Raw genomic sequence first — 55,903 nt, forward strand, 5'->3', positions numbered from 1 at the left:
CTGGTCGGTGTTACGGGCTATCGTGACCCCGGACGACGTTGGTACGTACGCGGAGGGAGTCGCGGTGCGCGCGATCCAGATCACCGAATTCGGCGGGCCGGAGGTGCTGCGGCAGGTCGAGCTGCCCGATCCCGTGCCGGGGCCGGGGCAACTGCTGGTCGAGGTCTCCTCGGCGGGGGTCAACTACGCCGACACGCACTTGGTGGAGAACTCCTACCTCTCCAAGGCCACCCTGCCCCTCGTGCCCGGCGCCGAGGTGGTCGGCCGCACCGCCGGCGGCCGCCGCGTGGTCGCCCTGACCGACAACGGCGGCTACGCCGAGAAGGCCGTCGTCGAGGAGTACCTCGCCCACGACGTGCCCGAGGGCGTCACCGACGGCCAGGCCCTCGCCCTGGTCGTCCAGGGCCTCACCGCCTGGCACCTGCTGCGCACCTCGGCCCGCATGGCCGCGGGCGAGTCGGTGGTCGTGCACGCCGCCGCGGGCGGCACCGGCTCGCTCGCCGTGCAGCTCGCCAAGGAGTTCGGTGCGGGACGGGTCATCGCCACCGCCTCCTCCAAGGACAAGCGCGACCTCGCGCTGGAGCTCGGCGCGGACGTCGCGATCGAGGCGGACGCCACGGACGCCGCGGGGCTGAAGGAGCGGCTCGTCGAGGCCAACGGCGGCAAGAAGGTCGACATCGTGCTGGAGATGACCGGCGGCCCGGTCTTCGACGCCTCGCTGGCCGCACTCGCCCCCTTCGGCCGCCTGGTGACGTACGGACTCGCCTCCCGCGTCCCCCCGACCCCGGTGCAGGCCGCGCAGCTCATGGGCCGCTCCCGGGCCGTCGTCGGCTTCTGGCTGATGCACTGCCTGGGGCGCCCCGGCATGTACCGCGAGCCGATGGCCGACCTGCTGGCCATGACGGCCGACGGACGGCTGAAGCCGCAGGAGGGCGGCAGGTACCCGCTCTCCGAGGTCACCCGCGCCCACGAGGACCTGCGGGCCCGCCGTACTTACGGCAAGCTCACGCTCGACCCGGCAGGCTGATCACTCCGGGCCGGCCGCGCCTGCGCCCCCGCCGTTCACGTGCCGGCGGAGGCACAATCGACAGCGGAGCACGAAGCCGCGGCCGGCGGCCCGGAGGAACGGGAGGGGCCATGGACAGGACCCGCTTCGCCCCCGACCGGGGGCTGACCACCCGCATGGTGGTCACCATGTTCATGATCGGGCTGCTGTACGTCGTGTTCGTGGGCGTCCTGCTGGCCCTGCTGCGCGGTGCCTGGCCACTGATCCTGATCGTCGCGGGCGGGCTGTTCATCGCCCAGTTCTGGTTCAGCGACCGGATCGCCGCCTTCAGCATGGGCGCCCGCGAGGTCACGCCCGAGCAGGCCCCCGAACTGCACGGCGTCGTCGACCGGATCTGCGCCCTGGCCGACATGCCCAAACCCCGCGTCGCGATCGCCGACAGCGACGTCCCCAACGCGTTCGCCACCGGACGCAACGAGAAGGCGGCCCTGGTGTGCGCCACCACCGGCCTGCTGCGCCGGCTGGAGCCCGAGGAGCTGGAGGGCGTCATCGCCCACGAACTCTCCCACGTCGCCCACCGGGACGTGGCGGTCATGACGATCGCCTCCTTCCTGGGCGTGCTCGCCGGGGTGGTCACCCGCATCGGACTGTGGGGCGGCCTCGGCCGCAACAGCCGCGACCCGGGCACCGCGATCGTGGTCATCCTGATCCCGCTGGTCAGCGCGCTCGTGTACTGCGTCAGTTTCCTGCTGACCCGGATGCTGTCCCGCTACCGCGAGCTGTCCGCCGACCGCTCCGCCGCGCTGCTCACCGGGCGGCCCTCCGTCCTGGCCTCGGCGCTGACCAAGGTCTCCGGGCAGATGGCCCGCATCCCCACCGAGGACCTGCGCAAGGCCGAGCCCTTCAACGCCTTCTACTTCGTCCCCGCCCTCGCCGGCGGCCAGAGCCTGGCCCAGCTGCTGTCCACGCATCCCACGCTGGAGCAGCGGCTGGCGCAGCTCGGCCGGATCTCCGTCGAGCTGGGACGGCGCTGATGGGGTTCCTGGACGCGCTGCTCGGCCGCAGCAAGCCCGTCAGACCCGACCTGGACCAGCTGTTCGGGCTCCCCTCGGCGGCCGTGACCCTGGAGGCCGCAGCCGGCTTCCGGCCCACCGGCGTGGGCTCGGTGTGCTTCGCCGCCGTGGAGGGCGGCGCGTTCGCCGAGGTCCAGCAGGACGTGCGGGCGCTCCTCGACATGGACACCGGCCAGGGCGCCGTGCCGGTGGAGTCCGTCCGCGACGCGTACGGGTACACATGGCTGGTCGTCCGGCGTCCGGCCGAGGACCTGCCGGCCCTGGTCGGCGACCTCCACGCGGTCAACTCGGCCCTGGAGGGGCACGGCTTCGGCCCCCAGCTGCTCTGCTCCCTGGCCACCTTCCGCGATGACGCCGGGCGGTCGCTGGCGCTGGTCTACCTCTACAAACGAGGCTCGTTCTACCCGTTCGTCCCGCTTCCGGGGGAGAAGCGCGACAACCCCCTGGAGCTCCAGGTCAAGGCCCTGCTCGGGAACGACCTCCGCCTCGAGGAGGACCTGGGCCGCTGGTTCCCCCTCTGGGGCGCGCCGGGCCTGGGGGGCTGAAGGGCAGGCGGTCCGGCGGTCCTCACCCCCAGGGCTGCACGTCCACCACGGCCTCGACCGGCGGGGGCCCCTGCACATGCGGGAACTCCTCGATGCCGAGTCGGGCCGGGTCCAGGGTCCGGCCGCGGCGCTGTGGGCCGCCGGTGGTGAAGACGCCGATGCCGTTGGCGACGAGGCGTTCCGTGCCGCCCGCCGGGTGGTTGCGGACTTTGACGCGGGACGCGCCGGGGGCGCGGGTGACGAGGGTGGAGGAGCCGCCGCCGTCGAGGTTGACGGCGGCCTGGGCGCCGATGCCGGACATCAGGGAGGCGAGTTCGCGGACCGTGAGGCCGGCGCCCGACTCGGCCTTCCCGTCCAGCGCCAGGAGGTACATCACGTGCCCGTCGTCGCCGAAGCCCGCCGCGGTGCGGGTCGCCGTGACGCCGTTCTCCAGGCCGTCCACGGGGTAGCCGTCGCGCAGGATCGGGTAGCCCCCGACGGCGAAGCTGTACCCGCCGCCGTACGCGGAGGCCACCAGTCGCTGCTGCACGTCGACCGCGTCGCCGGGCTCCAGCAGGCGCAGCGCCTCCGCCCCCGCCTCGCGGCCGACGAGGACCACCGCGCCGGGCGGGATCTCGCCCTCTCCCGGGCCCTCGCCGACGCCCACCACCTCGCCCTGGCTGACCATGACCTCGTAGGTGTCGTTGCTGCAGGGCGCCGCGCGCCTGGTGTCGTCGCCGCAGCCGGCGCGGAGCCGGGAGGCGCTGCCCCAGTCCGAGGTGTACAGGCCGACGCCGCCGACCGGGAGCGCGTACTGGTTCAGGCCGGCGAGCGGCACCGTGCCCTCCTCGAAGCTGACCGAGCCGGACAGCCGGAGCCGGTCGAGCCGGGCGATCCGGTCCGTGCCGACCGCGAGGACGTCCTCGGTGGTCGCGCCGGGCGGCAGCTTGGGGCCGAAGCGCTGGGCCGGCGGCACCGCCGACTTCAGGGCCCGTCCCGCGGCGACCGCCGGGCCGACCGCGGCACCGGTCGCGGGCACCCCGGGGTGCTGGGCCTCGCTCATGTTGAAGAAGTCGGCGTTGATGCCGCCCACCGCGCCCGCGGCGTCGGCGAGCCCCGAGACCGTGCCGCGTCCGGCGACGACACCGGGGTGCAGCAGGTCCACCGTGACGCCCGGCGTGCGCAGGTCCACCGTCAGCAGGTGTCCGCGGGCCGTGCCGTGGGCTCCCCGGTAGGTGAACGTCCGGTAGTCCACGCCCGAGGCGAGCCGGGTGGTCGCGCCGTAGCGCAGCCCGTCCCCGGCGACCGCGGCGGCGGCCCCGCCGGCGCCGCCGAGCACGGCGCTCCACGCCAGCGTCGCGGAGATCGCCAGGCGCACCCGGCGGGGTCGTCGAGTCACGTCGCTCCAGCCCGAAAACCGATTATCTGACGAATGGTCAATGGTTGCCCGGACCGGCTGGGTTGTCGCACCACCACGCCGCGCGTGAGGGGGAATTCGACTCGATACGGTGAAAGCGGGCGGGAGGGGGTCTGCGGGGGTCTGCCGGGGCGCCGCCAGCCGCCCCAGCCGCTCCAGCTGCCTCGGCCGCCTCAGCCGGGGAAGGCGTAGACCGTGGTCGCCTGCGCCGCGGGTTCGACGGCGCCTTCGGGGGTGAGCTCGACGTCGATGAACGCCAGCCGCCGTCCGAGCTTGGTGACGCGCGCCGTGACCAGGACGTCGGTGCCCATGACCGCCCGCTGGAAGGTCGTGGACTGCTGGATGGTCGTCATCGGCCCGTAGCCCCCGCGGGCCGCGGACACCGCGATCACGGTCGCCGTGTCGGCGGCGGCCATCAGCGCCTGGCCCGACAGCGCACCGGCCTCCCGGGCCAGCCGGTCCGACCAGGGCAGCCGCAGCACGGCGTGCCGCTCCCCGGTCTCCTCGACGGAGAGCCCGAGGTCCTGCACCCAGGGCGCGAAGTTGTCGGCCAGGACCTTGTCCGCCTCGGCGGTGGTGATCGTCACGGCGGACATTCTGACCCACCGTCGGGGGCGCGCACCAGGGCGCGACGAGGCCCGGGCGCGTGCCCGCCGCGCGCACATGCCGTTGTGGGTATATAGCCTGAGGAGTATATTGGGGAACGTGTCCATACCCTTCGACGTGCTGGCCGAGCCGACGCGGCGGCGGATCCTCGATCTGCTCCTGGAGCGCCCCCGCCTCGTCGGCGAGCTCACCGAGCACCTCGGCCTCACCCAGCCCGGTACGTCCAAGCACCTGCGCGTGCTCCGTGAGGCGGGCCTGGTCCGGGTGCGTGCCGAGGCGCAGCGCCGCTGGTACGAGCTGAGCCCCGAGCCCCTGCGGGAGGTCGACGCCTGGCTCGCGCCCTACCGCAGGCTGTGGGGCACCGGCCTGGACGCGCTGGAGCGGCATCTGGACGCCATGCCCGACGAGATGGAGGAGCCATGACCACGGATACCGGCGAGACGCTGACCACCGCGGACGGCCGGACCGCGCTGCGGATGGAGCGGCGGCTCGCGCACCCGCCGGAGAAGGTGTGGCGGGCCCTGACCGAGCCGGGGCACCTGTCGAAGTGGTTCCCCTCCGACGTGGAGATGGAGCCGCGGGTGGGCGGCAAGGTGCGCTTCCCGTTCCGGCACGGCGAGGGCGAGGCCATGGACGGCCAGGTCACCGAGTGGGACCCGCCGCACGTCATCGCCTACACCTGGGGCGAGGACCTGCTGCGCTGGGAGCTGGTGCCGGAGTCCCTGGGCTCGGTGCTGACCCTGACCCACACCTTCGGCGACCGCCCCGGCGCCGCCAGCTTCGCCGCAGGCTGGGACGCCTGCATCGCCGGCATCGACCCCGAGCTGGAGGGCGAGCCGGTGCCCGGGCCGGGCGACATGAAGGCGGCCCACGAGCGCTACGTCAAGGAGTTCGGTCTCGACCACGGCACCGTGGAGGAGCTGCCGGTCGGCTGGAAGGTCCGCTTCGAGCGGCAGCTGACCCAGCCCGCGGCCACGGTGTGGAAGACCCTGCTCGGCGGGGTGTCCGCGCCCGAGGTGGGCGGACCCGTGCCGCGTGGCTTCGTCGTGGGCGACTTCGCCCCCGGACCGGTGAGCGAACTGCGCCCGAAGGAGGCGCTCGCCTACCCCTGGGACCTCCACGGCCGCCACGAGGGCACCGTGCGCTGGGAGCTGACCCGCGGCACCGGGCATGGCGCGCGACTGGTCCTCACCCAGACCGGCGTCCCCGAGGTGCCCCCCGCTCTGGCGCTGGACGTCTGGCGGGACCGCGTCGAGAGCCTCGCGGCGAAGCTGGCAGCGATGCCCCGCTGACCGGTGGACGGCACGGCGCCCGGCCTCACAGCCGGCCCCGTGCCTCCTCCAGGAACTCCCGGGTGGGGCCCGCAGGCAGGGCCTGGGCGCTCATCCGGTCCAGGGCCTCGCGGAACCGTGAGACGTCCTCGCGTTCGTCGAGGTAGACCGCGCCGATCAGGCTCTCCGCGTACGCGATGTCCGGCAGTTCCGGCAGCGGGAAGCGGAAGATGTGGAACGGACCGTACATCGCCGGGTGCGGCCCCGACGCGAAGGGCAGCACCTGCAGTCGCACCTGGGGCATCCCGCACGCCTCGATCAGGCGGTCGATCTGCAGGCGCATCACCTCGGGGCCGCCGATGGGGCGGCGCAGCACCGTCTCGTCCATCACGACCCACAGCAGCGGCGGGTCGTCGCGGGTGAGCAGCGCCTGCCGTTGCATGCGCAGCGCGACGCCGCGCTCGACCTCCTCCCGCGAGGCGTGCGGCCGCCCCGCGCGCAGCACGGCCTCCGCGTACTGCGGGGTCTGCAGCAGCCCCGGGACGTAGTGCGGTTCGTAGGCGCGGATCAGCTCGGCGGCGCCCTCCAGGCTGACGAAGGCGCTGAACCACTCGGGGAGCACGTCACGGAAGCGGTGCCACCAGCCGGGACGGTTGGCCTCGCGGGCCAGTTCCAGGAAGTTGGCGATCTCGGCGGGCTCGGTGACGCCGTAGGTGAGGAGCAGTTTCTCCACGTACGGGATGCGCAGGCCCACCTCGGCCTTCTCGATGCGGCGGACCGTGGCGTGGGTGACGTCCAGGGCGCGGGCCGCCTGCTCGTAGGAGAGGCCGGCCCTCTCGCGGAGGTCCTGGAGGCGTCTGCCGAGCACCACCCGCAGCACGGTGGGAGCGCTTGCCGCCCGCGCTTCAGTCACGGTCCATCCCCTCCAACACCGCTGATCCCCGCGTAGTTTGTCATGACGTCAGGGTCTGGCAAAGCATGTTGGGGACGCTTTGCAATGTGCAGAACGCACCGTACCGCGACGGCCCGGAGGCAGGCGGGCCCACGTCCAGCCGGCCACCGCCCCGGCCCCGTCCCCGGTGTCACGCGGGACCGGGGACGGGGGGTTTCGGCACGGGACGCGGCTCACCAACCGGGGTAGCGATCCCACCCGTGCTCGTCCCGGCCCGAGGCGTATGCGCTGCCGTCGGCGGAGCCGGCGGGCCCGGCGACGAGATCGCGGGCCAAGGTGTCGAGGACCCAGGCCAGTTCATGGCGACTGACCAGATCGACCGGCAGCGCCTCGGCGCCGTGTGCCGCTCCGAGCAGCGCGCCGGCCACGCAGGCCACCGAGTCGCCGTCCGGGGCACCGGCGGCGAAGCGCAGTGCGGCGCTCACCTGGTCCCGCCGGGGGAAGGAGGCCGCGACGTACACGCCGCCGAGCAGCGCCGAGGGCGCTGTGGCGTCGGGTGCGAGGTCGGCGAGCCGCTTGGCGTCGGCCGGGTGGGCGTCGGCCTCCTGGAGTGCGGCGGCGAGGGCGTCGAGTTCCCCGGCACGGGCGGTCGGGCCGGGATCGGCGCTGCGAAGGTCCAGCAGGCCGCGTTCCAAGGCGTCCCGTACGCCGGACCGGCTGCCCGCCGGCGGCGGCCCGTCGGCTCCGCCGGTCAGGCAGTGGTGGGCCAGGACGACGGCATGGGCCGCCGCGGAGTGCGCGGCCCGGTCGCCGTGGGTGAGGGCGGCCAGCTCATGGGCGAACACGGCGGCCTGTGCCGGGCCCTGCGCGGCGCCGATGACCGCGGCGGGAAGGGTGCGGGTCAGCGCGTGGCAGCCGCGGCTGGTCGTCGGCGGCTTCCCCGCGGTGCCCTGCTCGATCCCGGCCAGGGCGGCTACGGTCGCGGGCGCTGAACCACGTCGTTCGGCGAGTACGGGCACCTGGGCGAGCCAGCCGTCGGGCCACACCTCTTCGCCCGACCCCCAGCGGCGGGCCTTGAGGCCCTGCACGGCCGCCCACCGGCAGTACGCGTGCCACACCACCGACGGAGGATGGCAGACGCCCTTCTGCCCGGCGCGCACGAGAGCGCGGATCGTGCCCTCGGCGGTGAAGCAGGCCAGCTGGGTGCTGACCCCGGCCCGCAACGGGCCGTCGGCCGGCACCTTGCCCCGGGCGCGGCCGACCGTGTCGCCCACGGCGAGGCCGAGCAGCAGCCCGCGCACCCGGGACACGGAGGCCTTCTCCCTCGGGAAGTCCCTAGGCCGCTGCCCTGCGTCGGGTTCCAGATCGGACGCCTCCCGCCTGCCCTCGCCGATCCGGGCTCCGGCGGCCGCCGCCGGGGCGGTCAGATCGTGGACCGCGGACTGGAGTTCGGGGTGCGCGTGGAGGTGCCAGCCACCGGTCAGCGCCCGGCGCAGGTCCCGCAGCGCGCTCTCCGCATCGGTGCCCTTGGCCAGGTGGCTGAAGACGGCGGCGACGGCCGGGGTGCGGCTCTGCCCGGCGTGGCAGTGGAGCAGGACCCGCTTGCCCTCCTGGCGCAGCCGCAGCACCTGGCGGGCGGCCTGGTCCACGACGTGGTGGAGGTTGGCGTTCGCTCCCTCGCTGTCGACCAGCCAGACGCGGACCTGCTCGACGTCGGGTGTGCCGGGCAGGAGCGGGTCCGAACCGACGCGGCAGAGCGAGACCACGGCGTCGACGTCGACCGGCTCGGTGCCCTGGGCCAGGGCCAGGTTGCCCAGGATCACCCCGTCGTCGTGCGGGTGGGGGATGGCGAAGCCGGGGTGGCCACCGGCCGGCAAACGCGGCGCCGAGGGCCAGCCGGCGTCGTCGTCGTTCCCGCCCCGGGCGGTGAGCACGGCCAGCCGGACCAGGTCGGCGCCCGTGAGCCCCGGCCAGCCGTTGACGGCCTGCTGCCACTCCAGGGGGATGCCGGAGCAGCCCCAGCGCGCGCCGAGCAGGGCGCCCGCGATCGCCGCGACGGTGTCGGTGTCCGTTCCGGCGCGTACCGCCGCCTCCAGGGCGAGGCGCAGGTGCCGGGCGGGGAAGTCACCTTCGGCAGCGTTCAGTTCCGGAACAGCGGTGCGGGTGATGGCCGACCAGGCGGCCTGGAGCGCGTGGACCACCCAGCCGTTGTTGCCGAAGTGGTGCGGCGGGTGGGCCTCCGCCGCGTCCAGCCGCTTCGCCCACGTCTCCCGGCGCTCGGGCGGGAGCAGGGCCAGGCCGTCGCGCACGCCGTCGAAGGTGCCGTACAGCACCGCGGTGCGGATGCCGGAGCACCACAGCACGCAGGCGTCGGCGCAATCGGGGTCGGGGTGGGTGAGCGCGCTGACGGCGATGGCGGCCTCGGCCATCGCGGCGGGGTCACCGAGGTGTGCGAGGGCGACGATCCCGGTCCGCATCAACGAGCCGTTCCCGGCGCTGCGCGCGTTGCCGGCGGTGTACTCGCGGGCGGCCTCCCGCATCGCCGTGCCCGCCGGCCCGGGGGCGCGGGCAGCGGTGCTCAGGACGAGGCTGGTCTGGTTGCCGACGTCGCTGGCGCCTTCGCTCAGCCAGCCCTGGAAGTTGGCGGCGATCGCGTCCAGGGCCTCGGGGCCGCGCAGATCCGCTCCGGTCGCCGCCACCTGGGCGATGCAGACCTGCATCTGAGTGTCGTCGGAGTACTCGCCCGGCTCGTACGGCCCCAAGCCGCCGCCGATCATCCGCGGCTGCTGATCCTCACTCAGCGTCGCCTTGAACTCGTAGGGCACACCCAGCGCGTCGCCCACGGCCGCGCCGAGCAACACCCCGGCGGCCCGGTCTGCGGCCCGCGCGTCGAGGTGGGGATGGGGTGCGGGGGTGTGGGCCACGGGCGTCCTCCAGGTGGTCCGGCGGCACGTGCGGGACGGGCCGAACGGCGAGTGCAGGGCGAGCGCTGTCCTGGTCGAACGCGGCGGTCCCGGGGCATCCCGGGGGCAGCCGGTTCAGGACGGATCTCCGGCGTGATGCCGCGTCAGCCTGGCACGAGGAGCCACTTATCGTCAATGGGACGCTATGGATGCCGGGAAGTGGCCGGCGTGGTCCCGCAGATGTGGTGGTGGCGGGGTGGACTCCGATCTGACGGGCCATCAGGCAGGTCGGCCGAGCCGAACGGGAGCGGTGACCCTCGACCGTCGCTGGTCAGCGCGGTGTCCCGGGCCCGAAGCGTGGTCCGCTGCGGGGAGGGTCACGGAAGAGCGGTCCGGGCCGAGTTGGGGGCGGAGTCGGATCTTCCATAGGATCCGCCAATGATCACAAGCAAACGGCTGGCGGTGGGGCTGTGCGGCCTCGCGGCCACCCTCGCCACCGCGCTCTTCCCGGCCGCGGCGCCGGCCGCCGCGGACGACGGGCCGGAGACCGCGCACGAGGCCCCGAAGGTCGAGCTCGTGCTCGACGTCAGCGGCTCGATGCGGGCCAACGACATCGACGGCAGGTCCCGCATGTCGGCGGCCAAGCAGGCGTTCAACGAGGTCATCGACGCCGTACCGGACGAGGTCCGGCTCGGCATACGCACCCTCGGCGCCAACTACCCCGGCAAGGACAAGGTGGTCGGCTGCAAGGACACCGAGGCCCTCTACCCGGTCGGCAGCGTCGACCGTACCGAGGCCAAGACCGCGGTCGCCACCCTCGCCCCCACCGGTTGGACGCCGATCGGCCCCGCCCTGCAGGCCGCGGGCAAGGACCTCGCGGGCGGTGACGGCACCCGCCGGATCGTGCTCATCACCGACGGCGAGGACACCTGCCAGCCGCTCGACCCGTGCGAGGTCGCGCGTGAACTCGCCGCCGAGGGCACCCACCTGGTCGTCGACACCCTCGGCCTGGTGCCCAACACCAAGATCCGCGAGCAGCTGAGCTGCATCGCCGAGGCGACCGGCGGTACCTACACCGCCGTCGACCACGCCGACCAGCTCTCCGACCGCATCAAGCAACTCGTCGACCGCTCCGCCGACAACGTGGTCGTCACCCCCACCGTGACCCAGGGCGCCGACCGTTGCGCCGACGCCCCGCTGCTCGGGGCCGGTGTCTACAGCGACCGCGAGGCGTTCACCGAGCACCGCTGGTACCGAGTGAGCGTCACCGACGGCCAGGAACTGCGCGCTTCCGTCAGCGTCGGCGCCGACCGCGCCGTCAACCGCGACTACGGCGTCCTCGTACGGGCCGTCACCTCCGGCGGCCGGGAACTCGTCCGCGGCTCGGAAGCGGGCAGCGGACGCACCGACGTCATCTCCTCCGGTCTGCGCTACGCCTGGCCGGAGCGCGACGACGACGACGCCGCGGCCGCCCGCACGGTGTGCATCGAGGTCAGCAACTCCTTCTCCGCCCCGGACGCCGTGAAGCGCACCCCGGGCCTGCCGCTCGAACTCAGCGTCGACCTGGTCTCCTCGCCCGACGAGCCGTCCGACGTCGCCTCCTTCGGCCTGGGCCGCGGCTGGTGGCTGCTGGCCCTGCTGGTCGTGACCGGCCTCGTCGCCGGTGTGCTGTGGGGCTGGATCTCGCGCTGGCGCGTCGCCGTCTGGAGGACCAACTGATGCGTACCATCCGAACGGCGCGCCGGGCGGCCGCCGTACTGCTTGCGGGCGCGGCCCTGTTCGCCGCCGGAGCGGGCACCGCCGCCGCGGACGACGCCACGCCCAGCCCGGGCGTGCGCGGAACGGGGGCCACCGAGGAGACCGTCCAGCCCGGCACCGGTTTCCGGACCGCCGGGAACCTCCGGCCGGGGGTGCGGACCGTCCCGGCCGGCGCCTCCACCGGCGACTACCTGTACTGGGTGTTCCCGGCCGCGGTGGGCGAGGTGCCCACGGTCTCCGCGACGGTCAGCCTGCCGGAGTCCGCGAGCCGGCACGGCGACCAGACCTGGCAGCTCGACGTCTACGACGGCCTGCGCCGCCGTCAGGCGTGCACCGCGGGCAAGCCGGCCAGGACGGCGTCCGCGCAGGACACCCAGCTGGAGCTGAGCTGCCGGCTGCGCACCGTGCGTGCATGGTCCGAGGCATGGGCCGACGACCCGCTCCCGGGCGCGTACTACATCCGCCTGACCGTGCTGCGGCTCCCGGACGAGGACCTCGGCCTGCCGGTCCAGGCACAGGTCGGCACCACCTCGACGGACGCGGGCGGCTCCAAGGCCGTCGACGGCGAACTCGCCGCCCCGCTCACCCCGGTCGCCAAGGCCGGGGCCACCCTCGACCCCAACGCCGTGCCGTCCGCCTCCGCCACGGAGGAGTCCGACGAGGCGGCGGACGACGAGGCCGACCCGAGCGCCTCGCCGGTGCCGGCCGGGCTGGCCCAGCCCGAGGACGGCTGGGGCGGCGGCTGGTGGTCCGACCGCTGGATCTGGACCGCGGCAGGGGGCGTGCTGGGCGCGCTCGCGGGCATCGCCGGTTACAGCCTCACCCGTGGACGGGGACGCCCCCGCCCGGTCGCGTAACCAGGACGTCCGGCGGCGCGCCGGTACGGTCCCGCACCGCGGGACCGTACCGGCGCGCCGTGCCACCTGGCCGTCCTACCCGGCCGTGGGCGGACGGGAGTCCGCCGCGGCGCGCAGCAGCGCCGCCGTCTCCGGGTACGGGCCGCGCCCGGCCCATTCGAGCGGCGTGAGCCCCGTGCCGTGGTCCTCGCGCAGGCGGGGATCGGCACCCTGGGCGAGCAGCCGGCGCACCGTCCCGGTGTGTCCCCAGCACGCGGCCCCGCACAGGGGTGTGCCCTCGTCCCCGTGGCCGCTCTCGGTGTCGGGCAGGGCCCCCGCGGTGAGCAGCAGCCCCACCACGTCCGCCGCGCCGTGGACCGACGCCGCGTACAGCGGTGTCGTCCCGTCAGCGTCCGGGAGTTCGGGGGAGGCGCCGCGCCGCAGGAGCCGGCGCACGGTCCCGGTCTCACCGCTCCTCGCGGCCCGCACGAGGGCTCGGCTCAGCTTCTTGCGGCGTCTGCGGTTCACGAACGCAGACTACGAGCCAGCGGCCCCGCCGCCGAAGTTGATCCCCAGGCGTGCGACGCGGCCCTGCTCACCCGCGGCCCAGCAGCCCAGGTCCGGGGGGCAGTCGACGGTGTCGTACGACCCGGAGTCGAAGGTCCGCCAGGTCCGGCCGCCGTCCAGGCTCAGGTCGCTGCCGGACGGTCCGACCGCGATCGCCGCGCGCGAGGAGTACGGCAGCCAGGTCACTCCCGAACGGTAGGCGGCCGGGGGTCGTGCGGAGCCGGTCCAGGTGGCGCCGCCGTCGCGGGACACCGCGGCGGCGTCGGGGGAGGCCTGGTCGGGGCGGTAGTCCCCGCCCACGGCGATCCCTTGCCGCGCGTCGTGGAACGCCAGCGCGAACACGCCCTTCGCGGGGTCGCCCGCGGGCAGGGTGGACGCCGCCACGGTCCAGGTCAGCCCCCGGTCGCGGGAGTGCAGGACGCGGGCCTGCGACGCCCCGCCGGTCGCCAGCCACACGTCGCGCGGGCCACGGCTCACCAGGCACTGACCGCTCGCCGCGAACGAGGCCTCGCCCGCGAGCGCGGGGGGCATGCCGGCGGAGGGCAGCACCCGCCAACTGCGGCCGCCGTCACCGGTGGACAGCATCCGGTACCTGCCGTCGACCGGGTCGCTGACGGCGAGGCCGTGCCGGTCGTCGAAGAAGGTGACGCAGTCGTAGAAGGCGCGGGGGTCGGCGTTGCGGAAGGTCTCCGTCCAGGTCGCGCCGCCGTCCTGGGTGCGCAGCACACGGGACGCCTCGCCCTCGCCGATCGCCAGCACCACCGCGCGCCGCGCGTCGAACGCCTCGACGTCGCGGAACTGCAGTTCGGCGGCACCCGGTGGCGACACGTCCGCCCAGTGGCGTCCGCCGTCCACCGTGCGCAGCACCTTGCCCTCGGAACCGGCCACCCAGGCGGTGTTCCTGCTGACCGCCGCCAGCCCGCGGAAGCGCGCGGTGCTGCCGGTGTCCTTCAGCTCCCAGCGCGGACCGGGCCGTTCACCCGCCGCGTGGGCCGGGGCCGCGGTCAGCGCGGCGAGCGCCGCCCCGCACAGCACGGCCGTCCACACCCGTCTCATCGTCCCCATCGGCGTCATGCCGCGGCAACGTAGCCCACCGCGCGGCACCGCACCAGACCGCCTCCGGCGCACCGCGCCGCACCGCTTCTGGTGCACGACCGGCGCCTGGGACGTCCGGACCGGTGGCGCGATGCGCCGCGCGGCCCGGGACCTGCGGTCACGACGTCGACTGCGGCCGCGCCGCGGCGTGCCCGCCGGCAGGCGGTCCGGTCACCGGCGGCGGGAGCGACCGTTGTGCCGGGCGGTCCGGCGTGGCCGGGGCCGTAGTGTGCGAACTCCCCGCGCCGGGCGGGTCTTCCGGGGCCGTGGACCACTGCCCCTCAGGGCGCCTGGGACGTCCGGACCGGTGGCGCGATGCGCCGCGCGGTCCTCGGACGGACCCCGACTGCGGCTGTCGGGCTCCCGGTTCGGGTGGTCGCCGGGGCGGGCCCGCCGGACCGCGGTGCCGGTCCGGCGGGGCCGGGTCGTCAACGGGCCTGGGACAGCGTCGTCCTGGCCTGTTCGACGGCGATGGCCACCCGGGGCGACCCGCACCCCCGGGCGAGGTCCACGGCGTCCTCGGTGAGGGCTCGGGCGGTGTCGAGGTCGCCGGTCCGCGCCCGGGCGAGGGCGGCGCGCGCGGTGTAGAGGGTGCGGTCGCGCCGGTAGAGGGGGTCCTGGATCGCCAGTGCCTTCTCCAGCAGCGGGGCCGCTTCCTGCGCACGGCCGAGGTCCAGCAGCGCGATCCCGCTCTGCGCGCACAGCTCCGCCTCGTCGAACCAGTAGATCCACGACGGGTCGTCGTCGCCGGGCGCGGTGTCCAGCAGCCGTCCCGCCTCCTCCAGCGACCGGCGGCACGCCGCGTCCTCGCCGAGCCCGGCGTGGGCCCGGGCCCGGCGGGTGGCGAGCATCGCGCGGGTGCGCGAGGTCGCCCCGGCCGCGGCGGACTCCGCGGCACGGGCCGCCGCCAGGGCGTCGTCGTGACGGCCCGCGAACACCGCCTGAAGGCTCAGTCCCGCCCACAGGTTGGCGGCTTGCGGGCGGTCCTGCGCGCCGTGCGCGAGGCGCAGCCCGGTGAGGTGGTGCCGCTGGGCCGCCCCGTGCCGTCCGCAGTCCGTCGCCGCCCAGCCGCCCAACTGGGCCAGTCCGGCGGCGACGCGCAGCAGACGGGCGTCGAGCCCGCCCCGGTACGGTCCCCGGCGCAGCAGGTCCAGGGCGATCCGCAGATCGGCCTCGACCCGGTGCCGTACGGCCGCGCCGCCGAGCCGGTCGTCCAGGCGGCGCAGGCCGAGCACGCCGCGCTCCAGCCAGTCCACGGTCTCCTCGTCGGCCGCAGCCCCTTCCCGGCCGGCGACGGCGTCGTCCCGCGGCGGCTCGTCCCTTCCGCCGTCCCTTCCGTGGTCCCTCCCGCCGTCGGTCGCGGCCGCCCAGTCGGCGACGGCGTCGCCGAACTCCGCTCCCTCCAGCACGGGGTGGCCCCGCGGGTCGCGTCCGCCGCCGTCGAGCAGGGCGTCCAGCGCGTCGAGACCGCCCGCCCGGGTCCACGGCAGCCCGTCGGGGATGCCGTCGAAGGACGGTAACCAGCCGGGCCACGGGCGGGTGTCCACCTCCCGCAGCGGTACGCCAAGGGCCCGGGCCAGGGCCCGCTGGCTGTCCCTCTCCGGCACCACGCCCCAGTGCTCCCAGCGCCACACCTTCTCCCGACGGGCCGCCATGGGCACGCCGAGGGCACGGGCGTTGTCGGCGACGACCCGGGCGAGGTCCTGGTAGCTCCAGCCGTGGCTGCGCCGGACGGACGCCAGGGGATGGGACGGTGCCGGCGCGGTGTCGTCCGCCACGGCGTTGCTCCTTCGTCTCATATTCGTACGTTCGAATATCAGGCGCGGGCGTTGCGGCGCAGGCGATCGCCGCGATCCGTCCCGATCCGTGTCCCGCGGCGTCCGGCGGCGCCCGCCGCCGTTCGGACGCGTGTGCGGGACTACATCGAGACAACAGGCCCGGACTTGAAGTGGACCTGCTCATACCGGTTGGCTTTGTGTGATCAAGCGATCACCGGACGCCGAACGGGATGCCCCGCCCCGGGCCGGACATCACGTGCGCGCCGTGGAGGCACCCCGAGGATGACTCCTCCTCCACCCCCGTTCGGTTTCTCCCGCTCCCGGGACGACCTGCGGTTCGACCCTGCCCTGGACGACGAGCCACTGGCCGACGCCCGCGCTGCGCTCGCCCAGGGCCGCTGGACCACCGCCCGCAGCCTGCTCGCCGAGACCGGCGACGACTGGGACCGGCGCGGCCACCGCCTGGTCGTCCTCGGCGAGGGCGGCGCCAGTGCCACCTGGGCGCGCGAGTGGCAGCTCGCCGAACCCGGCAGCACCGACGCGGCCGCGCTGCTGGCCTGCGCCACGGTGTTCCGTGCCGTCGCCGGCAAGGAGAAGCCCGAACGGGCCCGCGAGACCTGCCTCGCCGCCGCCGCGCTCACCCCGGCCGACCCCACGCCGTGGCTCTGCCTGCTGATCCTGGCCCGCCACACCGGCACCGACGACGAGCAGATGCGCGCCTTCGACCAGGTCCGCGGCCGCCACCGCGGTCATCACCACGGACACCACCTGATGGCCGCCTGCCTCGCCGAACGCCCCCAGGCCGCCTCCGAGGGCGGGCCATTCCACGAGGTGTACGAATTCGCCGACTGGGCCGCGGGCGAGGCGCCCGCCGGCTCACCGCTCGCCGTCCTCCCGGTCGTCGCCCACGCCGAGCTGTACCGGGTCCTCGCCACCGCCGGGACCCTGCCCGCCGATCCCGCGGCCTCCGGGCACTGGGACGGATGGCGGGCCCGGCAGGCCCTCAAGCGGGGCTTCGACTGGTGGCTGGAGTGGGACGGTGCCGGGCACGACCACCCGCGCCTCCACCTCGACCTCAACTTCCTCGTCCACGCGCAGTTCCTGCAGGGCCGCAACGCCGAGGCGGCGGCCCTGTTCAACCGGATCGGCGCGCACGCCACCCGCACCCCGTGGGCCTACCCGGACCGCGACCCCAAGAAGGCCTTCCGCGCCGCGCGGGAGGCCGTGCTCGGCCCCGGCTCCCCGTAGGGCCCGCACCGCATGACGCACCAGCACCACCCCAACCCCTCCCAGGAAGGAACCGCCATGCTGACGGGCAACAGCGGGATCAGCACGTTCAAAGGCGAGGAGAGAGCCCTGCGGGCCGACCGCCTCGGCATGTCCGGCCTGCTCCTCTCCGTGGTCGCCGCCAGTGCGCCGCTGATGGTGGTCGCCGGCGTCATGCCCACCACGTACGGCGTCATGGGCATCGTCGGACAGCCGCTGCTGTTCGTGATCCTCGGCGTGGTACTCCTCCTCTTCAGCGTCGGCTACGCCGAGATGAGCCGCCACGTCCACAACGCGGGCGCCTTCTACGCCTACATCGCCCGCGGGCTCGGCGGCACCGCGGGCGCCGCCGCGTCGCTCGTCGCCCTGGTGTCGTACAGCGCGATGCAGTTCGCGGTCTTCGGCCTCTTCGGCTTCGAGATCTCCGGGCTCTTCCAGACCTACCTCGACACCACGATCGCCTGGTGGATCCCGGCGGTACTCGGCGTCCTCGCGGTCGGCGCGCTCGGCTGGCTCAAGATCGACGTCAACGCCAAGGTCCTCGGCGTCCTGCTGCTGATCGAGATCGCCCTCGTCGTCATCTTCGACGTCGCCGCCATCGGCAGTCCCGCCAAGGAGGGCCTGTCGCTGCACGCCTTCGACCCGAGCACGCTCAGCGGCGCGGGCCTGGGCACCGCCCTGTGCTTCTGCATCGCCAGCTTCGTCGGCTTCGAGCAGTCCCCCGTCTACGCCGAGGAGACCAGCCGCCCGCAGGTCGTGGTCGCCCGGGTGACCTTCCTCGCCGTCACCTTCGTCGCGGTCTTCTTCGCCATCAGCTCCTGGGCGCTGAGCATCGCGGCCGGTCCGTCGCAGATCGTGGAGGTGTCGCAGAAGCAGGGACCGGGACTGCTCTTCGGCCTCAGCGAGTCGATCATCGGGGCCGCCTTCACCGACGTCCTGCACGTGCTGTATGTGACCGGCATGTTCGCCTGCCTGCTCAGCTTCCACAACGTCGTCGCCCGCTACGCCTTCGCCATGGGCCGCGAGGGCCTGCTGCCCCAGGCCTTCGGCCGTACCAACCCCAACAGCGGCGCCCCCGCCTTCGGCTCGCTGCTGCAGACCCTGGTGTCCCTCGGCTTCGTGGTCGCCTTCGCCGTCACCGACGGCAGCGCGGCGGCGGACCACGACCCCACCGCGCCGGTGCTGAAGCTCTTCACCTGGTTCGGCAACGTCGGTGCCCTGGGCGTGATCGTGCTGCTGGCGACCGCGTCCTTCGCCGTCATCGGCTACTTCGTCCGGCGCGGCGCGCTGCGCACCCAGGCACCGCGGATCGTCGCCTCCGCCCTCGCGGGCATCGCGCTGGTCGTGATCGCCGTCTACGCCGTCAAGGACTTCGACGTCCTGGTCGCCGGCGACGGCTCCGCCGTCTCCTGGATCCTGCCCGCCATCATCGGTGTCACCGTCGTCGGCGGCCTGGTGTACGGCGCGGTCCTGCGGGCCACCCGTCCCGAGGTGCACGCCCGCATCGGCCTCGGCAACGAGGCGTTCCGGATCGAGCAGGCGCGCGAGGCCGTGCCCGCCACCGACGCGGAGACCAGCGCCTCCTGACCCCGTCCGGCCCGTCGCACCCCTGGCCGGGGGAGCGGCGGGCCGGTTCCATGTCCGTAGCGCCCGACAGCGCAACGACCAACGTCGACAAGAGGGTTGCCCCGATGTCCTCCTGCTGCCACACCGACGCCGACGCCGTGCCCGCCGCGCCCCACCCCCTCGACCCGCTGACCGCCGACGAGATTTCCGCCGCCCGCCGCATTCTCGCGGAGGACGGCAGGGTCACCGACACGACCCGCTTCCCCCTCGTCCTGCTCGACGAGCCCGACCGGCACACCGCCGACGCCCATCGCGACGGCGACCCCGTGGTGCGCCGGCTGCGCGTGACCCTGCTGGACTCGGCCACCGGCGCCGCCGCCGAGGCACTGGTCGACGTCACGGCGGGCGTCGTCGTCGCCCACCGCGCGCTCGACACCGCGGAGGAGGGCCAGCCCCCGGTCACCTTCGAGGAGTACGAGATCGTCGAGCAGGTCGTCAAGGCCGACCCGGGCTGGCGCAAGGCCATGGCCGAACGCGGCGTCACCGATCTCGACCTCGCCGTAGCCGCCCCCCTCGGAGCGGGACCGCTGCGCTTCGAGGACCGGCCCGGCGCCCGCCTCATGCGCTCCCTGACCTGGCTGCGCTGCAACGCCTCCGACAGCCCGTGGGCGCACCCGGTGGCCGGGCTCGTCGCCGACGTCGACGTCATCGAGCGGAAGGTCGTCCGCCTGATCGACACCGGCGCCGTGCCGATCCCGTCCGAATGCGGCCGCTACGAGGCCGAGTTCAACGGCCCGGCCCGCACCGACCTGCGCCCGCTGGAGATCACCCAGCCGGAAGGGCCGTCCTTCGCCCTCAGCGGTCGGCTGATGACCTGGCAGAAGTGGCGCTTCCGCATCGACTTCAACGGCCGCGAGGGCCTGGTCCTGCACCAGATCGGCTACGAGGACGGCGACCGCGTCCGCTCCGTCCTGCACCGCGCCTCGCTCGCCGAGATGGCCGTCGCCTACGCCGAGCCCGGCGACGACCGCAACTGGGTCGCCTTCCTCGACGCGGGCGAGTACTCGCTCGGCCGCAACGCCAACGCCCTGAAGCTCGGCTGCGACTGCCTCGGCGAGATCACCTACCTCGACGCCGTCCTCTCCGACGACCTCGGCAACCCCGAGACGCTGCCCAACGCCATCTGCATCCACGAGGAGGACTACGGCCTCCTGTGGAAGCACACCGACATCTTCAACGACATGGCCGCCGACAGCCGTCGCGCCCGCCGCCTCGTCGTCTCCTACATCGCCACCGTCGGCAACTACGACTACGGCTTCTACTGGTACTTCCACCAGGACGGCACGATCGGCTTCGAGGCCAAGTCCACCGGCATCGTGCAGACCTCCGCCGTGGAGCCCGGCACCGCCGACGCGGTCGGCACGGAGGTCGCGCCCGGCCTGCTCGCCCCGTTCCACCAGCACCTGTTCTGCGTACGGCTGGACGCCGCCGTCGACGGCCACGCCAACACCGTGGAGGAGGTGGACGTCGTCCCCGTCCCGAGCGGGCCGGACAACCCCAACGGCAACGTCTTCACCACCCGGGTGACCACCGTCGCCGACAGCGCCGAGGGCGGCCGCCTCGCCGACCCGCTGGCGGGCCGCCGCTGGCGGATCAGCAACCCCGGCTCCCTCAACCGCATGGGCAAGCCCGTGGCGTACACGCTCGTGCCGCAGCCCGGCCCGGTCGTCCTCGCGCAGCCCGACTCGGCGGTCGCCCGGCGCATGGCCTACGGCACCAAGCACGTGTGGGTCACCCGCCACCGTCCCGAGCGGCGCTTCCCCGCGGGGGACTACCCCAACCAGAACGCGGGCGGCGCCGGGCTGCCCCGCTGGACCGCGGCGGGCGAGTCGCTGGAGGACACCGAGCTGACCGTCTGGCACACCTTCGGGCCCACCCACCTGCCGCGGCTGGAGGAGTGGCCGGTCATGCCCGTCGACCACAGCGGGTTCACCCTCAAGCCCACCGGCTTCTTCGACCGCAACCCCGCGCTCGACCTCCCCAAGGAGACCCCGCGCGGCGAGGGCCACTGCCACACCGCCTAGCGCGGCGCGGCTCCCGAGGAGTGCCCCGGCCCCGCTGTCCGCACGGACCGCGGGGCCGGGGCATGCCGGCTCAGGGGCGGCGCGCAGGGACGTTGTCGTGGACCCGCTTGGGGTCGGTGACCGCGACCGGCTCCAGGATCTCCTCGATCCGCGCCATCAGGTCCTTCTCCAGGACGACGCCCGCCGCCTTGGCGTTCTCCGCGACCTGCTCGGGACGGGACGCGCCGACGATGGCCGCCGAGACGTTGGAGTTCTGCAGCACCCACGCCACCGCGAGCTGGGCCAGCGACAGGCCGGCCTCGGCGGCGAGCGGCTGGAGCCGCTGGACGGCGTCGAGCACCTCGTCGCTCATCCACCGCGAGATCATGCCGGCGCCGCCCTTGTCGTCGGTGGCCCGCGAGCCCGCCGGGGGCTCCTGCCCCCGCCGGTACTTGCCGGTCAGCACACCCTGCGCGATCGGCGAGAAGACCACCTGGCCCATGCCCAGTTCCTCGCAGGTCGGGACGACCTCACCCTCGATGACCCGCCACAGGGCGTTGTACTGCGGCTGGTTCGACACCAGCGGGACGTGCAGTTCCCGCGCCATCGCGTGGGCGCGACGGATCTGCTCCGCCGGCCACTCCGAGACGCCGATGTACAGGGCCTTGCCCGAGTGCACGACGTCGGCGAACGCCTCCATCGTCTCCTCGAGCGGGGTGTCCACGTCGTAGCGGTGCGCCTGGTAGAGGTCCACGTAGTCGGTCTGCAGGCGGCGCAGCGAGCCGGCGATCGACTCCATGATGTGCTTGCGCGACAGCCCGCGGTCGTTGCGGCCCGGCCCGGTCGGCCAGTACACCTTGGTGAAGATCTCGATGCCCTCGCGGCGCTCGCCCTTCAGCGCCTCGCCGAGGACGGACTCGGCGCGCGTCCCCGCGTAGACGTCGGCGGTGTCGAAGCTGGTGATGCCGACCTCCAGCGCCGCGCGCACGCACGCCGTGGCGGCGTCCGCCTCCACCTGCGAGCCGTGGGTGAGCCAGTTGCCGTACGCGATCTCGCTGATGACCAGGCCGCTACGGCCGAGATGGCGGTATTCCATGGGAGCGAAGCCTCCGTTGGCGTGTCCGTGGGTGCCGGCCGGCCGGGTGCTGGCGCACCGGGGTCCGCCGGGGGCGCGGCGCCCGGTCGGGCGTCGGCCGCAGAAAAGATGGCAGGGGCAAATACATCTGATCATTACATGCCGCCGTACCGGCGCGGGGGCCGGTCCCCCGGTCGCCCGCGCCGGCCGGATCCCGGTCGCCGGCCGCCCCGGCCGCGACCGGCCTCAGCGGAAGTCCGGGGTCCACAGGCGCACCGTGGCGAAGGCGGCGCCGGGGCGGGTCCGTGCGTACGCGGGGGTCCCGTCGGCGTCGAGGAACTCGACCGTCGGCCCGCCCCGGCCCCGGGGCCCGGTCGCCTGCGACCTGGCCCGGATGCGCGTCCCCGTCGGCTGGTTGGTGTAGGCGCTCACCCCGCTCGCCCCGTCCACCTGCCGGTACCTGAGGGACGCGACGTCCAGCCGGTACACCCCGTAGCTGTCGGTGAACCACAGCGACCCCGGGTCGCCGTACACCGGCTGCAGATCACGGCCCTCGCCCTCGAAGCCCACGGCGCTGTGCTCCGTCAGCGTCGTCGCCGCGCCCCGGCCCGACACCGCGTAGCGCACCAGCCGCTCGGCGCCGATCGCCCACAGCGCCCCGTGCTCCGGGTCGTACAGCACACCGCGCGCCCTCGGCAGCGGCACGGTGCGGAACGGCGCGGTCTGCTCGGTGTCCGCGTACAGCCGCAGCCGGCCGGGCGCCACGGAGGCCACCACGATCACCCCGCCCGGGATGCGCTCGATGGCGTGCGGGCTGTCGGCCGGGGTCACCGTCTGCCACACGATGGCCCCGGTGTCCTCGCGCACCATCGCCGCCCGGCCGCCGGACGCGGCCACGAGCACGACCCGCCCGTACGCCTGCGTCCTGCGCAGCCGCACGTCCGACAGGTGCTGCCAGCTCGTGCCGGCCCCGCCCGGCGCGCTCCAGTGCCAGGTCACGGCCCCGGGCCGCGACCAGTCCAGGGCGTCGGGGTCGAAGACCAGGACGCCGTTGCAGGACTGGTCGGCGGTGGCGATGGGATGGCTCTTCCGCGCGGCGTGCCGCGTCATGTCGTGCCCCCGTATGTCGTTGACGTGCCAACGAATATTCGGAGGATAGCGACGCAGGGTGCTGCCACGATGGGCCGCGTGACCGTACCGCGACCGAACGTCCACGCTTCGCCCGTATGGGAGATCGCCCCGCTCCCCGTTGACGACCCCGTGTCGAGGGACCTGCTGTGGCGGTACTACGACGACATCGTCAGCCGCTACTACGGCAGGCCGATGACCCCGCGGGAGATAGACGACCTGCTCACCGAGCACACCAGTGACGACCTCGCCGGTCCCCACGGGCACTTCCTCGTCGGCCGCCGCGACGGCGAGCCGGCCGGCTGCGCGGGCGTCCGCCTCCTGGCCCCCGGCGTCGCCGAGCTGCGCCGCGTGTGGGTCGTCCCCGGCGCCCGCCGCACCGGCGGCGCCGCACTGCTGGTCACCGCCGCCGAACGCGCGGCCCGCGAACGACTGGGCGCCGCCGTGATCCGCCTCGACACCCGGGCCGACCTGGTCGAGGCACGGGCCCTGTACGCGAAACTGGGCTACCACGAGGTCCCCGACTACAACGGCGAACGCTACGCCGACCACTGGTTCGAGAAGCGTCTGGGCCCGGACTCCGGCGCGGCATAGGCCCAGGCTCGTGGCCGGGCGGCCGGGCTCCGCAATAATGCAGCGGTAGTCCAGCCAGAAAGCAGGTCGCACATCGTGACGACAACGGTCTCGGTCGAGCGCAGGATCGCCGAGGAACTCGGCGTACGGGAAGGTCAGGTCAGATCGGCGGTCGAGCTGCTCGACGGCGGCGCGACCGTGCCGTTCGTGGCCCGGTACCGCAAGGAGGCGACGGACGGCCTCGACGACGCCCAGCTGCGGACGCTGGAGGAGCGCCTGCGCTACCTGCGCGAAATGGACGAGCGGCGGGCCGCCATCCTGGAGTCCATCGAGTCCCAGGGCAAGCTCGACGACGCCCTGAAGGCGCAGATCCTCGCCGCGGACTCCAAGGCGCGCCTCGAGGACATCTACCTGCCCTACAAGCCCAAGCGGCGCACCAAGGCGCAGATCGCCCGCGAGGCCGGCCTGGAGCCGCTCGCCGACCGCCTCCTCGGCGACCCGTCCCTGGAACCGCAGGCCGAGGCCGCCGGGTTCGTCGACGCGGACAAGGGCGTCGCCGACGCCGCGGCGGCGCTGGAGGGCGCCCGCGCGATCCTCACCGAGCGGTGGTCCGAGGACGCCGACCTCGTCGGGGGACTGCGCACCCGGATGTGGGAGCGGGGCCGGCTCGTCGCCAAGGTGCGCGAGGGCAAGGAGGAGGCGGGCGCGAAGTTCGCGGACTACTTCGACTTCGCCGAGCCGTTCACCAAGCTCCCCTCGCACCGTGTGCTCGCCATGCTGCGCGGCGAGAAGGAGGAGGTCCTCGACCTCACCATGGAGCCCGAGGAGCCGGTCGCGGAGGGCCCCTCCAGCTTCGAGCGCACGATCGCCCACCACTTCGGCGTCGCCGACCGCGGCCGCCCCGCCGACAAGTGGCTCGCCGACAGCGTTCGCTGGGCCTGGCGCACCCGCTTCCTGGTCCGGCTCGGCCTCGACCTGCGCGTCCAGCTGCGCCAGGACGCCGAGGACGAGGCGGTCCGGGTCTTCGCCGCCAACCTGCGCGACCTGCTGCTCGCCGCCCCCGCCGGCACGCGCGCCACCATGGGCCTGGACCCGGGCTTCCGCACCGGCGTCAAGGTGGCCGTGGTCGACGCGACGGGCAAGGTCGTCGCCACCGACACGATCTACCCGCACGTGCCGCGCAACCAGTGGGACGCCTCCATCGCGACGCTCGCCCGGCTCGCCGCCGCCCACGAGGTCGACCTGGTCGCCATCGGCAACGGAACCGCCTCCCGCGAGACCGACAAGCTCGCCGCGGACCTCATCAAGCGGCACCCGGAACTGAAGCTGACCAAGGCCGTGGTGTCCGAGGCGGGCGCCTCGGTCTACTCCGCCTCCGCCTACGCCTCCGCCGAGCTCCCCGAGCTCGACGTGTCGCTGCGCGGCGCCGTCTCCATCGCCCGCCGCCTCCAGGACCCGCTCGCCGAACTCGTCAAGATCGACCCCAAGTCGATCGGCGTCGGCCAGTACCAGCACGACCTGTCCGAGGTGAAGCTCTCGCGCTCCCTCGACGCGGTCGTCGAGGACTGCGTGAACGGCGTCGGCGTCGACGTCAACACCGCCTCCGTGCCGCTGTTGCGCCGCGTCTCCGGCATCACCGAGGGCCTGGCCGCCAACATCGTCGCCCACCGCGACGCCAACGGCCCGTTCCGCCGGCGCACCGCCCTGAAGGACGTGGCCCGGCTCGGCCCCAAGGCGTACGAGCAGTGCGCCGGGTTCCTGCGGATCCCCGACGGCGACGACCCCCTGGACGCCTCCAGCGTGCACCCCGAGTCCTACCCCGTCGTACGGCGCATGAGCACTGCGGCGGGCACCGACATCAGGGCGCTCATCGGCAACACCACGGTGCTGCGCGGGCTGGCGCCGCGGGAGTTCGTCGACGACACCTTCGGTCTGCCGACGGTCACCGACATCCTCTCCGAACTGGAGAAGCCCGGACGTGACCCGCGGCCCGCCTTCAAGACCGCCGCCTTCAAGGAGGGCGTCGAGGAGCTCAAGGACCTCAGGCCCGGCATGCTCCTGGAGGGCGTCGTCACCAATGTCGCGGCCTTCGGCGCCTTCGTGGACGTCGGCGTCCACCAGGACGGGCTCGTGCACGTCTCGGCGATGTCCAGGAACTTCGTCAGCGACCCGCGCGAGGTGGTCAAGCCCGGCGACATCGTCCGCGTCAAGGTGCTCGACGTCGACATCCCGCGCAAGCGCATCTCCCTCACCCTCCGTCTGGAGGACGAGGCGAGCGCGCCCAAGGGCAACGCCGGCGGTGGACGTCCCGAGCGCGGCGGCCGCCCCGACCGGCCCGACCGCCGCGGCGGCAACCCGCCCCGCCAGTCCCGCGGCGGCGACCGCGACCGGGACCGCCCGGCCCCCGGCGGCGCGATGGCCGACGCCCTGCGCCGCGCCGGGCTCGACAAGGGTCTCGGCGGGGGCAACAACGGCCGCCGCGGCTGATCCCACCGTGAGGCACTGAGGCCCTGAGGCGCGCTCCCCGGAGGACCGGGGGAGCGCGCCTCGGCGTGTTCTCAGCGGCAGACCGTCCCCGCCGGCGGGAGCACGCCGCTCAGCAGGTAGCGGTCGACCGCGGCGTCGACGCACGCGCTTCCGGGCTGCAGGTAGGCGGTGTGCCCGTCGCCGTCCCAGGTCAGCAGCCGGGCCGAAGGGAGCTGCCGGGTGAGTGCCCGCGCCCAGGCGTACGGGGTGGCCGGGTCGCGCAGGGTGCCGACGACCAGGATCGGCGCCGTGGGAGGGACCGTGACGGCCTGCGCGGGCCGGTCCGGGCCGACGGGCCAGTGGGCGCAGGTGCTGAGCAGCCCGGTGTAGTACGCCCCGAACTGGGGCGAGGCACGGAGGAAGGCGGGGAGCAGCGCCTCGGCCTGCGCGGGGGTGAACACGGGCCCGAGCGCTGCGCTCAGACAGCTGACGGCCGTGAACCCCACGTCGGCGACGGCCTCCTCCTCCGGGGCGGAGAGCCTTTGGAGCGCGGCGGTGCCACCGGAGGCGGACACCACCTCGCCCAGGGCCAGGCGCAGTTCCTCCCACGCGGGCTGCTTGAGCCCCGACACGACGGTGACGAGCAGGTCGTCCCCCGTGACGGTGACGTCCTTGCCCTCCTGGCGCGGGCTCCGGTCGAGGCGGGCGACCAGGGCGTCCAGGACGCGGCCCGCCTCCTCGACGGAGTGGCCGACCGGGCAGTCGGGGCGGCGCGCGCAGTCGGCGGCGAAGGCCTCCCAGGCCACCTGGTAGCCGTGTGCCGGATCCAGGAAGCGGTGGTAGCCGTCGACCGTGGGGTCCACGGCGCCGTCGAGGACCATGCGGCCGACCCGGGAGGGGAAGAGCTCGGCGTAGACGGTGCCCAGGTAGGTGCCGTAGGAGAAGCCGAAGAAGTGCAGGCGGTCGTCCCCGACGAGGGCGCGCACCAGGTCCATGTCGCGGGCCACGTCCGGGGTGCCGATGTGCGGCAGCAGCCACCCGGCGTGCCGCCGGCACGCGTCGGCGGTCTTCTCACGGGCCTCGTCCAGGGCCTCGAAGTCCGGCTTCCCGGCGGTGAGCGGGCGGGCTTCGGCGAGGTTCGCCGCAACCTCGGTGCCGCAGTCCACCGGGGTGCTGGCGCCGACGCCACGCGGGTCGACGGCGACCAGGTCGTAGGCGGCGCGTACCGAGGGCGGGAACTCTTCGGCGAGATCCTGCAGGCCGCCGATGGCGGAGTCACCGGGCCCGCCGGGGTTGTACAGCAGCGAGCCGATGCGGTGCGCCCCGCTCCCCGTGGACGTCAGGCGGGTGGCGGCCAGGGTGATGTCGCCCGCTTCGGGGTGTGCGTAGTCCAGCGGCGCATTGAGAGTCGTGCACTGGAAGGACGGCTTGTCCTCGCACGGTCTCCAGGCGAGCCGCTGCGCGTAGTAGCGGGTCAGCCGCGGCGTCACGGCCTCGGTGTGCACGGAGCCGGCCGGCGCCAGGCGGGTCACGGGTGACGCCCCGCCGCGGAGGGAGGAACACGCGGTCGCGAGGAGGGCGCACGCGCCCAGCACCGCGACCGCGCGGCGTCGTCCCCTCCTGCGTACGTGGCCGGTGTGCCGGACAGCGTCCATCGCTCAGCCTTTCTGGTGCCCTGGTGGTGTGGCGTCCTGCTGCCCGTCAGCCGCACACGGTGCCGTCGGGTGGGAGCCGGCCGTGCAGGAAGTAGCCGTCGACGGCCGTGTCGACGCAGGCGCTGCCCTGCTGGTAGGCGGTGTGCCCGTCGCCGTCCCAGGTGAGCAGCCGCCCGGAGGAGAGCTGGGCGGCCAGTGCCCGGGCCTGCTCGTAGGGGGTGGCGGGGTCGCGGGTGGTGCCGACGACGAGGATCGGCGGGGCGCCGCGGGCGCTGATCCGGTGCGGGACCTGCGTGGGCCGCGTCGGCCAGTCGGCGCACATGGGGAGGAACCCGGCGTAGTACGCGCCGAACTGGGGGGCCGCGCGGCGGAACTCGGGCACGGCCGCGAGCGTCTGCGCCGCGGTCGACCGCGGTCCCAGCGCGGAGCTCAGGCAGTTGATCGCGGCGAGGGACTGCTCACCCGGCCCGCCGTCGTCCTCCGTGCCGGGCAGCGGTCGCCAGGCGGCGGCGTCGCCCGCCGCCACCTCGCGGAGCAGGTTGCGCAGTGCGCCCCAGGCCGGAGCCGCGAGTGCCGAGGTGACCGCGGTGAGCAGATCGTCGCCGGTGGGGGAGACGCCGTGGCCGCCCGCACTTCCGGAGGCCTTGTCGAGTCCCGCGACCAGGCCGTCAAGGATGCGGCCCGCGTCCTTGACCGAGTGGCCGACCGGGCAGCCGGGGCGGGTGACGCAGTCGGCGGCGAAGGCCTCCCAGGCCACCTGGTAACCGCGTGCCATGCCGAGCGTGGCGCGGTAGGCGCCCATGTCCGGGTCGATGGCGCCGTCGAGGACCATGCGGCCGACGCGGGAGGGGAAGAGCTCCGCATAGGTGGCCCCCAGGTAACTGCCGTAGGAGTAGCCGAGGAAGCCCAGCCGGTCGTCGCCGAGCAGGGCCCGTACGACGTCCATGTCCCGTGCGGCGTCGGGGGTGCCGACGTGGGGCAGGAGCCGGCCCGCGCGACGTGCGCACGCGTCGGCGACCAGGGCGAGGCCCGGCTCGGGGTCCCCGGCGGCGGCCCCGGGGACCGATGGGCCCGTCCCGCAGTCGACCGGGGCGCTGCGGCCCACGCCCCGGGGGTCGACGCCGACCAGGTCGTACGCGGCGCGCATCGCGGGGGAGAAGCCGTCGGCGAAGGACAGCACATCGTCGACCGCCGACACGCCGGGCCCGCCGGGGTTGAGCAGCAGCGAGCCGATGCGGGCCGCGCGCGGGCCGGTGGCCCTGTGGCGGACGACCGCCAGCCGGATGTCGCCCGCCTGCGGGTGGGCGTAGTCCAGGGGCACCGTCACCGTGGTGCACTGGAACGACGCCCCTTCCCGGCAGGGCTGCCAGTCGAGCCTCTGCCGGTAGTAGCGCGACACGTCCGGCGGCGCGGACGAGGCCGCCGACGAGGCTGCCGACGCCGCCGCCGAGGCTGCCGAGGCGACCGGAGTGGCCGGGGCGGCCGCGGACGCGGCCGCGGACCGCTTCGCGCCCGCCGTCCGGTGCGCGCGCTGGGGCGAACAGGCGGCCAGCACCAGGCAGGCGCTCAGCAGCCCGCCCGCGATGCGCCTGCCCCGGCCGGACAGGGGACGTGCGGCCTGCACGGCGGCCACCGCCCGTCAGACGCAGACCGTGCCGGTGGCCGGGAGCTGACCTTTCGTCAGGTAGCTGTCGACGGCGCTCTCGGCGCAGGTGCTGCCCTGGTGGTAGGCGGTGTGCCCGTCGCCGTCCCAGGTCAGGAGCCGTCCGGAGGAGAGCTCCCGGGCGAGCGCCTGTGCCCACGGGTACGGGGTGGCCGGGTCGCGGAGGGTGCCCACGACCAGGATCGGTGCGGCGCCGGCCGCGGTGATCCGGTGCGCCGGCTGGTCAGGGCGGACGGGCCAATGGGTGCACATCGGCAGGGTCCCGGCGTAGTACTCGGCGAACTGCGGTGCTTCGCGGCGGAATTCGGGCAGCGCCGCCTGCGCCTGCGCGACGGTCGACCACGTGCCCAGGGTGGAGCTCAGGCACGACACCGCGTAGTACGACTGGTCGCCCGGATCGGTTTCCTCGTCCACGCCGAGGAGCGCCTGTACGGCCGTGGTGTCGCCGGCCCGCACCCCCTCCAGCGCGGCGCGCAGCGCCTCCCAGGCCGGGGCCCGCAGCCCGAGGACGACCGCGCTGAGGAGGGAGTCCCCCGTGACGGTGATGTCCTTGCCCTGCCGGAGGGGGGTGCGGTTCAGCGTGGCCACCAGGGTGTCGAGGATGCGGCCGGCCTCCTGGACCGAGCGGCCCACGGGACAGTCGGGCCGGGTGGCGCACTCCGCGGCGAAGGACTTCCAGGCGACCTCGTACCCCCGGGCCTGGCCGATGGTGAAGTCGTACCCGTCGAGGGCGGGGTCGACGGCGCCGTCGAGGACCATGCGGCCGACGCGGGAGGGGAAGAGCCCGGCGTAGGTGGCGCCCAGGTAGGTGCCGTACGAGAAGCCCAGGTAATGGAGCTGCCGGTCGCCCAGCACGGCGCGTACGACGTCCATGTCTCGGGCGGCGTCCTCGGTGCCCACGTGCGGCAGCAACCGCCCCGCGTGCCGGCCGCATTCGGCCGCGACCTGCGCGTAGCCCGCGGCCGAGGCGTCGATGTCCGCCCTGCGCGCGCCGGGGTCCGGGGCGGCCGCGGGGGTGTCCTTGGCGCAGTCCACCAGGGTGCTGGCGCCGACACCGCGCGGGTCGACCGCCACCAGGTCGTACGCTGCGCGCACCGCGGGGGAGAAGGAGTCCACGTTGCCGAGCAGGTAGGCGATCGCGGACGAGCCCGGTCCGCCGGGGTTCATCTGCAGCGAGCCGACGCGTGCGGCGCCGTTCCCGGTGGCCCTCTGGCGTATCGCGGCCAGGGTGATGTCGCCTCCCTCGGGGTGGTCGTAGTCCAGCGGCACCGTGATGGTGGCGCACTGGAACGACGGCACCGCGGCGCAGGCCTTCCAGCCCGGTTTCTGCCCGTAGTAGCGGGCCAGGTCCGCCGGTGCGGCGGTGGCGGCGCCCCCGGCGGGTGCCCAGGCCGGCGTCTGCCGGAGGTCGCCCGCCGCGCACGCGGTGAGCAGCAGCCCGCAGCTGCCGAGCACGGCGATGAAGCCGTGGAGCCTGCGTCGGGGTGCGTTCATGGCCACGCCTTTCTGTGCGCCGCGCGGAGCGCGGGGCGGGTGGTCGCGTCAGCGGCAGATCGCGCCGGTGGGCGGGAGCAGACCGCGCAACAGGTAGTCGTCGACGGCCGTGTCGACGCAGCGGCTGCCGCGCTGGTAGGCGGTGTGCCCGTCGCCGTCCCAGGTCAGGAGACGCCCGGAGGAGAGCTGGGCGGCCAGTGCCCGGGCCTGGTCGTAGGGGGTGGCGGGGTCGCGGGTGGTGCCGATCACGAGGATCGGCCCGGCGCCCCGGGCGCTGACGCGCCGCGGGAGCTGCGTGGGCCGCGTCGGCCAGTGGGCGCACGTCGACAGGTCCTCGTTGTAGAACGCCCCGAACTGGGGCGAAGCCCGCAGGAATTCGGGCAGCGCCGCGAGCGTCTGGGCGGGGGTCGACCGCGATTCGAGCGCGGAGCTCAGGCAGTTGACCGCCGTCATGGACTCGTCACCGGACGCGGTGTCGTCCTCGGAGCCCACGAGCTCCCGCAGCACGGTGGTGTCACCCGAGGTCACCCCGTCCAGCACCGCGCGCAGCGTCTCCCAGTCGGGCGCGCGCAATGCGGTGACGACCGTGCCGAGCAGGGTCTCGCCGTCGAGGTGGCCCTCCTTGCCCTGCCGCACCGGGGCGCGGTCGAGGGCGGCCACGAGGGAGTCCAGCGTGCGGCCCGCCTCCTTGACGGAGTGGCCGACCGGGCAGTGCCTGCGGCGGGCGCAGTCGGCGGCGAAGGACTCCCAGGCGATCTGGTACCCGCGGGCCTGGTTGAGGTAGGCGTGGTAGCCGTCCATGGCCGGGTCGACCGCGCCGTCCAGGACGACCCGGCCGACGCGGGAGGGGAAGAGCTCGGCGTAGGTGGCGCCCAGGTAGGTGCCGTACGAGAAGCCGAGGAAGTGCAGGCGGTCCTCGCCCAGCGCGGCGCGTACGACGTCCATGTCCCGGGCCGCGTCGAGGGTGCCGACGTGCGGCAGCAGCTGCCCGGCGTGCCGCGCGCAGTCCGCGGCGACCTTGGCGTGGTAGGCGGCCCACGTGTTGATGACCGTGGCCTCGTCCGAAGGGAGCGCCCCCCGCGTCCCGGCACCCGGGGGAGCGGCGGAGCCGCAGTCCACCGGCGAGCTGTGGCCGACGCCGCGCGGGTCGACCGCGACCAGGTCGTACGAGGCGCGCAGGGCGGGGGAGTACCTGTCGGCGTAGGCCCGCAGATCGTCGATGGCGGACAGACCGGGGCCGCCGGGGTTGATCTGGAGTGCGCCGACGCGGGCGGCGCCGTGGCCGCGGGCCTGCCTGCGGATCGCGGCCAGGGAGAGGTCACCCGCTCCCGGGTGCGCGTAGTCCCGCGGCACCTTGAGCCTCGTGCACTGGAACGACCGGTCCCGGCAGGGCAACCAGCGCAGCTCCTGCGTGTAGTAGCGCCGCAGGTCCACGCGGATCGCGTCGGCCGCCGCGCTCGCGGAGGCCCCGGCGGGAGTGGGTGCGGCGGTCCTGTGCGTGTGCGTCGCGGCGGTGCAGGTGGCGAGCAGCAGCCCGAAGGCGACCAGTACGGCGAGTGCGCAGAGCAGTCCGCGCCCGGGTATTCGGCCGGTGGCCGGGACAGCTTTCATCGCCACGCCTTCGTTTCCGCCCGTTGCGAGACGCGGGGCTGGTCGGCATCGGTGAGCGGCCGCGGGGGCGGGCCCGGCGCCGCGTCCCGGCAGGGAGCGGCCACGCCGTCCCCCCACCCTTCGCTGCGTAACCAGGTCATCACAGATCGTGCACGGGGGATCGCCGGGCTGGGCCGAACGCGTGAACCCGCCGTGCCACCCCCGTGCCGGCGCGCGCCACAAGTACCCGTACAGCCCCCACAAGTTGACCGGTATCGCTCTGGCCCCCCGGACCGGGCCGCGGCTAGCGTCCGCGGGTGCCCTCACCCATGCGCACCACCCGCCCCCGTACCGACCGCATCCGCATACGGACGACCTCCCTGGTGGCGACCGTGATCGCCGCCCTCGCCGCCGTCCTCCTCCCCGTGACCACCGTGCAGGCCGCCTCCCCCGGCGGGACCGTCCGGCACGGACTGAGCCGGCCGGACTACTCGTACGCCGACGCGATCCGCGAGGCGGTCTGGGTCGAGACGGGCCGCGACGACGACGGCGACGGCCGCGCCGACCGGGTCGCCGCCGACATCGTGCGGCCCCGCGAGCCCGCGGCCGCCGGCCGCAAGGTGCCGGTGATCATGGACGCGAGTCCCTACTACTCGTGCTGCGGACGCGGCAACGAGAGCCAGTTGAAGACCTACGACGACCAGGGCCGCATGGTCCAGGCCCCGTTGTACTACGACAACTACTTCGTCCCCCGCGGCTACGCCGTCGTCCTGGTCGACCTGGCCGGCACCAACCGCTCCGACGGCTGCGTGGACGTCGGCGGCCCCTCCGACATCGGCTCGGCCAAGGCGGTGATCGACTGGCTGAACGGCCGGGCCGAGGGCTACACCTCCCGTACCGGCTCCCGGCCCGCGAGCGCCCGCTGGTCCACCGGCGACGTCGGCATGATCGGCAAGAGCTGGGACGGGACGATCGCCAACGGCGTCGCCGCGACCGGGGTGCGCGGCCTGCGCACGATCGTGCCGATCAGCGCCATCAGCTCCTGGTACGACTACTACTTCCAGCAGGGCGCCGCCCTCTACGACTCCGGCCCCGACTGGCTGTCGGACTACGTCGAGAGCCCGGCCGCCCGCGCCCGCTGCGCCGCGGTGCAGCAGCGCATCGTGGACGGAGCCCCGCGCAGCGGCGACTGGACCGGGTTCTGGAATGAACGCGACTACACCAAGGACGCCGGCAAGGTCCGCGCCAGCGTCTTCGCCGTCCACGGCATGCAGGACCTCAACGTCCGCACCAAGCACTTCGGCCAGTGGTGGAGCGCGCTCGCCGCGCACGGCGTGGAGCGCAAGGTGTGGCTGTCGCAGACCGGCCACGTCGACCCCTTCGACTTCCGGCGCGAGGCATGGGTGTCCACCCTGCACCGCTGGTTCGACCACTATCTGCTGGGCGTCCGCAACGGCGTGGAGCGCGAGCCCGGCGCCGACGTCGAACGCTCCCCCGACCACTGGACGACCGACCGCTCCTGGCCCCCCGCCGGCACCGGACCCGCCCGGCTGAGCCTGCGGCCCGGCACCACCCCGGGCCTGGGCACCCTCGGGCTCGGCCCGGCCGCGCCCGGCAGTACGGCGGCCTTCACCGACGCGCCCCAGGAGTGGGAGGAGGACTGGGCCGCCGGCGCGGACACCCCGAGCGCCTCCAGGGCCGTCTTCACCACCGGCACCCTCGCCCGCGACCTGCGGCTGTCCGGCAGCGGCACGGTCACCCTCACCGCGTCCTCCTCGACCACCAGCGCCCACCTGTCCGCGGTCCTGGTCGACCTCGGGCCGGACACCGTCCGGGACTTCCTGGGCGCCAAGGAGGGCATCGCCGACCTGGCCACGCGCTCGTGCTGGGGTGAGAGCACGGCGGGCGACAGCGCCTGCTTCCGCGACACCGCGGCCGACACCGCCGACGTCGCCCACACCGTGGTGAGCCGCGGCTGGGCCGATCTCGGGCACACCGCGTCCGCATGGCACGGGCGTCCGCTCGTCCCGGGCCGCGCCTACACGGCCACCGTCACCCTGGGCGCCACCGACCACGTCGTGCCCGCCGGGCACCGGCTCGCGCTGATCGTCGCGGGCACCGACGCGGGACTGGTCGAGCCCCCCGACACCACCCCCACCGTCACACTCGACCTGGCCCGCTCGCATGCCCTGCTGCCGCTCGTCGGCGGAGCGCGCGGCCTCGCCCCCACGACCCCGCACCCCTCCGTCGCGCAGCGCGCCGCGGACGTCCCGGCCGCCCCGCCCCGCACCGCCCGCACGGTCCCCGCGGGCCGCTGACCCCGGGCCCTGCCCGTCCGCCCTCACGCATGACGAGGGCGGGCGGGTAGTGTCAGCGGGTCAGCGATAGTTGTACAAGGAAGCAACAGCACCCGTGGACAGCACCAAGAAGACCGCCGACGACGCCCCGGCGGACGATCCCACCGCGGACCGCGGCGCGGAGCCCGGCATACCCGGCAGCCGCACCCGCTGGCGTCGCTGGCTCATGGACACCCGCCCCCTGCGCCACCCCGCCTACCGCCGCCTGTGGAGCTCCACCACCGTGACCGCCGTGGGCAGCCAACTCACCGCGGTCGCCGTGCCCAAGCAGATCTACGACATCACCGGCTCGTCCGCGTGGGTCGGCTACGCGAGCATCGCCGGGCTGGTCCCGCTGGTGGTCTTCGCCCTGTGGGGCGGGGCCGTCGCCGACAGCGTGGACCGCCGCAAGCTGATGCTGTACACCAACATCGGCATCGCCGTCACCTCCCTGCTGTTCTGGGTGCAGGCCTTCGCGGGCGCCCACTCCGTCTGGCTGCTCATGGTGCTGCTCGCCGCGCAGCAGGCGGCGGCCGGCATGAACGCCCCCGCCCGCAGCGCCGCCATCGCCCGCCTGGTCCCGCCGGCGGAACTGCCCGCGGCCATGGCGCTCGGCTCCACGGTCATGCAGACCGGGCTGGTCGTCGGCCCGCTGCTCGCGGGTGTGCTCATCCCCGTCATCGGCCTGCCCGACCTCTACCTGATCGACGCGATCGCCCTCACCGCGACCGTGTGGGCGGTGTGGCGGCTGCCCGCGCTCCCGCCGCTGGAGGCCAACGGCGCCCCCGTCGCCCGGCGCGGCGGCTGGCGCGAGGTCGGCGCCGGCTTCCGCTACATCACGGCCCAGCGCATCCTGCTGATGTCCTTCCTCGCCGACATCGTCGCCATGGTCTTCGGCATGCCGCGCGCCCTGTTCCCCCAGCTCGCCGACACCACCTACGCCCCCTGGGGCGAGGGCTTCGCGCTCGGCCTGCTGTTCGCCGCCATCCCCATCGGCGCGGTCGCCGGCGGGTTGTTCTCGGGCACCTTCTCCCGTTCCAAGCGGCACGGTCTGATGGTCGTGATCGCCGTCTGCGGCTGGGGCGCCGCGATCGCGGGACTCGGACTGAGCAGCAGCCTGTGGTGGGCGGCGGCCTTCCTGGCGCTGGCCGGATTCGCCGACATGGTCTCGATGGTGTTCCGCAGCGCGATCCTGCAGTCGGTCGCGACGGACGACATGCGCGGCCGCATGCAAGGCGTGTTCACGGTCGTCGTCGCGGGCGGTCCCCGGGTGGCCGACCTCCTGCACGGCACGGGCGGCTCCGCGTTCGGGACGCGTACCGCGGTCACCGCGGGCGGTGTGCTCGTCGTGGTCGTCATGCTCGGCCTGGCGGCGGCGTTCCCCGCCTTCACCCGCTACCGGGGTGCCTGAGCCGTTGGGGTGCCGAGCGCCCCGGGGCCCGCTGTGGCGGATTCCGGCGGCGACCCGGCCGCCGCCCCGTCCCGGTCGGGCACACGGGGGGCGGGGGCACGTCCGCGAGGTTCCGGGCGGCGCGCCGGGCCTGATCGTACCGGTTTGATACGCCGCCAAGTCGTCCGGGGTGCCCCGTGTCGCCCCGTACGCGCGGTGCGTGGTTGCGGTTGGGGGTTTCCCCACCGCCCGCCCTCCCTCCCTCCCCCAGCCTTCGGTCGGGGAGACCCCCACGGGCGCACCCCGCCACACCCCCTCCCGTTGTGGGGGCGCATGACGGCCGGTGGCGGCGAGTAAGGCACCTTCGGCAACCCCGGACCGCCTCCTAACCCACCACCGGCCGTTAGTCGCCCCCACAACGGGAGGAGGGGGTGTGGCGGGGTGCCCCCGCAGGCGACGAGCGGGGCACGCGGCGCCCAATTACGTAGGGCAGCGCCGCGAGCGCGGAGGTGGGGGTCCCCCCGGCCGAAGGCTGGGGGCGTACCCCGGCGCGGCACCGACCCCACACGTACGCAGCGAGGCGGTCACTGACCGCGCCGGGCAATCGGGAGGGCGGGCGGGTGGACGCCCGCCGCAGGCGCGAACGAGCCGCACACAACCACCGGGCAGCCCGGCGCAGCCGCCCGCAGGCGCAACGCACCCGCACACAACAACCGGGCCGCGCGGAGCGCGGATTGCGCCCGCCGGGTGAACGCGTGCGTCGATCAGCGTAGTGCGCCACGGGGTCCGGGTGCCCGCCCGGTTAAGAGTGGGGGGTACGCATCCGGAGGAGCAGCGCATGCCGCATGCCGCAGCGGGACCTCCCCGTCGGCCCCCCGCAGGGCCCGCAGGGGCCGCGGTCGGGCTTTTCGCGGCACTGGTGTGCCTGCTCCACGCGTTGTGCGCGCCGGGGGCCGCGGCACTGCAGCCGCCGGAGCGGACGGCGGCCGTCGCCGCCGCCACGGACGAACCCGGCAAGCAGATGCACCACCCCCCGGCGAGCGTCGGGCGGCGCACCGTCCCGCAGGCGGGCCCCCAGCAGCGTGCCGGGACCGTCCAGGGGCACGCCGCCGACATCGTCCACGACACCTGCCCCCCGGATCCGGTGGGCGCCGCGCTCCGCGGTCCCGCCCGGCACGTCGCCCCCGCGGGCAGACCCGACCACCTGCACCTCGTCCTGCGCTGCTGACGGCGCCCGGCCGTCGCCGCCCGCGCGGCGGCCCGCAGCCATGCCCGTCAGCAGGACGACAACCGCAGGAGGAGCCCCACCATGCCCGTGGACATCTACGCAGCCCTGGGCGCGATCGTGCGCGCCGAGGCGGTCCGCGACCGCGAGCGGCCGGTCGCCGCCGACCGGCCGGAGACCGCCCCCGAGCGGACGACGGCGCCGGACGCGGCCCCGCAGGAACCGAGGGAACTGACCGAACGCCACCACGAGTGACGCCCCGGCGGTCGCGCCCTGCCCGGTGCCGGGCGGGGCGCGCCGTACGGGGGAACCGCGGCGCGTGATGCCGCGTTTACCCCAGTGAGTGCGGCACGCGCCGCAGACGGAGGCGGGAAGATGTCCAATCGCGCGAAGGTCGCCGTCGGCGGCGTGGCTGTCGGCCTGATCCTGCTGTGGGTCCTGCCGACGTGGCTGGCCCTGCTGGTCATCGTGGGCGTCCCCGTGGCCGCCTACCTCACCCTGGACCCCTCCCAGCGGCGCAGGCTGCGCCGGGGCGGCAGGCGCCAGATCGGCAGGTGACGGTGTGCGGGGCGCGGTCGCGGCTCAGGTGACGGAGCCCGCGGCGGCGCCGGTCCTGAGGTCGGGGCCCCAGCGGTCCAGCGCGGCCTCCAGGTCGAGCGGGCGCGGGCCGCTGGGTTCCTGCTGCGTGGGCCAGTCCTCACGGGGGACGCGCCACATGACCTCGAACTCGTTCCCGTCGGGGTCCTTGGCGTACAGCGACTTCGACACGAGGTGGTCGCTGGAGCCGACCAGGGCGCCCCGCTCGGTGAGCAGTCGCGCGGTGTCGGCCAGTTCGCGGAGCGTGCCGACCTCCCAGGCCAGGTGGTACAGCCCGACGCGGCCCTGCTCGGGGCCGGGCGCGTCCGGGCCGATGGCGAAGAGCCCGAGGTCGTGGTCGTTGAGCGTGTCCTCGGCGCTGAGGAAGGCGGCGCGGCCGGGGATCTCCACGTCGACCTCGAAGCCGAAGACGGCGGTGTAGAACTCGACGGACCGCGTGACGTCACGGATGTAGAGCACGGCGTGGTTCAGACGGCGAACAGGCATGGCCCCAGGTTACGCGGCCATCATTGAAAGTTCAATGAATGCCTTCGTTAGAATGATCGCGCGATCGACCGACCGACCGAGGGGGAGCAGGGTGAACATGACCGCGACCGTCACCGCCGTCAGCCGCGACGAGGGACACCACTTCAGCAAGCCCACCCATGACAGGATCCGGCTGCTGACCGGGCTCGGCGTGGAGGGCGACGCCCACCTCGGGGTGACGGTGCAGCACCGGTCGCGGGTGGCCCAGGACCCGACGCAGCCCAATCTGCGCCAGGTCCACCTCATCCACGGCGAGCTCCACGACGAGCTGCTCACGGCCGGCTTCGAGGTCGCCCCGGGCGAGCTCGGCGAGAACGTCACCACGCGTGGCCTCGACCTGCTGGGCCTTCCCGTCGGGACGCGGCTGCGGCTCGGCGCGGAGGCCGTCGTCGAGGTGACCGGTCTGCGCAACCCCTGCCTGCAGATCGACGGCTTCCGGCAGGGCCTGCTCAAGCAGGTCGTCGGCCGGGACGAGCACGGCGCCGTCGTCCGCAAGGGCGGGATCATGGGCGTGGTGCTGCACGGCGGAGAGGTGCGGCCCGGCGACCCGATCTCCGTCGAGCTCCCCGAGGGGCCGCACCGTCCGCTCGAGCGGGTCTGACCTCAGGACAGCGCGCAGGAGTTGACCACGTCCCCGCTCGCCGGCCGGGGCACCGTGCGGTCCGCGGGCGGTGTCCTGCCCCGCTCCACCCACGACGTCAGCGCGTCGAACGCGGCCCGGTAGCAGGGCAGGATCGGGCGCAGCCGGTCCGGATACGTGTCGTACAGGCCGTCGACGTGGTTGCCGCCCTCGATCGTGTAGTAGCGGTGCAGCGCGCCCCGGCCCGCGGAGTCGATCATGCGCGCGTAGACGTCCGAGTCGGTCGCGATCGGCAGCAGCGTGTCCAGGGTGCCGTGCAGGGTGATCATCGGCTTGCCGATGCGCCCGGTGAGCGACACCCGGCCGACGGCCCGGTGCACGGCGGCCGGGCGCGCCGCGTAGTCGTAGTCGGCGTCCGAGGCGCAGGGCGCCAGGATCTCCGGCACGGTCGCACCCGCGCTCGCGCCCGGGCAGGCGGGGTCGTAGGAGGGGTCGAACTCGGCGCGGTACACCTTCTGGGTCAGGCCCCAGTAGGCCTGCTGGTGGTAGGCCCACAGGAACTGCGAGCCGGGCGTGAACCCGGCCGCCAGCAGGTCTGCATCGGTGGCCCGGCCCTGGGCGCGGGCCACCGTGACCGGGAGCGAGGTCAGCAGGTTGGGGCCGTCCGCCGTCCAGAGCGTGCCCTCCCAGTCCACGCCGCCGTCGTAGAGCGCCGGGTGGTGCTCCAGCTGCCAGCGGGTGAGGTAGCCACCGTTGGAGATGCCGGTCATGTACGTACGGTGCGGCGCGCGGCCGTAGCGGGAGGCCACCGCCGCCTTCGCGGCCACCGTGAGCTGGGTCGTGCGCCGGTTCCACTCGGCCATCGCGTCACCCGGGCGGCGGCCGTCGGTGTAGAAGTCCGGCCCGCTGTTGCCCTTGTCGGTGGAGGCGAAGGCGTAGCCCTGGGCGATCGCCCAGTCGGAGATCAGGACGTCGAGCGAGTACTGCTTGCGGGTGCCGGGCGCGCCGGTGACGATCAGGCCGCCGTTCCAGCGGTCCGGCAGCCGCAGCACGAACTGGGCGTCGTGCTGCCAGCCGTGCGTGGTGTTGAAGCCCGAGGTGTCGGCGAAGTAGCCGTCGACCTGTACGCCCGGCACGCCGGACGGGCGGGTGGTGCCGGCCGCCGCCAGGCCCGCCTGGTCGGCGGTGTCGGTGTACGCGGTGCCCGCCAGCGCGGTGGTCGTCATGTCGGGCAGGCAGGCCTTCTGCTGGTGCTCGGCGCCGGGCACGGTGACCCGGGCCAGCCGGGCGCAGTGCCCTGCCGTACCCGCGGCCGCCTCCGCACCGGCGGGGACCGCGGCGGCGCCGAGCGCGAGCACGGCGGCGGCGAGTAGGGGGACGCCTCTCCAGGGGCGCATGGGGAGCCTCCATTTGCACGTCGGGGATGGCTGCCGCCACATCGTGGCCGCCCGCACCCGGCGCGACCATGGGGTCGTCCCACGCCCGTACCGCCCGGCTCATGGGGCCGCGTGACATGCGTCACCGCCCGGGACGACGCTGCGCAGTACCCTTGGCCCATGCTCTTGCTCGTGCGCCGCCGTCATGTGGACTTCGTCCGCGTCACGAGCATGTCCTGTCGCCGCAGCGGCTGACCCCACCCCGCCCCTTTCCTCCCACTCGGCCCCGCGACGCCGCCCCACCAGGGCCCGTCGCGCAGCGCCCGGTCATCGCCGGCGTGCCGGGTCCTCACCCTGCGGACACCACACCATGACGCTCCAGCTTCCCGTGATCGACCTCTCCGCCGCGGACCGCGGCCCCCAGGCGCGCGCCCGGCTCCACCGCGAACTGCACTCCGCCGCCCACGAGGTCGGCTTCTTCCAGCTCACCGGCCACGGCGTGACCGCCGAGGAGACCGCCTCCCTGATGCGGGCGATCCGCGCGTTCTTCGCCCTGCCCGAGGCCGACCGGCTCGCCATCGGCAACCTGAACTCCCCGCACTTCCGCGGCTACACCCGCACCGGCGACGAGCGCACCGGCGGCAGCCAGGACTGGCGCGACCAGCTCGACATCGGCGCCGAGCGCCCGCAGCACGTCCCGGCCGCCGGCGAGCCCCCGTACTGGTGGCTGGAGGGCCCCAACCAGTGGCCCGCCGACCTGCCCGAGCTCCGCGAACTCTCCCTGGCCTGGATCGACCGGCTCAGCCGCGTCGCCCACCGGCTGCTGCACGAACTGCTCGCCGCCATCGGCGCCCCCGAGGACTTCTACGACGAGGCCTTCGCCGACGAGCCGCACCTGCACCTGAAGCTGGTGCGCTACCCCGGCACCGCCCCCACCGGCGGCGACCAGGGCGTCGGCGCGCACAAGGACTACGGCTTCCTCACCCTGCTGCTCCAGGACGAGGTCGGCGGCCTGCAGGTGGAACGCTCCGACGGCCGCTTCCACGACGTGCCGCCGCTGCCCGGCGCCTTCGTCGTCAACCTGGGCGAGCTGCTCGAGGTCGCCACCGACGGCTACCTCAAGGCCACCAATCACCGCGTGGTCAGCCCGGCCGGCGCCCGCGAGCGCTACTCCGTGCCCTTCTTCTACAACCCCCGCCTCGACGCGCGCGTGGCCCCGCTGCCGTTCGAGCACGCCCACCGCGCGCCCGGCGCCACCCGGGACCCGGCCAACCCGCTCTTCTCCGAGTACGGCCGCAACGAGCTCAAGGGCTGGCTCCGCGCCCACCCCGAGGTCGCCCGCAAGCACCATCCGGAGCTCGTCGCGGCGGCGGCCGTGCCCACCGGCTGAGACGCGCGGCCCGCGCCGCCCGCGGTTACCGTGCCTGCATGGACACGGCTCCGGCCGAGGACGGCACACTGCGGATCGGCGCACCGCCACGCTGGCTGCGCGTGCTCCCGGTCGCCCTGCTCGGCGTGCTGATCCTGGCCCAGGGGGTCACCCCCGGCGACGTCGAGCTCGGCGCCTACTACGCGGCGGTGGCCCCGCTCGCCGCACTCACCTACGGGGTGGCGGGCACCGCGGTCCTGGCCGCGGCCGTCGTGGTCGTCATGGAGCTCCCCGTGGTGGGCTCGGGGACGATCGTCGGCGCCGAACTGGGTGCCGTCGTCCTCATCGGCGCCCTCAGCGTGGTCATCGCCGCGGTGCAGCAGCGGTTCCGGGGCCGCCTGGTGCTGGCCCGGTCGGTGGCCGAGGCGGCGCAGCTCGCCGTCCTCGCCCCGGTGCCCGGCACCGTGGGGGAGGTGCGCTGCGCCGCCCTGTACCGGGCCGCGCAGCGCGGCACCCTGGTGGGCGGCGACCTGTACGACGTGCGGACCGGGCCCTACGGTGTACGGGCGCTGGTCGCCGACGTCCAAGGGCACGGCCTCGCCGCGGTCGGCACGGTCGCGGGGCTGCTCGGCGCCTTCCGCGAGGCCGTGCTCGACCAGCGGGAGCTGCGCGGTGTGGCGGGGCGCCTGGAACGGCGGCTCTCCCTGGACGCCGCCGGGAACAGCGAGTTGTTCGCCACCGTCCTGCTGCTGGAGTTCCCCGACGACGGGTCATGGGTACGGCTGGTCTGTCAGGGGCATCCGCCCGCACTGCTGCTGCGCGGCCGCGAGGTGCGGGAGCTGGAGTGCGATCCCGGTCCCCCGCTCGGGGCCGGACCGCCAGGACAGGCACCGGCCCTGCCGTCGGTGGTGACCCTGCAGCCGGGGGACGTGATCCTCGCGTACACCGACGGCGTCACCGAGGCGCGCGACGCCTCGGGCACCTTCTACCCGCTCGCCGAACGCCTCGCCGCCCGGCTGGCGGAGGGCGCCGGCCTCTCCCCGGAGGCGGTCGTCGACGCGGTCTGGGAGGACCTGCACCGGTACGCGGGCGCGGTGGGCGACGACGTCGCCCTGCTGGCGCTGGCGCCCCGCTGACGCGGGCGGAGCGTCAGCCCTTGCTCTTCGCGGCGCGCAGCGGGGGGCGGCCCTGCAGCCGGGCGGCCTCGGTGCGGATCTCCGGGAGCTTGGCGTACAGCTCCTTGCCGGGACAGTCGGTCATGTAGGCGTCGCGGTGGCCCGCGATGACGTGGAAGACCGCCTGCTTGCCCTTCTTGAAGCGGCTCTTGCTGCTGCTGGACACCAGGGTGACCTCGCCCCGGGGATCGATGTCGGACAGCCCGAGCTTCCAGGCGGCGATCCGGGCGATCGCCTCGGTCATCGCCTGCGGCACGCTGCCCTTGGCGTCGTAGGTGCCGATCGCGGCGATGCCCATGGTGTCCTTGTTGAAGCCGATCGAGTGGGCCCCCGTGACGGGGCGGTCGGAGCCGCCGGCGCGCCCCTCGTAGATCGTGCCGCACTTGTCGACGAAGAAGTTGTAGGCGACGTCGTCCCAGTGGCGGCTCTGGATGTGGCCGGAGTAGATGTCGCGGATGATCCGGGGTACGTCCGCGCACTTGTAGTCGTTGCCGCTGTCGGTGTGGTGCAGGAACACCGCCTTGACCGTGGTGCTGTAGTGCGGGGGCTCGGTGCGCAGCGACTCGTCGGCCCCCCAGCTCTTGCGCGGGACGATGGCGGGCTCGTGGGCCGGGTAGAGCGGGACGCGTTGCAGCCTGGCCCGGGCGGCCAGGTCGGGGAAGGGCATGAGCTGCGGGCTCGGCGCGGGGCGGGCGTGGACCGAGGGAGGGTCGGTGTGGATGATCGCGCTGTGCACCCCGAGGGCGGCCACGGCGACGACACCGGCCGTCCCCGCGGCGGTCGCCCAGACACGTGCCGCACGCCGCGGACGTCCGGCCGCGCGGCGGCGCGCGTGCTTGGCCGCACGGTGTGAACCCATGAAATGAACATCAGCTCATATGACCGGATCGCGTGGAGAGGACACGCCGGGCGGCCCGGGGACCTCACCCGGATGCCCTCCCCACCTCGGCCGGCCCGCTGCCGCGGGTACCTCCCGCGGCGCGGGTACGGTGCGCGGGTACGGTGTGCTACTCAGGTACGGCCCGTCCGAGCCGACCTTGCCCGGTGCGGCGTTGGCCCCGCCCAGGTCGAGGACGTACACGCGCAGGTTGCCCTTGCCGGGCGCGTCGACCGACAGGCTCCCGCCGCTCACGGTCCTCACCGCGCCGGTCACCGCGTCCTTGTACGTGCCCATGCGGGGGCTCCTCGGGCGAGGGCCGCCGGGGGCGGCGGCCGGTGCGGGTGAGGCAGGCCCTCGCGCGCGCCACGAAAGGAACAGCCGTGAGTTCCCTGCAAGTTGCTGCAAAAATCTTCATGAGGTTACTGGGACATGACAGGGCGGTAAAGAGGTCCCGCAGTGGGGGGCTCAGTAGTAGTCGCGCATCAGCTCGGTGGCCCAGGCGGGCTGGAACGCGGTGTCCAGCGGTCCGAACTCGGCCATCCACGGCTTGAGGTCGAGCACCGGCGTCCCGTCCACGGCGTCCAGCCCCGCGACGTGGACATCCAGCCCGTCGACGCGCAAGATCTTGCAACGCGACACACCCAGGCGGTTGGGCCGGTTCTTGCCGCGCTGGGCGAAGATGCCGATCAGTGGCCACCCGGTGTTCCCGCGCGGATGGCGTGCGCCGGTCTCCACCCGCTCCTCGGGGACCCGGTCGAAGTGGAAGACGACCTCCAGGTGGGAGAAGGTGTCCAGGCCGTACAGCGCCTCCGGGCCGAACTGCTCTCCGTCCAGCCGGATCACCGCCTCGACGCCGGCCCAGTCGTCGTCCTCGACCGGCACGCGGCCGCCGGTCACCCATCCCACCGGCCGTACCTCGATCGCCGTCATGTGCGCTCCTCCGCTTCCGCCGACGCGTTTCTAGCTGGTCACTATGTGAGACATGGGTATCACTTGGTGGACTCCGCTGGCTAGCGTGGAGGTCATGACGCGGGAATGGGACGCCACCACGTACGACAGCCTGCCGCTGCCCCACGTGCAGTGGGGCCGCGGGACCCTGGACCGCCTCGCGCCGCGCGGCGACGAGCGGGCGCTCGACCTCGGCTGCGGCACCGGACGCGACACGGAGGCGCTGCTCGACCTGCTCCCGCACGGCCGCGTCGTCGCCCTCGACGGCTCGCTACGCATGCTGGAGCAGCTCCGACGGCGCCTCGCCGGACGCCTGGACCGCGTCGAGGTCGTGCACGCCGACATCACCGGCCCGCTCCCCGTCACCGGCACGGTGGACGCCGTCACCAGCGTCGCCACCTTCCACTGGATCCCCGACCACGCCGCGCTCTTCCGCCGGGTCGCACGCGTCCTGCGCCCCGGCGGACGCCTCGTCGCCGAATGCGGCGGACTCGGCAACATCGCCGGCGTTTCGGCCGCCGTCGACGACGTCCTCGGCCCGCAGCCCGCCGTCTGGAACTTCGCGGGCGTCGAGGAGACCGAACGCCGCCTGCGGGACGCCGGTTTCACCGACGTCCAGGTCGCCCTCGTCCCCGACCCCGCCCGTCTCGAACCGGGCGCGCAACTGCTCGCGTACCTGGCCGTCGTCGTCCTCGGCGGACAGCTGGAACGCCTCCCCGGCGCGGAGCACGAGGCCTTCGTCCGCGCCGTGGCCGCGCGCCTGCCGGAGCCCGTCGTGGACTACGTCCGCCTGACGATCTCCGCGACGCGCGGCCCCGGGGGCACACGGGCGTGATCGGCGTGCCCGCCGGGTCCGTCACCGTCACAGTCGCCACGTGATGCGCAGTTCCGTCAGGTACCGCTTGACGACGCGGCCGCCGTAGCGGCCGTCGGCCAGCGCCCGGATGCAGGCGAGCAGGCCCTCCCGCCGCGCCGCGGGAAGGGCGCGGTGGTTGGAGTAGCTGAGCAGCAGGTCGAGGTACTCGGCCGTGGTGTACGGCAGTTCGCGCTCGTAGCGGTGGAAGACGGCCGGCCCGAAGCGCCCGGAGCGGTCCGTCTCCTCGCTGTCGGTGGGGACCAGGGCCGCCGCGCGCGGCCGCAGCCCCGGGGGCGTCGCCGGGTCGAAGCGCTCGTAGCACTCCTGCACGTCCGCGAAGAAGGCCCGGGTGCCGCCGTCCACGTGATGGGTGGCGATGACGGCCAGCACCCCGCCGGGCCGCAGCGCGTCGGCGCACTTGACGACCGCCACGGCGGGGTCGATCCAGTGGAACGCCGTGGCCGAGACGACCGCGTCGAACGGCTCCTCCGGGAGTGGCCAGTCCTCGAAGGCGGAGACGACCACCTCGACGCCCGGGAACCCGGCCAGCCTGCGCCGGGCGACCGCCGCCATCGACGGGCCCAGCTCGACGGCCGTGACGCGGAAGCCGCGCTCCGCGAGCGGCACGGTGGCCTGTCCGGTCCCGCAGCCGATCTCCAGCACGCGCGCGCCGGGGCCGAGCCCCGCCACCGCGGCCAGATCGTCGAAGAGCACGCCGGGATACCCCGGGCGGACCCGGTCATACAGCTCGGCGTCCTCGTCGAAGACGCCCCTCAGCGAAGTCGGGTCGGTCACCCGTCGAGACTAGGGCCCGGCGCCAGGCCGTGTCGTCACAGTCCCTCCCGCAGCCTTCGGCCGGGGGGTGGGGGAGCTGCTTCGACGACCAGGCCTAGTCGGGCGGCAGCGGAACGGCGGGACCCTGCGGCGACGGGAGGAGCACGTTCTGGACGTAGTCCTCGACCGCCGCGTCGAGACCCACGTCACGCTGCGCCCGCTCGGACATCAACCAGCGGTGCTCGAGCAGCTCGTGGTAGATCTGCGCGGTGTCCAGGGAGCCCCGCAGCTCGCGCGGCACGGCGCGGACCGTCGGCCGGAAGACGTCGCGGACCCAGCGGTGGGCCAGCACTTCGGGGCGGGCGCCCAGCGGGTCGCCGGGGGCGTAGTCCTCCTGGCCGGCCATCCACGTCTCGAGGTCGTTGAGGAGGCTGCGGGCCTGGTTCTCCTCGGCGTCCAGGCCGGTGAGGCGGAGCAGCTGCCGCTGGTGGTGGCCGGCGTCCACGACCTTGGGCAGGAACGTGACGTCGTCACCGTCGGGCGACCGCTGGATCTGCATCTCCGCGACGTCGAAGCCGAGGTCGTTCAGCCGCCGGATGCGCCGGTCGATGTAGTGCCGCTTGGCCACCGGGTACACCGACTCGCGGGTGAGCTCGTGCCACAGCTCGTCGTAGCGGTCGGCGATGGCCTGCCCGAAGGTGACCGGGTCCACGGACGGGTGCAGCGAGCCGCCCGCCTCCAGGTCCAGCAGCTCGCCGGCGATGTTCACCCGGGCCACCTCGATGTCGTACTCCCGCTGGCCGCGCGAGAGGCTGGGCTGGATCTGCCCGGTCTCGGCGTCCACCAGGTAGGCGGCGTAGGCGCCCGCGTCACGCCGGAAGAGGGTGTTCGACAGCGAGCAGTCGCCCCAGGCGAAGCCCGCCAGGTGCAGCCGGACCAGCAGCACGGCGAGTGCGTCCAGCAGCCGGTTGACCGTGCCCGGGCGCATCGTCGTCTCGAACATCGAGCGGTACGGCTGCGAGCCGCCCAGGTGGCGGGTGATCAGCACCGGCTCCAGCGGTTCGCCGCGGTCGTCGGTGCGGCCGGTGACGACGGCGAGGGCGTCGACCGCGGGTATGCCCATGCGGTCCAGGTCGCGCAGCAGCCCGTACTCGCGGACGGCCGCCCACTCGCCGACCTCCTTGACCGCCACCACCTCGTCGCCGGCCAGGGCGAACCGGACGACGTGCCGCGAGATGCCGCGCGGCAGCGCCACCAGGTACTCCTCCGGCCACTCCTCCAGCGGCACGTTCCACGGCAGGTCGAGGAGGGTCGCGGGATGGTCCGGGGAGGTCGCGGTGATCTGCAGGTCCATGGCGCCCAGTCTGCGGCAACGGGGTGATCGCGCGGGACACCGGGGCGGCGCATACGCTGCGGGGCATGAGGCAACGGCTTGTGGTCATCGGCGGGGACGCCGCGGGCATGTCGGCGGCGTCGCAGGCGCGCAGGAGGAAGGGGCCCGACGAACTGGAGGTCGTCGCCTTCGAACGCGGGCGCCGCACCTCCTACTCCGCCTGCGGCATCCCGTACTGGATCGCCGGGGACGCCACCGGCCCCGACAAGCTGATCGCCCGCACGCCCGAGAAGCACCGGGCCCACGACATCGACGTGCGGCTCGGCACCGAGGTCGTCGAGATCGACCGGGACCGCGGCCGGGTGCGCACCCGGGACGTCTTCGAGGCGGAGGGATGGACGGAGTACGACCAGCTCGTCATCGCCACCGGCGCCGTGCCCAAGCGCCCCCCGATCCCCGGGATCGACGCCGGGGGCGTGCACGGCGTGCAGATCCTCGACGACGGCGAGGACATCCTGGACGCCCTCGACAACAGGCCCGTCAGTACCGCCGTCGTGGTCGGCGGCGGCTACATCGGCGTGGAGATGGCCGAGGCCATGCTGCGGCGCGGTCTCCGGGTCACCCTCGTCGAAGCCTCCGAGCAGCCCATGGCGACCCTCGACCCGGACATGGGTCGGCTCGTGCGGGAGGCCATGGAGGGCCTCGGCATCACCGTCGTCACCGGAGCCCCGGTGCGCGAGGTGCTCACCGGGGCGGACGGCCGGGTCCGCGCGGTGGCCACCGACCAGGGCGAGTACCCGGCGGACGTGGTCGTGCTCGGGCTCGGCGTCGCCCCCAACACCGGCCTCGCCCGCGACGCGGGGCTGCCGCTGGGTGCGCACGGCGGGCTGCTCACCGACCGTGCGATGCGTGTGCGCGGGGAGGAGGCGGTCTGGGCGGGCGGGGACTGCGTGGAGGTCCTCAACCTGGTCTCCGGCGGGATGCAGCACATCGCGCTGGGCACCCACGCCAACAAGCAGGGCCGGGTCATCGGCACCAACATCGGCGGCGGCTACGCCACCTTCCCGGGCGTCGTGGGCACGGCCGTCAGCAAGGTCTGCTCCCTGGAGATCGCCCGTACGGGACTGAAGGAGTCCCAGGCCCGCGCCGCCGGGCTGCAGTACGTCACCGCGGTCATCGAGTCCACCAGCAGGGCCGGCTACTACCCCGGCGCCGCGCCGATGACGGTCAAGGCCATCGCGGAGCGGCACACCGGACGGCTGCTCGGACTGCAGATCGTCGGCCGCGAGGGCGCGGCCAAGCGCGTGGACATCGGTGCCGTGGCGCTCACCGCGGGCATGACCGCCGAGCAGATGACCGGGCTCGACCTGGGCTACGCCCCGCCGTTCTCCCCGGTGTGGGACCCGGTCCTGATCGCCGCGCGCAAGGTCGACGGGAAGGTCCGCGCGGACGGCCCGGACGCCTGAGCTGCGACCGGGGGCGGCGCTCAGGCGGGCCGTACGGCCAGCTTCTCCAGGCCCTCCAGCAGGCTGGGGAGTTCCGGCCCCCGGCCGACCGGCAGCACCTCGCCGGGCTCCTCGTCGAGCAGCACGAAGGCGATGTCGTCGGTGCGGGCCACCAGGCTCCAGCCCTCGCCGTCCACACGCAGGGTGCGTACGCCCTCGCCCGCCGCGGTCGAGCGTATGCGGCCGGGCGGCGGGGGCGTACGGAGATACTCCTGGGCGGCCTCCAGCGCGCGCCGCACCCCGGGGTGGATGCCGTCGGCGGCGGGAGCCGTGGCAGCCGTGGCCCCTGTTCCTTCACCCGACTCGTTCTCCGTGGGCTCCTTCTCCGTGCCGTCGGGCGCGGAGTTTGTGACGGTCGCGGCGGATGTGTCCGAGCTGCTGGAGCTGTCGGCGCCGTCCGGGGAGTCGGGCTCGTCCCCGGCGTCGAGCTGTTCCCGCCAGATCCGCCACTGGAGGGCTATCTCGTCGGCCCCCAGGCGTCGCTGCGCCGGCCCCCACGTCCCGGTGTCGGGCGGTGAGAGCGGCGGGCCGTCCTCGGCCTCGGGCGGATCGTGCGGAGCGGGCACGCCGGGCGCGGCCACCGCGACCGGCAGCGGCCATCCGGGCAGCGCGGCGACGACCGAGCGCTCGTCGGGGGAGAGGTCGTACTCCAGCCCGCAGTCCCACGCGGCGAGGGCGCACGCGACCAGCGCGGTGTCGCTGATCGCGACCGTCCACCGGGCGCCCGTCCCGTCCTGGCCGAAGACGAGGCCGTAGCCGTCGTCCGCCGGTTCCAGCCCGAGCTCGGCGCACGCGGCCGGATAGTCGTCGGCCAGGACGCCCGGGAACTGCGCGGGCGTCAGCATCGCCGCGGTGAGCACGAACAGCGCGTCGTCGTCCGTCGCGGACACGGGGCATCCCCTCTCCAGTGAGTTCTCAGTGGTGGGCGCACCCTAACCACCCGGTAACACCCGCGTCGAGACCGGGGCGTGCCCTGTGGAAAACCGTTCGGTGGCCGGATCGCCGGCCCCTACGCTGACGCCATGGCCAACTCCCTTGCCCACCAGGGCGGCCGCCCGTGAGGAAACGGCGCCGACGCCTCCGCTTCGACGGGCGCGAGTTCCTCTGGACCGCGCGCATCGGGCACGCCGATCAGCCCGACGGCACCTGCCGCCGCGTCGTCTCCGTCCGCGTCACGGACGGGGCGGCTCCCGGCGGCCGTGCCCTCGCCGCCGATCTGGTGTCGGCCTCGGAGCCCGGTCCGTGGGGATACTGCGTCACCGACACCGCCCACCCGACTCCTCGCGACGTCCGCCTGCTCGTCGAGCACGCGCTGGCCGTCGGCTGGGAGCCCGGCGCGCACGGCCCCCCTCTCGTGCTCACCGCGGAGAGCGGCGACCCGGGCCTTCCGGGGTTCCGGCTGCCCGCGGGCGGGAACGCCCCTGGGTGAGAGGGGTGATGCGGATGGCCACCTGGCTCCGGAGGTTCACCGCGGCGCGGACGCCGGGGAGGCCCGCGAAGCCCCCGCCGACGCCCGGGGCGGAGCCCTCACGCCGGGCATCACGCGAGCGCAACCTCTTCGAGGCGGCCGCCGCCCATGTCGCGGCCTCCGTCGAGGGGGACGAGGAGGCGCTCGAGGCCGCTGCGGCGCGCGTCGCGCCGGAGGCGCTGATGTTCGGGATCGGTGAACTCGCACGGCGTGCCGTCGCGGTGCTCGCCCAGGAGCGTGGCGTACCGCCGCGGGCGGTCGCCCGGTCGCTGCTCGGCCTCCCCGAAGCGTGAGGCGTCCGCCGCCCTACCGGGCCCGGGCCGTCACAAGCGGCCTTCCACGGCCGGGGTGACCGCGGTCTCCCGCGGACCGTACCCGGGGAGGAAGAGCCGCATGGAGCAGGGGTCCTCGGCCGCCACGCCGACCTCGACGCCCCAGTAGGCGCTCAGCCGGCCGGCGACGTCGACCAGCCGCCGCCGTTCCTCGGGCGAGTAGGCGGGGAAGCGCACCCAGCCGCGGTCGGAGACGGCGCGGCCGAGGTCGTTGAAGAGCGTGGTCCGCGCGCGCTGTTCCTCCTCGTCCGTCAGTGGGGTCGGGTCCCCCTCGCGGGGTACCAGCCGGACGTTGTACAGCTCTCGGGTCACGCGCGGCCTCGCAGTTCTCCTCGGTCGGACGTGCCGCAGGCTACCGTCCCCGCCGCGCCGGCCGGACCCGCCGGGGCCGCACTCAGGACCCCAGGGCGTCCAGGGTGCTGCGCAGCCGGCCGAGGCCCGCCCGCGTGGTGACCGGTGCGATCGTCAGGAAGCCCCGCCGGAACGGGTCGTCGAGCTCCTCCGCCCCCAGCGGGCGGTCGCCGTCGTGGAAGAAGCTCGTGGGTTCCTCCAGGACGGCGAGCCGGCGACGCAGCACCGCGCTGTGCAGGGAGGGGTCGTCGAGATGGCGCAGGAGGGCGAGGAACGTGAACCAGCGGTTCTCGTCGGGGATGTCGGCGGCGTCCGGCTCCGCGAGCCGCCGGCGCAGCTCGGCGCAGCCCTCGGTGGTAGCGGCGATGCCCTTGCGCAGCTCATAGCCATCCGCTGGACCGGGACACCCGGGACCGGCCCCGCGCTCGTCTATGTGCACGGGCTGGGCGCGGCCTGTCCGTCTACTTCGCCCACATAGCGGCGGATCCGGCCCTCACCGGGCGGCGTTCCCTCCTCGCCGACCTGCCGGGCCACGGCATCAGCGACCGGCCCGCCGCCTTCGGCTACACGCTGGAGGAGCACGCGGACGCGCTCGCCGCGGCACTCGACGCCGTCGCGACGGGCCGGCCGGGGTGGTCGGCCACAGCATGGGAGGCACCGTGGCGATCGTCCTCGCCGCGCGCCGGCCCGATCTGGTGGCGCGCCTGGTGCTGGCGGAGGCGAACCTCGACGCGCGTCCGCGCGCGACGGCGGGCAGCAGCGGCATCGCGGCCTTCACCGAGGAGGAGCTCGTCCATGGCGGAGGCTTCGCCCGCGTCCTATGGCGGGTCGGCCCGCACTGGGTCGCCGCGATGCGCCTGGCCGACCGCGTCGCCCTGCACCGCACCGCCTCGCCACTGCTGCGGGGAGCGATCCGGTCATGCGTGAACTGCTGTTCTCGTCGCCCGTTCCGCGCACCTTCCTGCAGGGTGAGCCGAGCGGTGACCTGAGCGGCCGGGCGGGGCTGGAGGCCGCCGGGGTGTCCGTCGTGATGGTCCCCGGCGCCGGTCACACCATCATGTTCGACAACGCCTACGCCTTCGTCGAGGCCATCGCGAGGAACCGCTCGTCGGTGTCGGTGTAGGAGGTCAGGGTCCACCCCGAGGACTCCAGCAACGGCCTTAGGGTGGGCTCGGCGCGCAGGTCGTCCGGGGTCAGCTCGCGGCCCTGCCGGGCGGCCAGCGCCGCCCGTCCGATCGGGTGGAAGAGCGCCAGCCGGCCGCCGGGCCGGGTGACCCGGGCCAGCTCCCGCAGACAGGCCCGGGGGTCCGGCAGGTGCCCGATCAGCCCCGCGGCGAAGACGGCGTCCAGTGTGGCGTCGCGCAGCGGCAGCTGGGCGCAGTCGGCCAGCAGCAGGGCGCCGTGCTCCCGGCGCCCGGCCCGTACCGCCGCGGCCAGCATCTCGGGCGTCAGATCGGCGCCCAGGACCGTCCCGGACGCCCCCACGGCCGCGCGCAGGAAGGGCATCGCCCGGGCCGTGCCGCACCCCGCGTCGAGGACCGTCTGGCCCTCCCGCAGGCCCAGTTCGGCGACACCGGAACGGTAGACGGGGGCGTCGTCGGGGTAGCGGGTCTCCCAGTCGGCGGCGCGGGCGGCGAAGAACGCGCGGATCTGCGCGGGGTCGGTGTGCACGACGGTCCACCTCCGGTTCGGGGCGCGCGCCGGGGCGCACGGGACGCGGGGCATCATGGTCGCATGATCCCGTTCCGTTCCGTCGCCCTCTTCGTGCTGGCCGCGCTGCTGGAGATCGGCGGCGCCTGGCTGGTCTGGCAGGGGCTGCGCGAGCACCGCGGATGGGCGTGGATCGGGGCCGGGGTCATCGCCCTGGGCCTGTACGGGTGCGTCGCCACCCTCCAGCCGGACGCCGAGTTCGGCCGCATCCTCGCCGCCTACGGCGGGGTGTTCATCGCGGGCTCGCTCGCCTGGGGGATGGTGGCGGACGGCTACCGGCCCGACCGCTACGACGTGGTGGGCGCGCTGGTGTGCCTGGCGGGCGTGGGGATCATCATGTACGGGCCACGCAGCGGCTGAAACACGCTTCCCGCGTACAGGTTCGTGCCGCACGCGATCGCCGGGGGCCGCATCCGGAAAGCACGCGGTCAAATAAGGCAGGGTTCCGTCATGGCCCGAGCGTGCGACCACCCCCGCACTAGCGTCCCGGGGCCATGGGACACATCGACCACGCCGCCTTCGGCTGGCTGACCCCGCTGCTCTCGTACGCCATGGCGTGCGTCGGCGCGGCGCTCGGACTGCGCTGCACCGTACGGGCCCTGGCCGCGACCGGCCGCTCCCGGCGCAACTGGCTGATCACCGCCGCGAGCGCCCTCGGCACCGGGATCTGGACGATGCACTTCGTCGCCATGCTCGGCTTCCGCGTCACCGGCACCGAGATCCGCTACAACGTCCCCCTGACCGTCCTCAGCCTCGCCGTCGCCATGGTCGTCGTCGGCCTCGGCGTCTTCGCCGTCGGGTACGGCCACGGCCGCTTCCGGGCCCTCGCGATCGGCGGCCTCACCACGGGTGTCGGTGTGGCCAGCATGCACTACCTGGGCATGGCCGCCGTACGCCTTCATGGCGCGGTGTCCTACGAACCGTGGCTCGTGGCGCTGTCGGTCGCCATCGCCTGGGCCGCCGCGACCGCCGCGCTGTGGGCCGCGCTCACCATCCACCGGCCCGTGGTCGTCGCCGGCGCCTCCCTGGTGATGGGCGCGGCGGTCAGCAGCATGCACTACACCGGGATGCTCGCCGTGCACGTCCGGGTCCGGCCCTCGGCGGAGGTGCTGACCGGCTCCGGCGCGACAGCGTTCCTGTTCCCCCTCATCGTCGGCCTCGGCTCCTACCTCTTCCTCACCTCCGCCTTCGTCGCGCTCTCCCCGACGGCGAGGGAACACATCGCCTCCGCGACCGCCCAGCGCATCGGCGAGGGTGCCCTGTGACGCCGCCACGGGGCCGCAGAGCGCACGCGGGACTCCCCGCGGACGAGGAACCGTCCTCCCGCGCCACCGACGGCGGACGGAGCGGCGGGGCGGCGGACCGGCTGAGCCTGCGCCCGAGGACCGTGCGCGCGAAGATCGTGTCGCTCCTCATGGTGCCCGTCGTGTCCCTTATGGCGCTGTGGGCCTTCGCCGCTGTCACCACGGCCCAGGACGTCTCCGGTCGGCTGCGTGCCCAGCGCATTGCAGAAACGATCCGTGAGCCGGTCGCCGACACCGTGACCACCCTGCAGGCCGAACGCCGTGCCGCCGCCCGCTACCTGGCCCGGCCCACCACCGAGGCCGCCGCCGAACTGAGCAGACGCGCCACGGCCACCGACCGTGCCGCCGCCCTGCTCCAGCTGGGCGGCGGCCACACGGTCGCCGACGGCACCGGCCTGCCGGGCACCGCCGCGGTGCGCGTCCGGACCTTCGTCGGCGACCTGGAGCGCCTGCGCAGGCTGCGCCCGGGCATCACCCAGGGAGCAGCGGACTGGCGGCAGACGTACCGCGCCTACACCGACGCCGTGACCGACGGATTCGCGATCGGCGGCGCCCTTTCCGCGGGACGCGGCGAGCGTGCCGCCCTGGAGATCGGCCGTGCCGCGGAACAACTGTCCCGCGAGGACGCGCTGCTCGCCGCGGCCGCGCTCACCCGCGGCCTGCCCACGGACCGTTACCGCGACCTGAGCGGTGCCGTCACCGCCCGCCGCGCCCTGCTCGCGGGTGCCACGGCCGACCTCGGCGGTGCCGGCCGCAGCGCCTGGGTGCGGCTGGCCCGCTCCACCGCGTACACGGACCTCGAGGCCATGGAGGACGCCGTCCTCGACGCCGGACCGGGCAAGGCCGCCGTGGACGGCGCGAGCCTCGCCCCATGGGACCGGGCCACCGGACAGGTGCTGTCCGGGCTGGAGAAGTCCGCCAAGGCCGCAGCACCCGCCGACCGACCCCTCGCGCACGGCCTGTTGAGCACCTCGGGCATCGCCGTCCTGCTCGGCCTCCTCGGCGTCGTCGCCTCCCTCTTCATCTCCGTACGGATCGGCCGCGGTCTCGTCGTCGAACTCGTCGGCCTGCGCAACACCGCGCTCGAACTCGCCCGCCGCAAACTGCCGCGCGCCATGCGGCGGCTCCGCGCCGGCGAGGAGATCGACCTCGGCAAGGAGGCGCCCCTCGGCAGGCACGGCGCCGATGAGATCGGCCAGGTCGCCGAAGCCCTGGCCACCGTGCAGCGCGCCGCGCTGCGCGCCGCCGCGGAACGCGCCGAACTGGTCAACGGGGTCTCCGGCGTCTTCGTCAACCTCGCCCGCCGCAGCCAGGTCCTGGTGCACCGTCAGCTGGCGCTGCTCGACAGCATGGAACGGCGCACCGAGGATCCGGGCGAGCTGGAGGACCTGTTCAAGCTCGACCACCTCACCACCCGTATGCGGCGGCACGCCGAGGGCCTGATCATCCTCTCCGGCTCCGCTCCCGGCCGTGCCTGGAGCAAGCCCGTACCCCTCACCAACGTGGTGCGCGCCGCGGTCGCGGAGGTCGAGGACTACGCCCGCGTCGAGGTCCGCAGGCTCCCCCTCGCGGCGGTCGTCGGCTCCGCGGTCGCCGACCTCACC

General features: G+C 74.5%; 50 protein-coding genes and 2 pseudogenes (1 of these 52 only partly in view). 28 read left to right on the forward strand and 24 right to left on the reverse strand.

What is annotated here, in order from left to right:
• Positions 1-64 precede the first annotated feature (64 nt).
• The 3 genes from PV410_RS07805 to pspAB all read left to right on the forward strand — a co-directional run bounded on the left by PV410_RS07805 (position 65) and on the right by pspAB (position 2,624).
• Complete coding sequence (locus PV410_RS07805) at positions 65-1,027, forward strand: quinone oxidoreductase family protein (protein WP_500323185.1); 963 nt, start codon at positions 65-67, stop codon at positions 1,025-1,027.
• Positions 1,028-1,137: 110 nt separating this feature from the next.
• Positions 1,138-2,040 (forward strand): zinc metalloprotease HtpX, encoded by a 903-nt coding sequence (gene htpX / locus PV410_RS07810; protein WP_499515403.1) that lies wholly within the window; start codon positions 1,138-1,140, stop codon positions 2,038-2,040.
• On the forward strand, positions 2,040-2,624 hold the full coding sequence (pspAB, locus tag PV410_RS07815; protein WP_500323186.1) for a PspA-associated protein PspAB: 585 nt from the start codon (positions 2,040-2,042) through the stop codon (positions 2,622-2,624). Before htpX ends, pspAB begins: the two co-directional genes overlap by 1 nt.
• A gap of 22 nt (positions 2,625-2,646) precedes the next feature.
• On the opposite strand, the gene PV410_RS07820 is transcribed toward pspAB, so the two are convergent.
• Both PV410_RS07820 and PV410_RS07825 read right to left on the reverse strand, forming a co-directional pair.
• On the reverse strand, positions 2,647-4,002 hold the full coding sequence (locus PV410_RS07820) for a phosphodiester glycosidase family protein (protein WP_500323187.1): 1,356 nt from the start codon (positions 4,000-4,002) through the stop codon (positions 2,647-2,649).
• A 191-nt stretch (positions 4,003-4,193) separates the two neighbouring features.
• On the reverse strand, positions 4,194-4,607 hold the full coding sequence (locus tag PV410_RS07825; RefSeq protein WP_500323188.1) for a PaaI family thioesterase: 414 nt from the start codon (positions 4,605-4,607) through the stop codon (positions 4,194-4,196).
• 118 nt (positions 4,608-4,725) lie between these two features.
• Between PV410_RS07825 and PV410_RS07830 the strand changes: the two genes are divergently transcribed.
• On the forward strand, positions 4,726-5,049 hold the full coding sequence (locus tag PV410_RS07830) for an ArsR/SmtB family transcription factor (protein ID WP_500323189.1): 324 nt from the start codon (positions 4,726-4,728) through the stop codon (positions 5,047-5,049).
• Positions 5,046-5,918, forward strand: a complete 873-nt coding sequence (locus PV410_RS07835) for an SRPBCC family protein (RefSeq protein WP_500323191.1) — start codon at positions 5,046-5,048, stop codon at positions 5,916-5,918. The genes PV410_RS07830 and PV410_RS07835 overlap by 4 nt, the downstream gene beginning before the upstream one ends.
• Positions 5,919-5,943: 25 nt before the next feature.
• On the opposite strand, the gene PV410_RS07840 is transcribed toward PV410_RS07835, so the two are convergent.
• Both PV410_RS07840 and PV410_RS07845 read right to left on the reverse strand, forming a co-directional pair.
• Positions 5,944-6,810, reverse strand: a complete 867-nt coding sequence (locus PV410_RS07840) for a Sco1979 family transcriptional regulator (protein WP_500323193.1) — start codon at positions 6,808-6,810, stop codon at positions 5,944-5,946.
• A gap of 212 nt (positions 6,811-7,022) precedes the next feature.
• The gene (locus PV410_RS07845; RefSeq protein ID WP_500323194.1) at positions 7,023-9,713 is read right to left on the reverse strand and encodes an ADP-ribosylglycohydrolase family protein; all 2,691 of its coding nucleotides are present in this window, start codon (positions 9,711-9,713) and stop codon (positions 7,023-7,025) included.
• Positions 9,714-10,130: 417 nt separating this feature from the next.
• Here PV410_RS07845 and PV410_RS07850 point away from each other — a divergent pair, with 417 nt between their 5' ends.
• Together PV410_RS07850 and PV410_RS07855 are read left to right on the forward strand one after the other, a co-directional pair.
• Positions 10,131-11,411, forward strand: a complete 1,281-nt coding sequence (locus PV410_RS07850; protein WP_500323196.1) for a VWA domain-containing protein — start codon at positions 10,131-10,133, stop codon at positions 11,409-11,411.
• A complete protein-coding gene (locus tag PV410_RS07855; protein WP_500323197.1) occupies positions 11,411-12,307 on the forward strand; it encodes a hypothetical protein in 897 nt (298 codons plus the stop codon). The genes PV410_RS07850 and PV410_RS07855 overlap by 1 nt, the downstream gene beginning before the upstream one ends.
• A 75-nt stretch (positions 12,308-12,382) precedes the next feature.
• Here the strand turns inward: PV410_RS07855 and PV410_RS07860 are convergent, their stop codons facing one another.
• The 3 genes from PV410_RS07860 to PV410_RS07870 all read right to left on the reverse strand — a co-directional run bounded on the left by PV410_RS07860 (position 12,383) and on the right by PV410_RS07870 (position 15,726).
• A complete protein-coding gene (locus PV410_RS07860) occupies positions 12,383-12,814 on the reverse strand; it encodes an ankyrin repeat domain-containing protein (protein ID WP_500323198.1) in 432 nt (143 codons plus the stop codon).
• Between the two features lie 9 nt (positions 12,815-12,823).
• Positions 12,824-13,918: a WD40/YVTN/BNR-like repeat-containing protein gene (locus PV410_RS07865; RefSeq protein ID WP_500323199.1), complete on the reverse strand. Its 1,095-nt coding sequence runs from the start codon at positions 13,916-13,918 to the stop codon at positions 12,824-12,826.
• Between the two features lie 458 nt (positions 13,919-14,376).
• On the reverse strand, positions 14,377-15,726 hold the full coding sequence (locus tag PV410_RS07870; RefSeq protein ID WP_500323200.1) for an NsdA family TPR-like regulatory protein: 1,350 nt from the start codon (positions 15,724-15,726) through the stop codon (positions 14,377-14,379).
• 282 nt (positions 15,727-16,008) lie between these two features.
• Here PV410_RS07870 and PV410_RS07875 point away from each other — a divergent pair, with 282 nt between their 5' ends.
• The 3 genes from PV410_RS07875 (at position 16,009) to PV410_RS07885 (ending at position 20,642) form a co-directional block, all read left to right on the forward strand.
• Entirely contained in the window at positions 16,009-16,974 is a 966-nt protein-coding gene (locus PV410_RS07875) for a hypothetical protein (protein ID WP_500323202.1), read from the forward strand.
• Between the two features lie 57 nt (positions 16,975-17,031).
• A complete protein-coding gene (locus PV410_RS07880; protein WP_500323404.1) occupies positions 17,032-18,579 on the forward strand; it encodes an APC family permease in 1,548 nt (515 codons plus the stop codon).
• 104 nt (positions 18,580-18,683) lie between these two features.
• The gene (locus tag PV410_RS07885) at positions 18,684-20,642 is read left to right on the forward strand and encodes a primary-amine oxidase (protein WP_500323406.1); all 1,959 of its coding nucleotides are present in this window, start codon (positions 18,684-18,686) and stop codon (positions 20,640-20,642) included.
• A gap of 70 nt (positions 20,643-20,712) precedes the next feature.
• Here PV410_RS07885 and PV410_RS07890 read toward each other — a convergent pair whose 3' ends face one another.
• Together PV410_RS07890 and PV410_RS07895 are read right to left on the reverse strand one after the other, a co-directional pair.
• Complete coding sequence (locus PV410_RS07890; RefSeq protein WP_500323204.1) at positions 20,713-21,717, reverse strand: aldo/keto reductase family protein; 1,005 nt, start codon at positions 21,715-21,717, stop codon at positions 20,713-20,715.
• Positions 21,718-21,942: 225 nt separating this feature from the next.
• Entirely contained in the window at positions 21,943-22,806 is an 864-nt protein-coding gene (locus PV410_RS07895; protein WP_500323205.1) for a DUF6528 family protein, read from the reverse strand.
• Positions 22,807-22,875: 69 nt separating this feature from the next.
• Here PV410_RS07895 and PV410_RS07900 point away from each other — a divergent pair, with 69 nt between their 5' ends.
• Together PV410_RS07900 and PV410_RS07905 are read left to right on the forward strand one after the other, a co-directional pair.
• On the forward strand, positions 22,876-23,418 hold the full coding sequence (locus PV410_RS07900; protein ID WP_500323206.1) for a GNAT family N-acetyltransferase: 543 nt from the start codon (positions 22,876-22,878) through the stop codon (positions 23,416-23,418).
• Positions 23,419-23,493: 75 nt separating this feature from the next.
• Positions 23,494-25,884 carry a Tex family protein gene (locus PV410_RS07905; protein WP_500323207.1) on the forward strand — a complete coding sequence of 797 codons (2,391 nt, stop codon included), beginning with the start codon at positions 23,494-23,496 and terminating at the stop codon, positions 25,882-25,884.
• A 71-nt stretch (positions 25,885-25,955) separates the two neighbouring features.
• Here the strand turns inward: PV410_RS07905 and PV410_RS07910 are convergent, their stop codons facing one another.
• The 4 genes from PV410_RS07910 to PV410_RS07925 form a co-directional block, all read right to left on the reverse strand.
• The gene (locus PV410_RS07910; protein ID WP_500323208.1) at positions 25,956-27,395 is read right to left on the reverse strand and encodes an alpha/beta hydrolase; all 1,440 of its coding nucleotides are present in this window, start codon (positions 27,393-27,395) and stop codon (positions 25,956-25,958) included.
• 169 nt (positions 27,396-27,564) lie between these two features.
• A complete protein-coding gene (locus PV410_RS07915; protein WP_500323209.1) occupies positions 27,565-29,142 on the reverse strand; it encodes an alpha/beta hydrolase in 1,578 nt (525 codons plus the stop codon).
• Between the two features lie 15 nt (positions 29,143-29,157).
• Positions 29,158-30,675 carry an alpha/beta hydrolase gene (locus PV410_RS07920; protein WP_500323210.1) on the reverse strand — a complete coding sequence of 506 codons (1,518 nt, stop codon included), beginning with the start codon at positions 30,673-30,675 and terminating at the stop codon, positions 29,158-29,160.
• 48 nt (positions 30,676-30,723) lie between these two features.
• On the reverse strand, positions 30,724-32,286 hold the full coding sequence (locus tag PV410_RS07925) for an alpha/beta hydrolase (protein ID WP_500323212.1): 1,563 nt from the start codon (positions 32,284-32,286) through the stop codon (positions 30,724-30,726).
• Between the two features lie 308 nt (positions 32,287-32,594).
• On the opposite strand from PV410_RS07925, the gene PV410_RS07930 reads away from it, so the two are divergent.
• From PV410_RS07930 to PV410_RS07950, 5 genes are all read left to right on the forward strand, one after another.
• Entirely contained in the window at positions 32,595-34,583 is a 1,989-nt protein-coding gene (locus PV410_RS07930) for a Xaa-Pro dipeptidyl-peptidase (protein ID WP_500323214.1), read from the forward strand.
• A gap of 94 nt (positions 34,584-34,677) precedes the next feature.
• Entirely contained in the window at positions 34,678-36,012 is a 1,335-nt protein-coding gene (locus tag PV410_RS07935; RefSeq protein ID WP_500323216.1) for an MFS transporter, read from the forward strand.
• An 817-nt stretch (positions 36,013-36,829) separates the two neighbouring features.
• Positions 36,830-37,219: a hypothetical protein gene (locus PV410_RS07940; protein WP_500323217.1), complete on the forward strand. Its 390-nt coding sequence runs from the start codon at positions 36,830-36,832 to the stop codon at positions 37,217-37,219.
• A gap of 81 nt (positions 37,220-37,300) precedes the next feature.
• Positions 37,301-37,471 (forward strand): hypothetical protein, encoded by a 171-nt coding sequence (locus PV410_RS07945; RefSeq protein ID WP_499515428.1) that lies wholly within the window; start codon positions 37,301-37,303, stop codon positions 37,469-37,471.
• A 120-nt stretch (positions 37,472-37,591) separates the two neighbouring features.
• Positions 37,592-37,774, forward strand: coding sequence for a tail-anchor membrane protein (locus tag PV410_RS07950; protein WP_500323219.1), 183 nt, complete (start codon positions 37,592-37,594; stop codon positions 37,772-37,774).
• 24 nt (positions 37,775-37,798) lie between these two features.
• Here the strand turns inward: PV410_RS07950 and PV410_RS07955 are convergent, their stop codons facing one another.
• Positions 37,799-38,299, reverse strand: a complete 501-nt coding sequence (locus PV410_RS07955) for a VOC family protein (RefSeq protein ID WP_500323221.1) — start codon at positions 38,297-38,299, stop codon at positions 37,799-37,801.
• A 97-nt stretch (positions 38,300-38,396) separates the two neighbouring features.
• Here PV410_RS07955 and PV410_RS07960 point away from each other — a divergent pair, with 97 nt between their 5' ends.
• Positions 38,397-38,939 (forward strand): MOSC domain-containing protein, encoded by a 543-nt coding sequence (locus tag PV410_RS07960; RefSeq protein ID WP_500323223.1) that lies wholly within the window; start codon positions 38,397-38,399, stop codon positions 38,937-38,939.
• Positions 38,940-38,941: 2 nt separating this feature from the next.
• Here PV410_RS07960 and PV410_RS07965 read toward each other — a convergent pair whose 3' ends face one another.
• The gene (locus PV410_RS07965; RefSeq protein ID WP_500323225.1) at positions 38,942-40,315 is read right to left on the reverse strand and encodes a tannase/feruloyl esterase family alpha/beta hydrolase; all 1,374 of its coding nucleotides are present in this window, start codon (positions 40,313-40,315) and stop codon (positions 38,942-38,944) included.
• Positions 40,316-40,664: 349 nt separating this feature from the next.
• Between PV410_RS07965 and PV410_RS07970 the strand changes: the two genes are divergently transcribed.
• Positions 40,665-41,684 (forward strand): isopenicillin N synthase family dioxygenase, encoded by a 1,020-nt coding sequence (locus tag PV410_RS07970; protein ID WP_500323226.1) that lies wholly within the window; start codon positions 40,665-40,667, stop codon positions 41,682-41,684.
• Between the two features lie 38 nt (positions 41,685-41,722).
• A complete protein-coding gene (locus PV410_RS07975) occupies positions 41,723-42,799 on the forward strand; it encodes a PP2C family protein-serine/threonine phosphatase (RefSeq protein WP_500323227.1) in 1,077 nt (358 codons plus the stop codon).
• 13 nt (positions 42,800-42,812) lie between these two features.
• Here PV410_RS07975 and PV410_RS07980 read toward each other — a convergent pair whose 3' ends face one another.
• The 3 genes from PV410_RS07980 to PV410_RS07990 form a co-directional block, all read right to left on the reverse strand.
• Positions 42,813-43,697, reverse strand: coding sequence for a peptidoglycan recognition protein family protein (locus PV410_RS07980; RefSeq protein ID WP_500323228.1), 885 nt, complete (start codon positions 43,695-43,697; stop codon positions 42,813-42,815).
• Positions 43,698-43,712: 15 nt separating this feature from the next.
• Positions 43,713-44,012, reverse strand: a complete 300-nt coding sequence (locus PV410_RS07985) for a hypothetical protein (protein WP_500323419.1) — start codon at positions 44,010-44,012, stop codon at positions 43,713-43,715.
• A 171-nt stretch (positions 44,013-44,183) separates the two neighbouring features.
• Positions 44,184-44,648, reverse strand: coding sequence for an SAM-dependent methyltransferase (locus tag PV410_RS07990; RefSeq protein ID WP_500323230.1), 465 nt, complete (start codon positions 44,646-44,648; stop codon positions 44,184-44,186).
• 94 nt (positions 44,649-44,742) lie between these two features.
• Between PV410_RS07990 and PV410_RS07995 the strand changes: the two genes are divergently transcribed.
• Positions 44,743-45,501 (forward strand): class I SAM-dependent methyltransferase, encoded by a 759-nt coding sequence (locus PV410_RS07995; RefSeq protein WP_500323231.1) that lies wholly within the window; start codon positions 44,743-44,745, stop codon positions 45,499-45,501.
• 27 nt (positions 45,502-45,528) lie between these two features.
• On the opposite strand, the gene PV410_RS08000 is transcribed toward PV410_RS07995, so the two are convergent.
• The gene (locus tag PV410_RS08000; RefSeq protein WP_500323232.1) at positions 45,529-46,317 is read right to left on the reverse strand and encodes a class I SAM-dependent methyltransferase; all 789 of its coding nucleotides are present in this window, start codon (positions 46,315-46,317) and stop codon (positions 45,529-45,531) included.
• 94 nt (positions 46,318-46,411) lie between these two features.
• Positions 46,412-47,650 carry a DUF4032 domain-containing protein gene (locus tag PV410_RS08005; RefSeq protein WP_500323234.1) on the reverse strand — a complete coding sequence of 413 codons (1,239 nt, stop codon included), beginning with the start codon at positions 47,648-47,650 and terminating at the stop codon, positions 46,412-46,414.
• Between the two features lie 65 nt (positions 47,651-47,715).
• On the opposite strand from PV410_RS08005, the gene PV410_RS08010 reads away from it, so the two are divergent.
• Positions 47,716-49,095 (forward strand): FAD-dependent oxidoreductase, encoded by a 1,380-nt coding sequence (locus tag PV410_RS08010; RefSeq protein WP_500323235.1) that lies wholly within the window; start codon positions 47,716-47,718, stop codon positions 49,093-49,095.
• 20 nt (positions 49,096-49,115) lie between these two features.
• Here the strand turns inward: PV410_RS08010 and PV410_RS08015 are convergent, their stop codons facing one another.
• A complete protein-coding gene (locus PV410_RS08015; protein WP_500323408.1) occupies positions 49,116-49,979 on the reverse strand; it encodes a hypothetical protein in 864 nt (287 codons plus the stop codon).
• Between the two features lie 212 nt (positions 49,980-50,191).
• On the opposite strand from PV410_RS08015, the gene PV410_RS08020 reads away from it, so the two are divergent.
• Both PV410_RS08020 and PV410_RS08025 read left to right on the forward strand, forming a co-directional pair.
• Complete coding sequence (locus PV410_RS08020) at positions 50,192-50,563, forward strand: hypothetical protein (RefSeq protein ID WP_500323237.1); 372 nt, start codon at positions 50,192-50,194, stop codon at positions 50,561-50,563.
• 14 nt (positions 50,564-50,577) lie between these two features.
• The gene (locus tag PV410_RS08025; RefSeq protein ID WP_500323239.1) at positions 50,578-50,895 is read left to right on the forward strand and encodes a hypothetical protein; all 318 of its coding nucleotides are present in this window, start codon (positions 50,578-50,580) and stop codon (positions 50,893-50,895) included.
• A 30-nt stretch (positions 50,896-50,925) separates the two neighbouring features.
• Here the strand turns inward: PV410_RS08025 and PV410_RS08030 are convergent, their stop codons facing one another.
• Positions 50,926-51,246, reverse strand: coding sequence for a hypothetical protein (locus PV410_RS08030; protein ID WP_500323240.1), 321 nt, complete (start codon positions 51,244-51,246; stop codon positions 50,926-50,928).
• Between the two features lie 82 nt (positions 51,247-51,328).
• Positions 51,329-51,643, reverse strand: a pseudogene (locus PV410_RS08035) (PadR family transcriptional regulator); the annotation flags it as partial.
• Between the two features lie 30 nt (positions 51,644-51,673).
• On the opposite strand from PV410_RS08035, the pseudogene PV410_RS08040 reads away from it, so the two are divergent.
• A pseudogene (locus tag PV410_RS08040) lies at positions 51,674-52,408 on the forward strand (alpha/beta fold hydrolase).
• Here PV410_RS08040 and PV410_RS08045 read toward each other — a convergent pair.
• A complete protein-coding gene (locus PV410_RS08045; RefSeq protein WP_500323242.1) occupies positions 52,357-53,013 on the reverse strand; it encodes a class I SAM-dependent methyltransferase in 657 nt (218 codons plus the stop codon). The pseudogene PV410_RS08040 and the gene PV410_RS08045 sit on opposite strands and share 52 nt — an antisense overlap.
• A 6-nt stretch (positions 53,014-53,019) precedes the next feature.
• Here PV410_RS08045 and PV410_RS08050 point away from each other — a divergent pair, with 6 nt between their 5' ends.
• From PV410_RS08050 to PV410_RS08060, 3 genes are all read left to right on the forward strand, one after another.
• On the forward strand, positions 53,020-53,355 hold the full coding sequence (locus PV410_RS08050; RefSeq protein ID WP_500323243.1) for a YnfA family protein: 336 nt from the start codon (positions 53,020-53,022) through the stop codon (positions 53,353-53,355).
• Positions 53,356-53,489: 134 nt separating this feature from the next.
• Positions 53,490-54,260 carry an MHYT domain-containing protein gene (locus PV410_RS08055; RefSeq protein ID WP_500323244.1) on the forward strand — a complete coding sequence of 257 codons (771 nt, stop codon included), beginning with the start codon at positions 53,490-53,492 and terminating at the stop codon, positions 54,258-54,260.
• Between the two features lie 149 nt (positions 54,261-54,409).
• Positions 54,410-55,903 carry the 5' portion of a sensor histidine kinase gene (locus tag PV410_RS08060; RefSeq protein ID WP_500323410.1) on the forward strand. 999 nt of this gene lie beyond the right edge of the window, so 1,494 of the gene's 2,493 nt are visible here — the first part of the coding sequence; its start codon is at positions 54,410-54,412; its stop codon lies beyond the right edge, outside the window.

The sequence above is a fragment of the Streptomyces sp. PA03-5A genome (assembly GCF_033792725.1).
Lineage (GTDB): Bacteria > Actinomycetota > Actinomycetes > Streptomycetales > Streptomycetaceae > Actinacidiphila.

What these genes read in the sequence shown, in the direction of transcription:
- htpX (WP_499515403.1), top strand. Translation starts at nt 1,138, where the DNA reads ATGGACAGGACCCGCTTCGCCCCCGACCGGGGGCTGACCACCCGCATG.
- pspAB (WP_500323186.1), top strand. Translation starts at nt 2,040, where the DNA reads ATGGGGTTCCTGGACGCGCTGCTCGGCCGCAGCAAGCCCGTCAGACCC.
- PV410_RS07835 (WP_500323191.1), top strand. Translation starts at nt 5,046, where the DNA reads ATGACCACGGATACCGGCGAGACGCTGACCACCGCGGACGGCCGGACC.
- PV410_RS07850 (WP_500323196.1), top strand. Translation starts at nt 10,131, where the DNA reads ATGATCACAAGCAAACGGCTGGCGGTGGGGCTGTGCGGCCTCGCGGCC.
- PV410_RS07855 (WP_500323197.1), top strand. Translation starts at nt 11,411, where the DNA reads ATGCGTACCATCCGAACGGCGCGCCGGGCGGCCGCCGTACTGCTTGCG.
- PV410_RS07865 (WP_500323199.1), bottom strand. Translation starts at nt 13,918, where the DNA reads ATGGGGACGATGAGACGGGTGTGGACGGCCGTGCTGTGCGGGGCGGCG.
- PV410_RS07875 (WP_500323202.1), top strand. Translation starts at nt 16,009, where the DNA reads ATGACTCCTCCTCCACCCCCGTTCGGTTTCTCCCGCTCCCGGGACGAC.
- PV410_RS07880 (WP_500323404.1), top strand. Translation starts at nt 17,032, where the DNA reads ATGCTGACGGGCAACAGCGGGATCAGCACGTTCAAAGGCGAGGAGAGA.
- PV410_RS07885 (WP_500323406.1), top strand. Translation starts at nt 18,684, where the DNA reads ATGTCCTCCTGCTGCCACACCGACGCCGACGCCGTGCCCGCCGCGCCC.
- PV410_RS07890 (WP_500323204.1), bottom strand. Translation starts at nt 21,717, where the DNA reads ATGGAATACCGCCATCTCGGCCGTAGCGGCCTGGTCATCAGCGAGATC.
- PV410_RS07895 (WP_500323205.1), bottom strand. Translation starts at nt 22,806, where the DNA reads ATGACGCGGCACGCCGCGCGGAAGAGCCATCCCATCGCCACCGCCGAC.
- PV410_RS07900 (WP_500323206.1), top strand. Translation starts at nt 22,876, where the DNA reads ATGGGCCGCGTGACCGTACCGCGACCGAACGTCCACGCTTCGCCCGTA.
- PV410_RS07920 (WP_500323210.1), bottom strand. Translation starts at nt 30,675, where the DNA reads ATGAACGCACCCCGACGCAGGCTCCACGGCTTCATCGCCGTGCTCGGC.
- PV410_RS07925 (WP_500323212.1), bottom strand. Translation starts at nt 32,286, where the DNA reads ATGAAAGCTGTCCCGGCCACCGGCCGAATACCCGGGCGCGGACTGCTC.
- PV410_RS07930 (WP_500323214.1), top strand. Translation starts at nt 32,595, where the DNA reads ATGCGCACCACCCGCCCCCGTACCGACCGCATCCGCATACGGACGACC.
- PV410_RS07940 (WP_500323217.1), top strand. Translation starts at nt 36,830, where the DNA reads ATGCCGCATGCCGCAGCGGGACCTCCCCGTCGGCCCCCCGCAGGGCCC.
- PV410_RS07945 (WP_499515428.1), top strand. Translation starts at nt 37,301, where the DNA reads ATGCCCGTGGACATCTACGCAGCCCTGGGCGCGATCGTGCGCGCCGAG.
- PV410_RS07950 (WP_500323219.1), top strand. Translation starts at nt 37,592, where the DNA reads ATGTCCAATCGCGCGAAGGTCGCCGTCGGCGGCGTGGCTGTCGGCCTG.
- PV410_RS07955 (WP_500323221.1), bottom strand. Translation starts at nt 38,299, where the DNA reads ATGCCTGTTCGCCGTCTGAACCACGCCGTGCTCTACATCCGTGACGTC.
- PV410_RS07960 (WP_500323223.1), top strand. Translation starts at nt 38,397, where the DNA reads ATGACCGCGACCGTCACCGCCGTCAGCCGCGACGAGGGACACCACTTC.
- PV410_RS07965 (WP_500323225.1), bottom strand. Translation starts at nt 40,315, where the DNA reads ATGCGCCCCTGGAGAGGCGTCCCCCTACTCGCCGCCGCCGTGCTCGCG.
- PV410_RS07970 (WP_500323226.1), top strand. Translation starts at nt 40,665, where the DNA reads ATGACGCTCCAGCTTCCCGTGATCGACCTCTCCGCCGCGGACCGCGGC.
- PV410_RS07975 (WP_500323227.1), top strand. Translation starts at nt 41,723, where the DNA reads ATGGACACGGCTCCGGCCGAGGACGGCACACTGCGGATCGGCGCACCG.
- PV410_RS07980 (WP_500323228.1), bottom strand. Translation starts at nt 43,697, where the DNA reads ATGGGTTCACACCGTGCGGCCAAGCACGCGCGCCGCCGCGCGGCCGGA.
- PV410_RS07985 (WP_500323419.1), bottom strand. Translation starts at nt 44,012, where the DNA reads ATGGGCACGTACAAGGACGCGGTGACCGGCGCGGTGAGGACCGTGAGC.
- PV410_RS07990 (WP_500323230.1), bottom strand. Translation starts at nt 44,648, where the DNA reads ATGACGGCGATCGAGGTACGGCCGGTGGGATGGGTGACCGGCGGCCGC.
- PV410_RS07995 (WP_500323231.1), top strand. Translation starts at nt 44,743, where the DNA reads ATGACGCGGGAATGGGACGCCACCACGTACGACAGCCTGCCGCTGCCC.
- PV410_RS08005 (WP_500323234.1), bottom strand. Translation starts at nt 47,650, where the DNA reads ATGGACCTGCAGATCACCGCGACCTCCCCGGACCATCCCGCGACCCTC.
- PV410_RS08010 (WP_500323235.1), top strand. Translation starts at nt 47,716, where the DNA reads ATGAGGCAACGGCTTGTGGTCATCGGCGGGGACGCCGCGGGCATGTCG.
- PV410_RS08015 (WP_500323408.1), bottom strand. Translation starts at nt 49,979, where the DNA reads ATGCTGACGCCCGCGCAGTTCCCGGGCGTCCTGGCCGACGACTATCCG.
- PV410_RS08025 (WP_500323239.1), top strand. Translation starts at nt 50,578, where the DNA reads ATGGCCACCTGGCTCCGGAGGTTCACCGCGGCGCGGACGCCGGGGAGG.
- PV410_RS08045 (WP_500323242.1), bottom strand. Translation starts at nt 53,013, where the DNA reads ATGATGCCCCGCGTCCCGTGCGCCCCGGCGCGCGCCCCGAACCGGAGG.
- PV410_RS08050 (WP_500323243.1), top strand. Translation starts at nt 53,020, where the DNA reads ATGATCCCGTTCCGTTCCGTCGCCCTCTTCGTGCTGGCCGCGCTGCTG.
- PV410_RS08055 (WP_500323244.1), top strand. Translation starts at nt 53,490, where the DNA reads ATGGGACACATCGACCACGCCGCCTTCGGCTGGCTGACCCCGCTGCTC.